This is a genomic window from Dinoroseobacter shibae DFL 12 = DSM 16493 (genome assembly GCF_000018145.1).
GTDB classification, from domain to species: domain Bacteria; phylum Pseudomonadota; class Alphaproteobacteria; order Rhodobacterales; family Rhodobacteraceae; genus Dinoroseobacter; species Dinoroseobacter shibae.
Genome location: NC_009959.1, coordinates 1 through 55012, shown reverse-complemented (window position 1 = coordinate 55012; position 55012 = coordinate 1). Strand labels below are relative to the sequence as shown.

The following is a 55012-nucleotide window of genomic DNA, read 5'->3' as shown; positions in this document are numbered from 1 at the left end:
CCTGCGCGCGCCATTCGAGGAAGCGTTCGAGCACCCGGGCGAAGGAATAGCCGCTGAGATCGGCGGATTTCTGGTCGTCCCAGTAATCCTCGACGATGCCGCGGTCGTCGTCGCAGGGCCAGATCAGGGCGATCACCAGCACCTCGCCGGGCTTGGCGGCATCGCAGTATTCCTGCAACTGCCGGGCGCGTTCCAGCACCACGTCCGGCAGGTTCGAGAACCCGTGCACGTAGAGCAGGATCTGCTGGTAATTGGAGGCTTTCACCCGTTCGAGGAAGGTGGCGCTGCCAAGTTCCGTATGGGCGTCGTCCCTGCCGCTTTCGCAGTAATACACCGAGTTGGAGGAGGCGTTGTTGCGCAGATCGAAGGTGAATCTGCGGCCGGCGCGGGTGCGGATGCTCTGTGTCGGGAAACGGTTGGTGATGAACAGCATGAAATCGTCTCTGCATAAGGGGTTGGGTACGGAATGCCCCCCCAGTATAGCAGAGATTTCGGGTCTTGCCTCAGGTGCTGTGTGCGGCCACGTGGTCGCGGATGAGCGCCTTGTAGAGCGCCTGTATCCGGGCGGTGACGGGCCGGGTGCCGTCGCCGATGGGCTTGCCATCGATGCTGGCCACCGGGGTCTGGGCGCCGAAGGTGCCGGTCAGGAACGCCTCGTCCGCGCCGATCGCCTCGTAGAGGGAATAGTTCTTCTCGCGCACGGGGATGCCATTTGCGCGGCACAGGTCGATGACCTTCTGCCGGGTCACGCCGTTCATGCAGTAGTCGCCGGTGGAGGTCCACACCTCGCCCTTGCGGACGATGAAGAAGTTGCAGGCATTGGTGGTGTTCACGAAGCCATGGGGGTCGAGCATCAGCGCCTCGTCCGCCCCGGCCTGCTCGGCCTGCAGGCAGGCGATGACGCAGTTCAGTTTGGAGTGGCTGTTATATTTGGCGTCCTGGCTCATGGGCAGGCCGCGGACCTGGGGGACGGTGGCCAGCCGGATGCCCTTGTCATGGAGCCGGTCCACGGGTTTGGAATGCTCCATCAGGATCACCAGGGTCGGGCCGGAGCGCGACAGGGCCGGGTGCTGGAACGGCCGGACCTTCACCCCGCGGGTGAGCATCAGGCGGCAGTGGACATCGGTGTGCATGTCGTTGGCGCGGCGGGTCGTCTCGAGCGCGTCGAACAGGGCGGCGCGGTCCATGCCGACATCGAGGCTGACGGCCTTGCAGGAGTTGTAGAAGCGGTCCATGTGGTCGTCGAGGAAGGCCCAGACCCCGTCATAGAGCCGCAATCCTTCCCACATCCCGTCGCCCAGCATGAAGCCGGAATCGTAGACCGAGACCATTGCCTCGCTCCGGTGCTTGAGCGCGCCGTTGATGTAGATCCGGATGTCGGCGTTGCGCGGGTCTTCGAGCGCGTCGTGGGTGGTGTGGGTGTCCATGGGGCGCCTCCGTGAAAATCCGGGGTGTCGTGCGGCTTTCCGGGGCGGGTGTCAACCGGCGCTAGAGGAACAGGGTGGCGGTGGTGGGCACGAGGGCGACGATCACGAGCACCAGCAGCATCACCGCGATAAAGGGCAGGGTGGCGGCGAATATACTCTCCACCGAGACATCGGGGTCGTTGAGCGTGTTGTGGACCGTGAAGACGGAGATGCCGAAGGGCGGCGTGAGCAGCCCGATCTCGACCGCCAGCACGGTGACGATGCCGAAATGCATCAGGTCGATGCCCATGCCTTGCGCGATGGGGGCGGCGATGGGGACCATGATCAGCAGGATCGAGGTGCTGTCGAGGATCATGCCCATTAGAAGGATGATCACCGCGTAGAAGAACAGAAAGCCCAGGGGGCCGAAGCCGCTGTCGGTGACGAGGCCGGTGATCGCGTTGGGCAGGCCCGCGATGGCGAGCATGCGGGAATAGAACGAGGCCGCGACCAGCAGAAGCAGGATCGAGACGGAGATCACGCCGGTCTGTTTCATCACCTGCCAGAGCTTGTGGCGGTCGAGGCTGCGGCGCGACAAGGCCACGATCAGGGCCCCGAATGCGCCGATGCCGCCGGCCTCGGTGGGGGTGAAAAACCCTGTGTAGAGACCGCCCAGCACCAGGATGACCAGCAGGACGATGGGCGTCAGCTTGGCGATCATCTCGCGCGCGGGCATGGGGGTCAGGTCGGTGTCGCGCTTGCGCGCCTTCACCGCATCGGGGTCGGCGAGCACGAAGCGGGGGAAGGCGAGGGTCAGCCCGATCAGCATCACCACGAAGCCGCCCGCGAGCATCAGGCCCGGCAGGATGCCCGCGAGGAACATCCCGCCGATGGAGACCTCGGCCAGGATGCCGTAGATGATCAGCAGGAGGCTGGGCGGGATCAGCATGCCAAGCACCGAGGACCCCGCGACCGTGCCCGCCGAGAAGGCCGGGCGGTAGCCGTGGCGGGTCATCTCCGGCACGGCGACGCGGGTGAAGACCGCGGCCGAGGCGATGGAGACCCCGGTGACGGCGGCGAAGATCGTGTTGGCCGCAACGGTGGCCACGCCAAGCCCGCAGATCATCCGGCGCAGCAGTTCCTCGGCGACCTGGAACGTGTCGCGGCCCACGTTGGAGACACTGACCAGCAGCCCCATCAGCACGAAAAGCGGGATGGTGGCAAAGAGGTAGTCGGCGATGCCGGAATAGGCGGTCAGCTCGAGCATGCGGAAGGCCAGGTCGATATTGTCCCGGATCAGCCAGATGCCGACGAAGGCGACGCCGAAGAGGGCGATGGCGATGTGCATGCCCATCAGCACGAGGCCGACCAGCACCCCGATCAGGACGAAACCGAACGCGAGGGTGGTCATGCGGGCGCTCCGATCCGGCGCAGCTCGACCGAGGCGCGGTAGAGGGCGGCGAGCACGGCGATGGTCGCGCCGCCGACGGTGATGGCGCGGAAGGGCCAGGTGACGATGGTCCAGACGCCCTGGACGCCGAAGAACTCAGCCGATTGCCAGCTGCTCAGAAGCTTGGGCCAGGAAGCCCAGAGCACGAGGGCGAAGACGATGGCCGCGGCGAGGCAAAACAGGCTCTCCATAAGGGCAACGGCGCGGGGCGAGAGGCGCTCGATCCGGCGGATCAGGAAGTCGGCGCGGGTCAGGCGGCATTGCAGGATGGCGGCGGGCACCTGCAGGAACACGATGGCGACCACGGTGCGGGCGGCGATCTCGGACACGCCGGTGATCGGCATGTTCAGGAAGTTGCGCCCGACCACATCGGCCACGATCAGCACCATCAGCGCCCCGATGGCCGCCGTGCCCACCGCCGACATGGCCGCCGCGACAGAGCCGAGCACCGCGCCATAGGGCGCGTCGGCGAAGGCGGGCACGAAGCCGGTCTCGCGCAGTTCGGGCGTGTCATCGGAGGGGGCAGGGGGAGGGGGCATGCAGGGCCGTCCTGTGGTCGCGAGAGGCCCCCGCCCGGGCTGGGCGGGGGCAGGTTTCGGGGTGGCTCAGAGGCCCGCGTCCCAATCGCGCGCGGGGGTGGCACCGCGCTCGCGCAGGGCGTCGAAATAGGCCTTCAGCACGGTCTTGCCCGCCTCGCCGGTCTGTTCCAGCCAGGGCTCGATGATGTTGGGCAGGCTCTCGACCCATTTCGCCTTTTCCTCGGCGGGCAGCTCGTGGATGGTCAGACCGGCGGCCTGCATCTCTTCCAGCGCGCGGGCGGCGAGGTCGGCCACGTAGTCGCCATGGGCGATGGAGGTGGCTTGCGCGGCCTCGCGCAGGGCGGTTTGCACCGGCTCCGGCAGGCCGTTGAAGAAGTCCTCGTTGGCCGCGATGCCCCCGAAATACATCGAGCCGATGCCGACGCGGGTCAGCTCGGGCGCGACCTCGTAGACCCGGGTGGGCAGGATGCCGGAGGCGAAGGACAGGGTGCCTTCGGTCACGCCGGTCTGGATGTTGGTGTAATAGGTGGTCAGCGCGCCATCGACCGGGGTCGCGCCGGTTTCGCGCAGCCAGTTGGCCGAGGTGCCCGGCGCGTTCAGCTTGCGGTTCTGCAGGTCTTCCATCGAGGTCACCGGGAAGGTGGCGTAGATGTCGTAGCTGTCGGTGATCAGGGACGACAGGTGGACCATGCCGTTCTCGGACCAGCTGTCGCGCAACTCGGGCAGGGACTGGGACAGGTCATCGAAGATCTCGATGAGCATCCGGTGATCCTCGGTCGCGAAGGGGGTGAAGTAGGTGACGTTCTGGAGCGGCATGTTCGCCCCTTCCCAGACCGTGCCGACCATGCCGATATCGACGATCCCGTCCATCACCGCCTCGCGGGTATCGGTGAACTTGTAGAGGGTTCCGGCGTAGTTCTCGGACCAGTTGACCTGGTAGTCGCCGCCTGCCTCGGACAGGATGCGGTTCACCTCGGGCTGGAAGGTGTTCTTCATGGCGTAGACCCAGATATTCGCCTCCGGGTGCGAGGAGCCGATATTGATCGTGATGGTCTGCTGCGCCATGGCCGCGCTGCCGAGCAGCAGGGCCGTGGTGGTGGTGATCGCTGTGAGTTTCATGGCTTTCCTCCCTAAAAAGCCGGTCCCCGGGCGGGGGACCGCGTTGATCAGCCTTCGATCTTGCCCATGGCGCGCAGGATGCGCTCGGGCGTGAAGGGCATTTCGGTGACCTGCGCCCCGAGCGGGCGCAGGGCGTCGTTGATGGCGTTCATGACGGCGGCGGGGGCCCCGGCGGTGCCGGCCTCGCCCGCGCCCTTGGCGCCAAGTTCGCTTTCGCCGGTGGGGGTTTCCACATGGGCGATCTGCATATCGGGCATCTCGGCGGCCATGGGGACGAGGTAGTCGGCCATGGACCCGTTCAGCAGCTGGCCGTCCGCGTCATAGTGGATTTCCTCGTAGAGCGCGCCGCCGAGGCCCTGGACGATGCCGCCGCGGATCTGTTCATCGACCAGTTGCGGGTTGATCACCCGGCCGCAATCCTCGACGCACCAGTGCTTGAGCAGGGTGACGACGCCGGTCTCCGGGTCGACCTCCAGATAGGAGGCCTGCACGCCGTTGGTGAAGGCGAAGGGATAGTCCATGGTGATGAAATGCCGGGTCTGCACCAGTTCGCGGGGCAGGTCCTTGGGTAGGGTATCGCCGCGGAAATAGACGATGCGGCCCAGTTCGGCGAGCGGCATCCGCTCGGCCCCGGTGGCGGCATCGACCACCTGCCCGTCGCGGATGTCGAGCGTGTCCGGCGCGGCCTGCAGCATGGCCGCGGCCACCTGGAGGATCGAGTCGCGGAGCGCCTTGGCCGCTTGCAGGGCCGCTTCGCCGCCGATGCCCGCGCCGCGCGAGGCCCATGTGCCGCCGCCATAGGGGGTGACCTGGGTGTCGCCGGTGATCACGCGGACCTGGGACGGGGGCACGCCCACGCCTTCGGCCACGACCTGGGACAGCATGGCTTCGGTGCCCTGGCCCTGTTCGGTCACGCCCGAGAGCGCGACGACGGAGCCGTCCGGGTCCATCCGCACGGTGCAGCCGTCCTGGGCCGAGATGCGCGCGCCGCCGATGCCGTACATGAAGGGCGAGGGGTTGGTGAGTTCGATGAAGCTGGCGATGCCGAGGCCGCGCAGCTTGCCGGCCTTGCGGGCTTCGGCCTGGTCGGCGCGCAGGGCGTCGTAGTCCATCATCGCCATCAGCTTGTCCATCGACGCGTGGTGCGACAGCCCCTCGAATTTCATCTTGGCGGGGGAGGTCACCGGGTAGGCGTCGTCGGCATACATGTTGCGGCGGCGGATCTCGACCGGGTCCATGCCCAGTTCGGCCGCGGCCATGTCCACCAGCCCCTCGGTGATCGCCACGGCGATCGGGTGGCCCACGGCGCGGTACTGGCAGGTGGGCGTCTTGTTCTGGAACACCACGGAGGTCCGGGCGCGGTAGTTGGCGAAATCATAAGGCCCGCCGCAGAGGTTCACGACCTGGTTGCCCTCGATGGCCGAGGTGCGGGGATAGACCGAGTAGGGGCCGATGCCGGTCCAGTCATTCACGTCGATGGCGAGGATTTTCCCATCCGCGTCCACGGCGATGCTGGCCTCGATCTCGTGGTCGCGGGCGTGGATGTCGGTGGTGAAGCTTTCGAGCCGGTCGGCGATGAACTTGACCGGGCGGCCCATGACCTTGGCGATGGCGGCGGTGGCGACCTCGTCGGGATAGACATGGACCTTGATGCCGTAGGAGCCGCCCACATCGCCGCAGATCACGCGGACGCGGCTTTCGGGGATGTCGAGATGCTTGGCCAGCACGCTCTGCATCATGTGGGGGGCCTGGGTCGCGTGATAGGCGGTCATCTGGCCCTCGGCGGGGTTCCAGTCGACGAGGATCGAGCGCGGCTCCAGCGTCACGCCGGTGTGGCGGGCGGTGCGGAAGCGGGCGGTGACGACCTTGTGCGCGGCAGCCTTGGCGGCGTCCACGTCGCCTTCTTCGTGCAGGCGGCGGAAGGCGAGGTTGTCGCCGAGATCGGGGTGGATCACCGGGGTGTCCGCGTCGAGCGCGGTCATCGTGTCGGTGACCGCGGGCAGGGGGTCGTAGTCGACCTCGACCAGGGCCGCGCCCTCCTCGGCGGCGGCGCGGGAGGTGGCGACGACGGCGGCGACAGGCTCCCCCACCCAGACGGCGCGGTCGATGGCGATGGGGTGTTCGGGGGGCGATTTCAGGCCCTTCAGATGGGCCAGGACCGCGACCCAGGGGGTGCAGACCTCGGCCAGGTCCGCGCCGGTGAAGACGCGCAGCACGCCCTTGGTGGCCAGTGCCTCGGCCGCGTCGATCCCGGTGATCTGCGCATGGGCGAAGGGGGAGCGGACGAAGGCCACATGGACCATGCGGGGCAGGGTGATGTCGTCGACATACTGCCCGCGGCCCTGGACCAGCTTGGCCGCGTTGGGGCGCGGCACGGTCTTGCCGATATAGGAGTTGGGGCGATCCGGATTGCCGAACTGGATGGTCATGCAGCCCCCTTTCCGGCGCGTGCCTTGGCGACGGTTTCGACCGCGTCCACGATGGCCTCGTAGCCCGTGCAGCGGCAGTAATTGCCCGACAGGTGTTCGCGGATCTCCGCGCGGGAGGGGGTGCCGCCGCGGCGCAGAAGCTCGTCGCAGGCCACCAGCATGCCCGGCGTGCAGAAGCCGCATTGCAGGGCGTTATGGGCGATGAAGGCCGCTTGCAGGTCGGCGATGCGGCCCCGTTCGGTCAGCCCCTCGACGGTCCAGACCTCGGCCCCGTCGGCCTGCGCCGCCAGCATCAGGCAGCCGCGCACGGACGCGCCGTCGACTTCGACCGTGCAGGCGCCGCAGACGCCGTGTTCGCAGGAGGCATGCGCGCCGGTCAGCCCAACGGTCTGGCGCAAGAAGTCGATCAGGTGCTGACCAGCGGGCACGCGGGCCTCCACCGGTTCGCCGTTCACGGTGATCTCGACATCGATCTTGTCGCGGAACATCTCGGTCATGCGGGCACTCCTGTCAGGCGGGCCATGGCGCGGCGCAGCAGCACGCCGGCGAGGTGGCGGCGGTAGGCGGCGCTGGCCTGGGTGTCGGAGGGGGGGTCGATCTCGCCCTGCAGGGCGGTGACGGCCCCGTCGAGATCGCCGGCGTCGAGCCGGGCCATGCAGGCGCGCGCGAGGATCGGTGTGGCGCCGACGGAGAAGAGCGCGACCCGGTGGCCCGCGTCCCGTTTCACCAGGCACAGACCCACGAGGGCGTAGTCGCCGGAGCGGCGCGCGACCTCTTCGATCAGCTGCGCCTCGCCCGGGCGCTGTTTCGGCACGGTGAGGGCGGTCAGGATCTCCCCCTCGGCCAGGGCGGTGGTGAAGACATCCTCGAAGAAGTCCTCGGCGGCAACGGTGCGGGAACCGTCGGGGCCCGCGATCTCCATGCTGGCGCCCAGGGCGAGGGCGCAGGCGGGAAACTCGGCCGCGGGGTCGGCGTGGGACAGGGCCCCGCCGATGGTGCCGCGGTTGCGGATGGCGGCGTGGGCGATGTGGCCCGTGGCCTCGGCCAGCAGCGGAACATGGGTCTTCACAAGGGGATCGGCCCCCACCGCCGCGTGACGGGTCAGCGCGCCGATGCGCAGGGTCTCGCCATCCTCGGCCACGCCCGCAAGCTCGGCAATCCGTGAGATATCCACCAGCATGTCGCCGGTGGACAACCGCATGTTCATCGCCGCGATCAGGCTCTGGCCCCCGGCCAGAACCCGGCCCTGCCCGTCGGCATTCGCCAACAGGTCCAGCGCCTCGCGCAGGTCGTTTGCCCGGGCGTATCCGCCCGCCGATGCCTTCATGGCGTCCTCCCTCTCGAAGTGATCCGGGGCGTTTTCCGCCGCTAAGTGATCACTTGCTCATCCCTGTTGATCATTTGCTCTATAAATCCGAGTCGGATCAAGCTAAAAATGCACAAGGCAGGGCGCGGCGGTGCAGGAGCAGGGCATGAACACGGAAGCGAAGGCAGGTCAGGCGGCGTTCGACAGTGCCGCGACCCGGCAGCGTTTGCCCCCGAAAGAGCGCCGGGAGCAGATCGTGGCGGAGGCGGTGCGGTTCTTTGCCGATGTCGGGCTGGACGGGAACACGCGGGATCTGGCCAAGCGGCTGGGCGTGACGCAATCCCTGCTGTTTCGGTATTTCAGCACCAAGGACGAGCTGCTGGAGGCGGTCTATGGCACGGTCTATCTCGACCGGTTGTCGCCGGACTGGCCCGAGCGGCTCTGCGACCGGGGGGTGCCGCTGCGGGCGCGGCTGATCGCGTTCTATTCGGAATACAGTGCGCTGATCTTCCAGCGGGAGTGGATGCGGATCTTCATGTTCTCGGGGCTGGCGGGCGCGGCGCTCAACCGGCGCTACCTGGAGCATCTGGGCGAGGTGATTCTCGGCCCGCTGCTGGAGGAGACCGCGCGGCTGACCCGGACCGCGCGGCGGCCGATCATGGAGGATGTCTGGGACCTGCACGGCGGGATCGTCTATATCGGGATCCGGCAGCATATCTATTCGATGCCCGCGCCGGACGATCCCGAAGAGGCGATTGCCCGGGCCATCGACAAATATCTCGCGGCCTTCGGGATCGGTCCGCAGGATTGATCCGCGCGGGGGCGGGGACCTGTCGCGAATGGGTTATAACAAGCATTATGTGAAGTATCGTGGGGCTAGGCCGCGCCGGGGCGTCCGGGGGTCGGGTCCAGCACGAGGCCGCGATGCAGGGCCACTTCGGACAGGATCTCGCGCAGTTCGGTCAGCACCCGGGAGCGGGAGGAGACCTGCCGTTGCACCAGGCCGACCCGCCGGGTGATCGCGCCGTCGCGGAACGGGCGGCAGTGGAGCGCGGGCCCGCCGTGCAGGGTGGCGATCCGGGGGACCACGGCGACGCCGAGCCCCGCCTGCACCAGCCCCACCACCGCGGGCATGGTATTGGCCACGGCCACCTCCCGCGGGACGATGGAGAGGCCCGAAAGCTCGGTCTCGATCTGTCGGGCGAGGGGCACGTCGGTCGCGTAGCGGATGAAGGGCAGATCGCGCAGGAGCGACACCTCGCTGCGCCAGGCCTCTTGCGGCGGGGCGATGATGACCAGGGGTTCGTTGAGAACCGGGCTCCAGGACAGGGTGGCGGGCACGCCCACATGCTCGGCCACCAGGGCGGCATCGAGGCGGCCCGCGGCCACGTCCGCCATCAGCCGTTCGGACATGCCCACCGTCATCTCGAAGCCGAGATCCGGGTAGCGGCCGCGCATGCCGCGCAGGGCCTCGGGCACGAGGCGCATGGAAACCGTGCGAATGGCCCCGAGTTTGAGCACCCCCGCCGTGCGCCCGCCCGCGATGGTCATGCGCGCCTCGGTCAGGGTCTGCACCACGCTGCGGGCGGCGCGGACCAGTTCCTCGCCCTGGGCGTTGAGCTGCCGGGGGCGTTTTTTCCGGTCGAAGAGCTGCGCGCCGATCTCGGCCTCAAGGGATTGAATTTGCTGGCTGATCGCGGAGGGCGTCAGGTTCACCACCCCGGCGGCGGCGGCGAAGCTGCCGGTATCGGCCACGGCGACGAGGGTTTGCAATTGGCGAAGATCCATAGCGCTTAGTGAAGCAATGCTTCATCAAAAAGCAATGAGAAAACGCTTTCTAAAGCGATGCTATCGCCATACCTGTGGAACGAGCCTGAACCGGGCCGCGGCCCATCCCTGTTTTCAAAGGAGAGACCCCATGAGCCTTGTCACACGCGCGCTGGCCGGTGCCGGACTTGTTCTTGCCAGTCTGGCCCTGCCCGCCTCTGCCCAGGACTACCCCACAAAGCCGGTGGAATTCATCGTGCCCTGGTCGCCCGGCGGCGGCAGCGACACCTTGATGCGGATCGTCGCCAATAACGTGACGCCGTTTCTCGGGGCCGAGATGCCGATCATCAACATGCCGGGCGTCGGCGGGACCGTTGGGCTGACCGAGGCGTCGCGCCGGGATGCGGATGGCTACACGATCAGCCAGGTCCACGAGGGGCTGTTGACCGCCACGGCGACTGGCCTGACCGAGCTGAAATGGAACGATTTCGATCCCATCGCCCTGCTGACCGCGTCGCCGCAATACCTGGTGGCGGCGGCGGATCAGCCGTTCGACACGATGGAGGGGCTGGTGGAGTATGCGCAGGCCAATCCGGGGACGCTGACCATCGGTGTGACCCTGGGCGGGGTGCCGCATCTGCACGCGGCGATGATCGCGGAGGCGTTCGATCTGGACTGGCGCTATGTGGGCTATGAGGGGACGGGCGAGCGGATCCGGGCCGTGGTCGGCGGGAACCTGGACCTGGCCATCGGGGATATTTCCTCGTCGCTGCAATTTGCCGAGAACGGGGACCTGGTGTTCCTGGCCACCGGATCGACCGAGCGGATGCCGCAGACCCCGGATGTGCCGACCTTCATGGAGTTGGGCAAGGATCTCGACCTGTCGGTGACGCGCGGGATCGTCATGCCCGCCGGCGCGCCGGAAGAGGCGCAGGCGACCCTTGAGAAGGCCCTGATGGAGCTGTCCCAGGATGCCGCCTTCGTGGAGCAGATCAACAATGCCGGTGCCGATGTGGCCTTTCGCGGGCGGGAGGATTACGCCGCGTACCTGACCACGCTGGGCGAGACGGTTGACCGTCTGTCGGAAGTCATCGCGCCCTGATGTCCGGGACGGATCGGCAGCCTACGGCGCAGTCGGGCGAGGTCGCCCGGCTGCTGTCCTACATCGCCCTGCTGGCGGTGTCGGTGGGGCTGTTCATCGAGGCGCGCGCGATCCCGACCTCGCGGTTCGAGGTGCTGGGTGCGGGGGCATTCCCGATGCTGGTCCATGGCTGTCTGAGCCTGCTGCTGATCGGGTCGATCGCAGGCTCGCTGCGCAAGCTGCCCGGGGACGCTTATGGGCGGTTCGTGTCCGATGTGCTGCTCTGGGTACGGACCCGGCGGCTGGTGATCGTGCTGTTCGTCTGCCTCGGGGTTTATGTATTGAGCATGCCGGTGCTGGGCTACCCGGTGGCGACCTTCTTCTTTCTTCTGGTGTTGCAGGTCACGCTGGCGCCGAAGACGCGGCTGGCCTTCGGCATCGCCCTGGCGCTCGCGCTGATCTTTTCCTTCGGGTTGAACTGGCTCTTTGCCGAGGTGTTTAACGTGTTTCTGCCGCGGGGGGGCTGAGCGATGGAGGCGTTCATGCTCGGCGCGGCGGAGGTTCTGTCGCTGACCACGCTGGCGATGATGCTGGCCGGTGCGATTGCGGGGATCATCGCCGCCGCGATCCCCGGCTTCACGGTCACCATGGCGATCGTGCTGACCCTGCCGTTGACCTTCACCATGGACCCGTTGCAGGGGATCTCGGTGATGTTGTCGGTCTATGTGGGCGGGTATACCGGCGGGCTGATCTCGGCGGCGCTGCTGGGCATTCCGGGCACGCCGTCCTCGGTCGCGACCACCTTCGACGCCTTTCCCATGGCTCGCGGCGGGGAGCCGGGGCGCGCCCTGTCCCTGGGCGTCTGGGCGTCGTTTTTCGGCACGGTGATCTCGACCGCGGTGCTGATCGTGGCGGCCCCGCCGCTGGCGGTGTTTGCCGTGCGGCTGGGCCCGTGGGAGTATTTCTCGCTCATCGTGTTTGCCCTGACCATCGTTGCGAGCCTCGTGGGAAATTCCCTGCAAAGGGGTCTGATCGCGGCGCTGATCGGGCTGGCGATCTCGACCATCGGGGCGGATCCGATCATGGGGCGGCCCCGGTTCGACATGGGGTGGGAGCTGCTGCGCGCGGGTCTGCCGTTCCTGGTGGTGCTGATCGGGATCTTCGCGATCTCGCAGCTTGCCTCGGAGGTGGAGGACGCCAAGGCGATCAAGCGCGGCGAGAAGCTGGTGGACGGGGATATCGACTTCAAGACCTGGAGCGTGATGCGCGAGGTGCTGTCGCGTCCGGTGAACCTGGTCCGGTCGTCCATGGTGGGCGTGGCCATCGGCGCGCTGCCGGGGGCGGGCGGGTCGATCGCGAACCTGGTGGCCTATGACCAGGCCAAGCGGGCCTCGAAGACGCCCGAGGCGTTCGGGACCGGCACGCCGGACGGGATCGTCGCCTCGGAATCCGGCAATTCGGCCACCGCGGGGGGCGGGTTGATCCCGCTGATCTCGCTCGGCATTCCCGGCTCGGCGGTCGATGCGATCCTGATGGCGTCGCTGATGGTGCACGGGATCTCGGTCGGCCCGCGCCTGATCATGGACAACGCCGATCTGGTCTACGGGATGTTCATCGCCATGGCGGTGTCCAGCCTGATGATGCTGGTGGTTTGCGTGGTCTCGATGCGCGCCTTCCTGCGGGTGGCGGAAGTGCCGAAATGGGTCGTTGTGCCCGTGGTGCTGGTGTGCTGCGTCGTGGGGTCCTTTGCGCTGAACAACCGGGTGACGGACCTCTACCTGCTCGCCGCGATCGGGCTGGTGGGCTATGCGCTCAAGGCGCTGGATTATCCGCTCGCCCCGCTGGTGCTGGGCGTGATCCTGGGGCCGATTGCCGAGACGAACCTGCGCCGCGCGCTGATGACCGATGCGGACTGGACGCTGTTCCTGACCCGGCCTGTCAGCCTGATCTTCCTCGTGGCGGCGGTCCTGTCCGTGGCCTGGGCGATCCGCGGCATCCTCAAGGCCAGAAACCAAGCAGATCCCGGGAAGGACCCCGCCTGATGTCATTGCGTCACGATGCCCTTTATGCCTCTCGCCGGTCGCCGGTGCTGGCCGATAACGTGGTTTCCACCTCGCACCCGCTGGCCGCGCAGGCGGGCCTGTCCATGCTGGCGCGGGGCGGCAATGCGGTGGATGCGGCCATTGCGGCGGCGGCGGTCCTGACGGTGGTGGAGCCGACGGGCAACGGGCTGGGATCGGACGCGTTCTGCATCTTGTGGGACGGGTCGGAACTGCATGGGCTGAATGCCTCGGGCGCGGCTCCGGCGGGCTGGACGCCGGAGCGGTTCGCCGGGCTGGATGCGATCCCCTTCCGCGGCTGGGAGAGCGTGACCGTGCCGGGGGCTGTCAGCGCCTGGGCGGAGTTGGCGGGCCGGTTCGGGACGCTGGACCTGCCGACCCTGTTGGCCCCGGCAATCGGTTATGCGGAGGACGGGTTCGTCGTCACCCCGGTCATTGGCGAGCTGTGGGCGCGGGGGGCGGAGATGCTGTCGGCGCAGCCGGGCTTTGCCGCGAATTTCATGCCCGGCGGGCGCGCGCCCCGGGCCGGGGAGCGGTATCGCAACCCCGACCATGCGCGCACCCTGCAGACGATTGCCGAGAGCGGGGGCCGTGCCTTCTACGAAGGGGTTTTGGCGGAGCGGATCGCCGCGTTTGCCGCCGAACACGGCGCGGCGCTGAGCGCGGCCGACCTGGCCGCCCATCGCCCGGAGTGGTGCGGCACGATCTCGGGCGGGTTCGACGCGCAGGAGCTGCACGAGATCCCGCCCAACGGCCAGGGGATCGCGGCGATCATGGCGCTGGGGATGCTGGAGCAGACCGGTATCCGCGATCTCGGCCCGGACGACCCGCGGGCCCTGCACCTGCAGATCGAGGCGATCAAGCTCGCCTTCGCGGATCTCTATCGCTACGTGGCCGACGGGCGTTGGATGGCGCAGGTGACCGCCGCGGACCTGATCGACCGGGGCTACCTGGCCGAGCGCGGGCGCCTAATCGACCCCGAAAGGGCGCAGGAGCACGGGCCGGGCGCGCCGAAACATGGCGGCACGGTGTATCTGAGCACGGCGGATGCTTCGGGGATGATGGTGTCCTTCATCCAGTCGAATTACTCCGGCTTCGGCTCCGGCGTGGTGGTTCCGGGCACGGGCATCAGCCTGCAGAACCGGGGTGCGGGCTTCAGCCTGGAGCCGGGGCATCCGAACGAGGTCGGGCCCGGAAAGCGGCCCTTTCACACGATTATTCCCGGCTTCCTGATGCAGGATGGTGCGCCGAGGATGAGCTTCGGTGTCATGGGCGGGCCGATGCAGGCCCAGGGCCATGTGCAGATGGTGCTGCGCACCCGGCTTTGGGGTCAGGACGTGCAGACGGCGGTGGATGCGCCGCGCTGGCGTTTCGTGGCGGGTGCGGAGGTGGCCTGCGAAGAGGCCCTGCCCGCCCCCACCCGCGCCCGGCTGACCGAGATGGGGCACCGGATTTCGGTGGAGCCGCCCGACAGCGCCTTCGGCTTCGGCGGGGCGCAGTTGATCGCACGGCTGGACGGCGGGGGCTATGCCGCGGGCTCGGACCCGCGCAAGGACGGGCAAGCGGTCGGGTTCTGAGCCGGTCGAAAGAGCCCGGGCTAGTTGCGCATCAGGTCAGGCAGCCAGGTCGCGAGGCCCGGCACCGCGATGGCGAAGAGCAAAAAGGCGACGATGCCGAGGAAGAAGGGCATGTTCGCCTTCATCACCCGGATCTGGTCTATATCCGCGATCTTCCCGGCGATGATCAGGGCGATGGCCAAGGGCGGTGTCACCTGCCCGATCACAACGGCGATCACCATCAGCACGCCGAAATGCACCAGGTCGACCTCGTAGAAGATCAGCGTCGGCAGGATGATCGGCATCAGCACCGGGATCAGCGGATCGAGGATCATCCCCGCCAGGATCGCCAGCGCCAGCAGCACCAGCAGCCGGAAATACATGCTGTCGATCACGGTGGCGAAGTCGATGAACTCCACCAGGAATTCCGGGACCCGGGCGTTGGTCAGGGCCGAGCCGAGGGCGAAGGACAGCCCGACGATGATCAGCAGCTCGCCGCTGAGCTGGACCGCGTTGGCCAGCACCCGGTAGAGCCCGCGGAAATCGAGCATCCGGTGGACGACCGTGGCCAGCACAAGGGCGTAGACCACGGCGAAGGCGCCGGCCTCGGACGGGGTGAAGATGCCGACCACGAGCCCGCCGACGATGATCAGGGGCATTCCGAAGGACAGGATCGCGCGGCGCCCGGTGCGGACCACTTCCGACAGGGAGAAGGCGGCATAGGCCTCCCACCGGTTGCGCTTGGCCAGCCAGGCCACGATCAGCATCAGCAGAAAGCCCAGCAAAAGACCCGGAATCAGGCCCGCGAGGAACAGCGCGCCCAGGGACACGCCGGTCATGGCCGAGTAGAGGATCATGGGCGAGCTGGGCGGGATCATCGGGCCGATCCCCGCCGAGGAGGCCGTCAGCGCCGCCGAGAAATCCGCCGGGTAGCCGTTCTTGCGCATCTCGGGGATCACGATGGACCCGGTGCCGGCGAGATCGGCGGTGGACGAGCCGATCATGCCGCCGAAGAACATGCTGGTGACCACGTTGACATGGGCCAGCCCGCCCCGGAGCGAGCCGACCAGCGCGCGGGCGAATTCAAACAGTCGCCCGGAGATCCCCCCGGCATTCATGATCCCGCCCGCCAGCACGAAAAGCGGCAGGGCGATCAGCACGAAGCGGCTGATCCCCGACATCATCGTCTGCGGCAGGGTCAGCATCCAGGCGCCGGACATGAAGTTGCTGAAGAACACGACCGACATGATCGCGACGATCATCGGGATGCGGAAGACCAGCAGGCCGCACAGAAGCACGATGGAAAGGCCGGCGCCGAGCAGGGGGGTCATGGGGTATGTCCGTTCCGGTTGGTCGTCCGGCCGAGGAAGGCGCTGACGAAGGCGGCGGCATACGCCATGGCCACGCCCGCGGCGCCGAACACCAGGGCGGAGGTGGAGACACCCGTGGGCAGCCCGACATAGAGGGTCTTGTCCCCGCCGAAGAGCCGGACGAAGTCGAAGGAGACATAGGCCATGACCGCCAGCACCAGGCAGTTGAAGGCCAGACCGGCGCGCGCCACGACGGGGCGCAGGCGGGCGGGCATCTTTTCATAGAAGAAGTCGATCCGGATCACCGTGCCGCGGCGCACCGACAGGAACACGCCCGACATGGCAAGCCAGGGGATCGTCATCTGCACCAGCTCCTCGGCCCAGGTGAAACTGAAATTCAGCAGGTAGCGCGCCGAGGCGTTGGCAAAGACGACGCCGACGATCAACACCAGCGCCAGCACGCCGATGGCTTCCACCACGCGGTTGATCGCGCGGTCGAGGCGGCCGAGGCCTGCGTCGGGATCGGCAAGCTCCATTCTGCGGGCGGACTGGTCGAGCCTGGCCGCGAGGGCCTCTGCATCCCGGTCGGTGTCTGGTTGCGTCATGGCGTGTCCTTTTGCCAAGGCGGATGCGTTTGAAGGCGGGGCGCGGTCGGGTTCGGGGGGCGCGGTGCGGCCCGCACCCCCCGGGGCGCGGCTTACTGGGACGCGGCTTCGACGAAGCGCGCGGTGAACGCCTCGCCCGCGGTCTTGCCGATCTCGGCGCCGATGGCCTTGGCCACGTCCCGGAAGCTGGCGGCGTCGATCTCGTTGAGTTCGACATCCGGGGACCGCTCGCGGATCACGGCCTCGAGCGAGGCGTCGTTCTCGGCCCCGTAGGCACGGCTCGAGTCCACGGCCACGCGTGCGGCGGCATGGACCGCGTCGCGTTGTTCGTCGGTCAGCCCCTCATAGGTGCGCAGGTTCATCACCAGGGTAATGGGCGTGTAGACGTGGCGCGACAGGGAGATGTATTTCTGGACCTCGTCCCAGGACCATTTCGCGATGTTGCCAAAGGGGTTTTCCTGCCCGTCGATCACGCCCTGCTGCAGGGCCAGGTAGACTTCCCCGATATTCATCTTGATCGGCGAGGCGCCCAGCATCTCGAAGGACATGATCCGCGTGCTGCTGCCGGGGGTGCGGAGTTTCAGCCCCTCCAGGTCCGCCGGGGTCACGACCGGGCGCACGTTGTTGGTGATGTGCCGGAAGCCGATCTCGCCGAAGCCCAGCACCTTCAGCCCCGCGTTTTCCTGGAACGACTGGTCCAGCTCGGCGCCGATCGGACCGTCGAGCACGGCGGCGACCTGGTCGCGGCTGTTAAACAGGAAGGGGATGTCGAAGACGGCGAATTTCGGGTCGAGCTGGACCGCGTCGGAGCCGATCGGGATCACGTCGAGCTGTCCCGTGCGCACCTGTTGCATGTGCACGATCTCGTCGCCCAGGGTGCCGCTGTCGAAATACTCGATGGCGACGGCATCGCCCATCTCGGCCTGCAGGGCGTCGCGGAACGCAGCGAGGATCTGCTGGGTCGAGGCGCCGGGCGTGCTTTCGACCGACATGCGCAGCTCCAGGGTGTCCTGCGCGCTCGCCGTGCCCGCAACGAGCAGTGCGGCCGTTGCAAGACCGAGCGCGGTTCTTCTTGTCAGATGTGTCATGTGTCGTCCTCCCAAAAGTGTGGTGTGTGAACCGGTGCCGGCCTTATGGGGCCGTGTCGCCGGTCCGGTGGTGGTGCCTCATGTCGACGGTGGTGGAATCGCGGCGAGAAAATAGGATTCGTTGCCGACCCCGGTCACGGTGCCGACCACGGTGCCCGCCGCGATATCCACGACCCAGACGAGACTGCTGCGCGCGCCTTCCTTCGCCCCGCCGATGACGCAGGCATAGGGGCCGCAGACGGCGATGCCGCGGGGCCGGGGCGTGGCGCCGCCGGGGGCCTCGGGATAGAGCCGGTGCAGCTCGCAAGCTTTGCCGGCGCAGGCGGCGGCGACATCGAGGATCGAGATCGCGTTGGTGCGGAAGCACGACACGACCAGCCGGCTGCCGTTCTGTGAGAACGCGACGCCGAAGGGGCGGCTGGGCATCTCGTCGGTGGTGCCGCCCACGGGGATGCGGGCAAGCTCGGCATCGGGGCGCCTGGCGGCGGCGCGACCCACATCGATGATCGAGACCGTGCCGCCCTCGGTCGGGCGCGACATGCTCTCGCGGGACGCGACCGCCACCAGCGCCCCATCGGGGCTGAGCGCCATGCCGAAGGGGCCGGTTTCGACGGCGACCCGGTTGATCTCGGCCTCCGCCGACCCGGCGAGGGCGGCCTTGAGGTCGAGGACGGAGACATCGCTGAACCCGCCATTGCCGACGAAGACGACGCCGCCCGCACGCGGCGAGATCACGATGCCGGTGGGGTTGGGGTAGTGGCCGAAGCTCTCATGGGGGCTGTCATGGGGGCTGGGGCTTCGCGCGGGATGGTCGGGGTTCAGGGCCAGTGGCACGCGGGCGGTGACCCGGCGGGTGGCCACGTCGATCACGGTGACTTCGTCACCGCCATCCTCGCTGCCCTCGGCCTCGCCGCAATTCACCAGAAGGGCGCGGCCATCGGGGGTGAGCGCGCAGCCCACGGGGCCGGTGCGGCCGGTGGAGACGAATTCGACCACCGCGCCGAGCGTGTCGTCATGGGCGGGATCGGTGGCCGCGGCGACATCGAGCACCGTGACCAGCCCCGGATGCCCATGCTGGTAGGCGGCGGCCCCTTCGGGCGTCGCATCGCCGGAGTGGCACACGACATAGGCGTGGCGCGCGGCGACATCCACGGCCACCGCCACGGGTTGGCCGCTGGCACGCGCATCGGGTACCCCGTCGCCATCGAGATCGAGGTCCGGCGTGGCGCGCGGGCGCGACAGGATGGCATTCGGGGTGCCGTCGTTTTCGGGCAGAAGCGCCTGTGCGATGTCGACGATCGCCACATTGTCATCCCATCGTCCGCTGACGATCAGGGTGCCCTTCGGGCCGATCATCGCGATGCCCTCGCATCGGCGGGGCGGCTCAGGGGGGCGGGGCGTTGCAGTCTCACGGGCGGTATCGTCCTTCGGGTGTCTTCGGGTGGCTTCAGGCCTGGGGCGCGGGTTGGCGGCAGGCGGCGCTGCGCGCCTGCCCCCGGGTTTCGGGATCGACGCGGTGTTACATCGCGCCGGTGCCGCAGCCCATTTCGGCGGCCCGGTCCACATAGGTGAAGTCGACGAAGCCGCTGGCATCGAGCTGGTCGTCCAGCTCCCCGCCCGCGTACATCAGGTCGGCCAGCGCCTGGTAGCCGGAGACATCCAGCAGTTCGCGCGGCGCGGTGGGGAACATGTTGATCTCCATCGCCACGTCGTAGAAGGCCGAGACCGCGTCCTCGTTGGCGCCGCGCACATTGTCCATGGCGTAGGCGACGAAGTCGTCCTTGTTGGAATTGATCCAGGCGTTCACTTCGAGGTTCGCGCAGGCGATGGCCGTCACCAGGTCCTCGTTGGCGGCCAGGTAGTCGCGCGGGGCGAAGACGGCGCGCGAGGACAGGCCCGGTACCAGGTCGGCCACGTAGCCCAGAAGCTGCGCATTCGCGCCCTGTTCCCGCAGGGCGAGCCAGTTGTCGATGAACACGACCGTCGCCTGCACCTGCCCGGCCATGATCGCGGCGGCCCGCTCGCTGGACCCGCCCACGGGGACGATGGCCACGTCGACCTCGGGCTCGAGCCCGGCCTGGGTCAGCATGTAGCGAAAGAGCATGCCGTTGAAGCCGCCGGGGCCGCTGGTGGCGATGGACTGGCCCCGCAGGTCTTCGAGGGAGTCGATGCCCGGGGTCGAGACCACGGCATAGTGCATGGTGGAGATCGGCGCCGCGAAGGCCACCACGTCGACGCCGCGCGACTGACCCGCGAGGATCTCGTCCGAGCTGCGCGAGGCGATGTCGATCCGGTCCGCGACAATGGCTTCGAGCCCCGAGATATTGGGCAGCTCCACCCGGGTGACATCGGCACCCCATTCGGTGAGCATCTCGATCATCCGCAGGGTGCCGAGGTTCAGGACCTGCGCCTGCGCGGTGCCGATGGTCACCTCGGTGCCGCTCAGGTCGAACTCCTTGGCGGTGGCGCTGCCGGCCAGCAGCGCGGCGAGGCCCGCGCCGGCCAGGAGCGATCCGGTCATCTTGCTAAGGGTCATCTTGGTCTCCTCCAGAAAAGTCAGCTGTTGCTTTGGATCCCGGTTCTTGGATGCGCCGCTGGCTGCCGGGGTGTTTTGGATGGTGCGGCTGGGTCTCAGGTCGGCCCTTTCCAGACCTGAAAGCGTTTTTCGAACGTGTCGAGCGCGGTCACGATGATCGTGCCGAGCACGGCGATGACGGCGACGGCGCAGAGCATCTTGGCCGGCAGAAGCTCGGTGCTGCCCTTGGTGATCACGCCGCCGAGGCCGACGATCTGCAAGAACATCTCGCCGATGATGACGCCCACGATGGCGCGTTCCGCCCCGATCCGCAGGCCCGAGACCACGAAGGGGATCGCGCCGGGGATCAGCACATGGCGGGCCATCTGGAGTCGGGAGGCCTGGAAGGAGTGCGCGACCTCGACCAGGTCGGGGCGCGCGTGGCGGACGCCCTGGGCGGTGTTCACGCTGATCGCGATCATCGACCAGAAGAACACCAGAAACAGCCGGGCCTCGAAACCAATTCCGAACCAAACCACGATCAATGGCACGACCACCACGCGCGGGGTCGAGAAGATCGCATAAAGATAGGGCTGCAGGATATCGCCGAACCGGGGCAAGGCACCCATGGCGATCCCGAAGGGAATGCCGACGATCACCGCGAGGAAATAGCCCAGGAACAGCGCCTGCACGGTGATCTTGGTCGCGTCCAGAAGCTCGCCGCTGCGCATCAGTTCACCGAACTGCCGGGCCACTTCGGAGGGCGGCGCGAAGAGCAGGGGATTGATGCTGCGGCCTACGAGCTCCCAGGCGCCGAAGACGACCACGAGGCTCAGGAGCGGCAGCAGAACGCTGGGGCGGGAGAGGGTTTTCATCATGATCTGCGCCCCCTCATGTCCAATGCAGCCGACGCTCGACCCAGCCGATGGCCGAGACCATGGCGATGCCCAGCAGCGACAGCGGCAGGATGGAGGCGAAGACGTAATCGGTCTGGAACATCGCGCCGTAGGATTTGATCAGCCCGCCGATCCCGCCGAGGCGCAGATAGGTTTCCGCCACGGCCATGCCGACCACGCCGCGCCCGGCCGCCAGTCGCAGACCGGCCAGCAGCACCGGCAAGGCGGCGCGGATGCGGACCTTGAACAGAAGGGCGATTTCCCCCTTCACGCCGAAGGACCGCGCCACGTCGATCAGGTCGCCCGGGGAATCCCGCAGCCCCGAGGCCACGCTGAACAGGATCGGCACCACCGCCGCCAGCACGACCACGATCACCCGGCCCGGAAAGCCGAAGCCGAACCAGACCAGGACCAGCGGCACCAGCGCGATGGTGGGCGTCACGAAGAGCGCGCTGAGATACGGGTTGAGCATCCAGTAGGCGGTCCTGGAGCGCGCGATGAGTGCGCCCAGAACGAAGCCGATCACCGTTGCCACGAAGAGCCCCACGATCAGCAGGAAGATGCTCTGGCTCAGGGCCACGATCAGCTCGCCGCTGAGGATCAGATCCCACAGGGCCGCCAGGATCGCGGTCACCGGCGGCAGGACGAGCGACCTGTCGATGATCTGCGCGGTGATCTCCCAGACGACCAGAAACACCGCCACGCCGATCAGTTGATCGCGCCGGACCTGCTTGCGGGTGCGGGCCTTCACGACATTTCCTCCGCGCGCTGCTCGACCAGGTCGTTGCGCAGCTCGTGCCAGAGATGGCCGCGCACCTTGATGAAACTCGCGTGCCCCCGCACGTCGTAGTCGAAGCGTGGGCGGGGCAGGTCGACATCGATGACCTCGCGCACCCGGCCCGGGCCGCGCGACATCAAGAGTACGCGGTCGGCCAGCAGCACCGCCTCGTCCAGGTCGTGGGTGATGAAGACGACCGTCTTCTGTTCCCGCTGGCAGATGCGCATCAGCTCTTCCTGCATCAGTTCGCGGGTCTGGGCGTCGATGGCGCCAAAGGGTTCATCCATCAGCAGAATATCCGCCCCGGTGGAGAGCGCGCGAGCGAGTCCCACCCGCTGCTGCATCCCGCCCGAGAGCTGGTGCGGATAGGCGTCGACGAACTTGCCCAGCCCCACCTGCTCGATATGTTTCATGGCGATCTCGCGCGCCTCGGCCGGGGCGAAGTTGCGCACCGTGAGCGGGAAGGTGACATTGTCGATCACCGTTTTCCACGGGAACAGGCCGAAGGTCTGGAACACCATGGCGCGGCTGATGTCCGGCTCATGGACCGGTTTGCCCTCGACCACCACATCCCCTTCGTCATGGGAGATGAGCGAGGCGATGATCTTCAAGAGGGTGGTCTTGCCGCAGCCCGACGGCCCGATGATGGTCAGGAACTCGCCCTGCCGAATGGTCAGGTCGATCCCGTCCAGCGCCAGCACTTTCTGGGCGTCGCGATCCTCCGACAGGGTGAAGGTCTTGCGGATCCCGCGCAACTCGATGGCGGGCACGTCCAGCAACGCGTCTTTCATATGTCCTCACTCCCTGTGTGGCCTGCGCTTCGGTGGCGCGGTGCCAATCTGTTTTCCGGCGCGGCCCTCGCGGTCCCCGCCAGGGCGTCAGATGCCCTCGAACAGGCGCGACGACACCGATTGCAGATGCGCGCGCATGGCCTGGAACGCGGCATCCGCGTCATGGGCGGCGAGGGCGGCGCAGATCGCGTCATGCTCGGCAAAGCTGGAATGGTCGCGCGGCGGCCGGGCATTGGACCGCGTGACCGCGCCCCAGGCCACCTCGCGCCGCACCCGGTTCAGGCTGTCGAACAGGGCCAGCAGCAGGGCGTTGTCGGCGGCTTCGGCCACGGCCCGGTGGAACTGGTCATCCTGGCGCTCGTATTCCGACCAGCTTGCCGCGGCGCGCGCCCGCTTGGCCGCCGCGTCGATCCTGGCCACCTGTTCGCGCGAGGCATAGACCGCCGCTTCCCGCGCGATGGCGGGCTCGACGCAGATCCGCGCGCGCATCATGCGGTAGGGGCTGAGCTGGTTGCCGATGCCGGCGAAGGCGTCCTCGGTCACGGCATCGGTCGCGCCGTAGGAGACGAAGGTGCCCTTGCCGACATGGCGCCAGATGACCCCGTCGCGTTCGAGGAAATCGAGCGCCCGGCGCAGGCCGGCGCGGGTGATGCCCATCATTTCGATCAGTTGGCGCTCGGGCGGGATCCTGTCGCCGGGCGCGTAGCCGCCCTCGGCGATGAGGGCCCGCAGGCGTTCCGCACATTCGTCGCGTTCCGGTTGGTCGGTGCGTGTCAGCAAGAAAACGTATCCCCCCAGTCGTCTTCTTGGAACAATCAATAACAGATTGATCGGGGAGAGTCACTATTTTTTAAATTGGTTGCAATTGATCTGAATTATGGCCTCCTGCCCTGCCCGGGACGAGCCGCGGGGCTCGCCGCGGCCGATCCGTCCCCGGGCGGAACCTTCGCCGGGCCGGGGCGTTGGACCGGGTGAAGGCATGCGCATCCGCCATGCCCGCAAAAGTGACCCTCAATCGAAGGAGACGCATCATGGACAGCGACCGCATCGAAGGCAAATGGACCGAACTGAAGGGCAAGCTGCGTGAGCAGTATGGCGATCTGACCGATGACGAGATCGAGGAAGCTCGCGGCAACCGCGAGCAGCTCGAAGGCAAGTTGCAGCAGAAATACGGCAAGACCAAGGACGAGGCCCGCAAGGAAGTGGACCGGATGCTCGACAGTATCTGACCTGCGCCCCGGCTCCTTGGCCGCCGCACCGGACAGGCCCGCCGCGGACCCCCGCGCGCGGGCCTTTTTGCGCGCCGGGGCGCGGGGGTTTCGGAACCATCCCCCGGCCCGCGCGTTGAGCGGGTAACGGAAACTTCAAGGAAGGGAGCAGACCATGTCCGACGTGACACATCATCATATCCCGCAACCCGGTGACGAGAAGGGCGCGGGCAATGGGCGCGACAGAACGGTGCAGGCCGTGCAGGAGGCCGCGGAAACCGCCCGTGACACCCTGCGCGAGACCGGCGAGAGCCTGTCGGCCGCGTCGCGCGATCTGGCCCAGGCCGGTGCGCAGCAGATCGAGACCGCCCATGACACCGGCACCAAGTTCGTGAAGGACAACCCGACCCTCGCCCTCGGGGCCGCTTTGGGTGTCGGTGTTCTTCTGGGGATGGCGCTGCGCACCCGCAGCTAGGCACGACACCTTTCGCGGCCGGGTTCCGCCCCGGTCGCCCGACCAACGCAACGCCGCGCTCGGAGCGCGGCGTTTTCATGTGCCGTTCCGAATTGCGGGTCGAAAACAGGCTCTATTCCGCGGCGTTCCGGCCCTTCATCACCTGCACCGGCAGGGCGTCGCCCTGCAAGGTCAGCGTGCGATAGGGGAAGGGGATCTCGATGCCCGCGGCATCCAGCGCGCCCTTGACCGCGGCCACGACCTGGTCCCGGCTGGCGCGGATATCCACCGGGGCGGAGCCGGTCCACCAGGTGATCTCGAAATCGATGGATGACGCGCCGAAGGCCATGGCAAAGACCTGGATGTCGCGCACATCGTTGCGCACCATGTCCACCTCGCGCACCGCGTCCTCGATCACCTTGCGGGCGGCATCGACGTCTTCGCCATAAGCGACGCCGCAGACGATCCGCGCCCGGCGAAACTCCTGATCCGTACGCACGGTCACCGGGTTGTGGAACAGCATGGCGTTCGGCACGACCACGAGCTGCCCGTCGGTCTGGCGGATATGGGTGTCGCGGATGGTGATCTGTTCCACCTGCCCTTCGGCGCCTTCGCAATCCACGTGATCCCCGATGGTGAAGGGCTCGCGCAGCAGGATGAGGATGCCGGCGAGGAAGTTCTCCAGCGTGTCCTTGAAGGCGAACCCGATCGCGACCGAGCCCAGGCCCAGCGTGGTGAGCGCGCGGCCCGGGGTGATCGACGGAAAGACGATGGTGAGCGCCAGCAACAGCCCGGCCAGCCACAGACCCGTATTGGCCAGCATCCCCAGCACGTCGCGCAGGTTGCGGCGCAGACCGGCCCGGCGGCCGAGGCTCTGGATCAGGCGCCGCACAGCCCAGACCACGAGGGCGGTGACAAGGATTACCGCCAGCGCGAGCGTGAGGCGCGGCAGGGCGGCGATCAGCCCCTCGGCCCAGCCCGAGAGCTGCGCCACCAGATGTGCGGTGATGTTCTGCGGAAAGATCTCTTCAACGGTGTCCATCCGCGCCCAACGCGCGAGCCGCCCAAGGGTTCCCGCGCCCCGGACCCGGGCCGGGAGGGGAACCAACAGGGCCCCGGGGCGTTACTCCGGCATCAACACATACGGGAGTTTTATGTTATGGAATATGGTATCATCGGCCTGATCGTCCTGATCGCGAACATCTATGCCCTGGTCAAAACCTGGACCAGCGCGGCATCGACCGGCGCGAAACTGCTCTGGACGCTTCTGATCCTCGTCCTGCCGGTCATCGGCTTCATCATCTGGTTTTTCGCAGGGCCCCGGGGGGCTGCGGGCCGCACGGCCTGACCCGTTCCCGAGACAAGGCTTTTTGCCTGCAAGTGACCCGCGCGGCGCCATTCCCGGCGCCGCGTTTTTTCATGTCGCGGCGGCGCGGCGCGCAGGCCCTCGGCCCGAATGGGGGGGAACGAAACCGGCTCTGCGGCGTTGCCTTGCCGAGATCATGCACGGGAGAGACCGATGACAGAGACGCAAACCTCCGCCCTGCGCCAGGAGCTGGACAGCGCCGCCGCAGATGCCACCGAAACCGCCCGCCGGGCCGCGCGCGACACGGGCGAGACCGTCAAGGACCGCGCCCGGTCCGAGGTTGAGACCGCCGCCGATGCCGCCAGTGCCGCCGGGGAGAGATTCGATCCCGACAGTCTGCAGGCGGAGGCGGCGCAGCAGATCGCGCGCGGCCTCGATCAGCTGGCGGTGCAGTTGCGCGACACCGACCTGAGCGGCGCGGCGCGCTCCGCCACCCGGTTCGCGCGGGAGAACCCGGCCGTCACCCTGGGCGGTGCGGCGCTGCTCGGCTTTGCGGTGGCGCGGTTCCTCAAGGCGTCCGCCGATCCCGAAACGGCGGCCGCGGACGCCCCGCGCGAGGCCGGTTCCGACCCCTGGACCGGGCATGTGACCGGCCCCGATGCCGAGACGCCCGCCTCGGACCCTTCCCGGGTCCACACCCGGGCCTATGGAGGCGCGCGCCATGGATAATCCCGACCGCCATGATCCCGCGCCACAGGATGCGCCTGCCCTTCTGTCGGAGTTGATGCAGCATCTCCGCGGCCTGGTGGAGGCCGAAATTGCCCTCGCCCGGGCCGAGATCCGCCGCAAGCTGTCCGATGCGGGGACCGGCGTGACTCTGGTGCTCTGCGCCATCCCCCTGGCCCTTGTCGGGCTCGGGCTGATACTGACGGCCCTCGTCGGGGCGCTTCTGGCACTCGGCTGGCCGCTTTGGCTGGCGGCGCTGGTGCCCGGGGCGGTGTGCCTGGTGCTCGCGGCCCTTCTCGCGCTGGTTGGGAAATCCCGCCTCTCGGTCGCGGCGCTCACACCGCAAAAGATCCTGAGCCATGTCCGCAAGGACCTCCAGATGTTGAAGGAGACGACCCATGCCTGACCGCACCGATGCCATCGAACGCGATATCCAGACCCACCGCGGCCTGCTGGCCGAGGCCGTGAGCCAACTGGCCGGAGCCCTGTCGCCCGAACGTGTTTCCGAGGCCGTGGGCCGTGACCTGCAGGCCCGGGGCGGCGTGGTGGCCGAGGCCGCCATGGAGCGCGCGAAGGCCAATCCGCTGGCGCTCCTGCTGGTGGGGGCGGGTGTGGCCGCGATGGTGGCCGGGCCCAGCAAGCCCGCCGCGCGCCCGGTCTATGATGACGGACGCCAGAGCCGCGCATCGGTGGCCGGGGCCCGCGATCCGTTGTCCGGCGAGTTCGACCGCCGGGTCGCCGCCGCGACCGAGGGTCGGCCCCGCCCGGATGCCTCGGCCCTGCGCAAGGCGCTGAATTCCGGTCTTGCCCACCTGCCGGAGCCTGCGCGCCGCCGGGTGGTCGAGGCCCGCAAGGCCGCCATCGCCGCCCAGGAGGAGGTGGAGCGCCGCGGCGCCGCCGCCGCCCGCGAAGCGCGTCGCCTGCACCGCCGCCAGCCCTGGTCCACCGCGGCGCTGGCCTTCGGGCTGGGGGCGCTGGCGGGCACGGCCCTGCCCCGGACCGAGATCGAGGACGATGCCATGGGCGCGCAGCGCGACGCCCTGCTGCAGGAGGCGGAGTTTGCCCTGCGCGACGAGCTGGCCCGGATGTCCGAGACCGGTCAGGCCGCACTCCATGAGGGGCTCGACGCGGTGACGGAGCGGATCTCGCGTCACTGACCGGCCCGACCGCCCGCGCCCCCCGGTGCGGGCGGTTTTGCGTCCGCGCGTCCCTGCGGCGCGCGCTTGCACACCCCCCAGCGGGCGCTAACTTCCCTGCATGATCGAAGACCAGACCAGGGAGAGACCACCCATGCCCGATGGCAGCACCCCCAACTCGCGCCGCAGCGTCGTCGTGTCGGAATTCACCAATTCCGTGCTCGACCCCGAGGCCCCCATGCTCGGCCCGATCGAGAATGGCGGCACGATCATCGCCAACACTGCGCCCGGCTGCTGGGGTCCGATGATCACCCCGCGCCTGCGCGGCGGGCACGAGGTCACCACACCGGTCCATGTCCAGGGCGCCGAGGTGGGCGACGGGGTCGCGATCCGCATCCGCGACATCACCGTCACCTCCCTCGCCACGGCGTCGGGCCATGACAGCTCGCCCGAGGGGTTCTGCCTGGGCGATCCTTACGTCGCCGCGCGCTGCCCGGTCTGCGACACGGTCTGGCCTGAAACCCATGTGGAGGGCATTGGCCAGGACGCGGTGAAATGCGACAGCTGCGGCAATGCGGTCACCCCGTTCGAGATCGTGCATGGCTACACCGTCACCTTCGACGAGACCCGCAGCGTGGGCCTGACCCTGCCGCAGGAGGCCGCGGAGACCCTGGCGCGGGACGCCGACCACTACGCCGCCCTGCCCGATGCGAGCCGCCAGCATTCGATCCTGACCTATGCGCCGTCGGACATGCCCGGCACGTTGGTGCGGATGCGGCCCTTCATGGGTCAACTCGGCACCTGTCCCTCCATGGCCATGCCCGACAGCCACAATGCCGGCGATTTCGGCGCCTTCCTGGTGGGCGCGCCCCATGACTATGCCATCACCGCCGAGCAGCTGGCCGAGCACAAGACCGACGGGCACATGGATATCGACGCCGTGCGCGCGGGTGCGATCATCGTCTGCCCGGTCAAGGTGCCGGGCGCCGGCGTCTATATGGGCGACATGCATGCGGGTCAGGGCGATGGCGAGATCGCCGGTCATACCATGGATGTGTCGGGCAGTGTGACCCTGCAGGTCGAGGTGGTGAAGAACTATCCCATCGACGGCCCCGTGCTGTTCCCGCTGGAAGAGGATCTGCCGCCGCTGGCCAGGCCCTTCACCGAGGCCGAGAAGGCCAAGGGGGACCGGTTGGCTGCGAAATGGGGGGTGAAAGAAATCGAGCCCCTCGCGCCGATTTCGGTCATCGGAACGGCGGCGAACCTGAACGATGCCATCGAAAACGGTCTCGCCCGGGCCGCGACCCTGCTGGACATGACCGTGGCCGAGGTGCGCAACCGCGCCACGATCAACGGCGCGATCGAGATCGGCCGCGCCCCCGGCGTGATCCAGGTGACCTTCCTCGCGCCCCTGTCGAAGCTCGATGCCGTGGGCCTGGGCGAATGCGCGCGGGAGCAATACGGGCTCTGACCGGGTGAAGATGGGGCCGGGGCGTTTGCGCGCCCGGCCCTGACTGCCCGTTGAGGCGGCTCTTTTACAGGGGTTTTCGCCCCGGTTCCTCTTACGCCTCGCGGATGATGCTGTCCTCGGGGACGCCGCGCGCGGTCAGCATCGCGACCACATCCTCCTCCATCGGGGGCGGGCCGCAGACATAGAAGCGTTGGTCCCAGTCGTCGATCTCGGCCTCCAGCATCTCGCCGGTGATTCGCCGGTAGGCGAACCCGGCCCCGTCTTCGGACACGGCATAGACGGTTTTCAGCCCCTTCAGACTGTCCCAGAGCGGGCGGAAAATAATGTCGCGCGGACCGCCATTGGCGAAGATCAGGGTGGCGCCGTCGAGTTGCCCGGCCCGGGCGCGGGCCTTGAGAATGCCCAGAAACGGCGTGATGCCCGCGCCGCCCGCGATGAACACCCCCGGCCCCTTGTCGGAAATGGCCCCCCAGGGGTCGCCGATCAGCGCCCCGTCGCCCGGTGTCGCGGACCACAGCGCGTCGGTGACGCCTTCGCGGTCGGCATAGGTCTTGATGGTGAAGCACAGCACATCGGCCTCGGGGTCGCCGGTGAAGGTGAAGGGCCGCGTCGCGTCGCGCCAGCCGTACCGGTCCAGTGCGAAATCCGTCGCCTGGCCCGGGGTGAACCCGTAGCCCTCGGGCCTGGTGAAGACGTAATGGCGCGTGTCCGGTGTCAGCTCCACGGTTTCCAGAAGCGTGATCTTGTGGGTCATGTCGGTCCTTTCCAATACTCTGCAAAGGAGAACGGCCCGCCGTCCCCGAAGTTCCGAAGATCGTCCAGGGCGCGCGGAACGAAGCCGCCCGTGCGCGCGTTGGTCCTGCGCCCCGGAGCGCGGGTCACCCCGACGCGCGCCCGGCCCAGCGGAGGACCGCCCGATGATCGACCTTCTCCTGAGCCAGCGCGCCGCGCGCGTGATGCTGGCGCTTCTGGCGGCGATCGCATTGGTTGCCGCCTTGCATCTGGCGCAACACATCCTGGCGCCCACGGTGTTCGCGCTGGTGCTGGGGATCGTGATCTCGCCCGTGGCCGACCGGCTGTACGGGCTCGGCGTGCCGCGGCTGGCGGTGGCGGTGCTGCTGCTGGTCGCGACGCTGGCGCTGATCGGGCTGGCGCTGTTGCTGGTGGAGCCGCTGTTTTCCCTGCTGATCGACGAGTTGCCCCGGATCAAGGTGGCGGTGGCGGGCTGGATCGAGACCGCCTCGGGCCTGTTGCGGGGGATCGAGACCATCAGCGCCGAGATCGAGAACAGCGTCGGGGCCCAAGCCGCGCAGCCGCAGACCGCCGTGCCCTCGGTGCGCGATGCGCTCTGGCTGGCGCCGGGGTTCGCGGCACAGGTGTTCATCTTCGTCGGGGTGCTGTTCTTCTTCGTGCTGACCCGGAGCGAGCTTTACGCCGGCACCGGCCCGATGGAGCAGCGGTTTCGCCGCGCGGATCGTGCGGTGGCCCGGTATTTCGCCGCCGTCACCCTGGTCAATATCGGGCTCGGCGTGGTCACGGCGATGGTGCTGACGGCGGCGGGGGTGAACTACGCCGTCCTGTGGGGGCTTGCGGCGGCCTTGTTGAATTTCATTCTCTATCTCGGGCCGATGATGATCATCGCCGGGCTGACCATCGCGGGGCTGGTGCAGTTTTCCGGGGCGCAGGCCTTCCTGCCACCTTTCCTGTTCCTGTTGCTGAACCTGACGGAGGCGAATTTCGTCACACCCCTGGTGGTGGGCAAACGGCTGGCGATGAACCCGCTTCTGATCTTCACGGCGATCGTTTTCGGGCTGTGGCTCTGGGGGCCGGTGGGGGCGATCGTGGCATTGCCGGTGCTGCTCTGGGCCGGGGTGGTGATGCGGCCGAGCCTGGCGATGCGCGGGCCAGGAGCGGCCCCTTACGTGCATGTGGGCTGAGAAAACAGGCTCTGCATATGGGGTTTCGCCAGCCCCGGGCGCGCGCGCCGGGGCTGGCCGGGGTCAGCTGCCCGGCGTGTCGCGCACGAAGGAATTGCCCCGTTGCGCCATCGCGGTGAAGGTCATGGCAGTGACTTTCCAGCCTGCTTCGCTGCGCTCGAACACATGGGTGTAGCTCCCCCAGACCTCCCACAGGGGATCGCCGCCATTTTCCGGCGCGGCGCCCCGGTCCATCCGGTTCCAGGCATAGCCATGGGACTGCATCACCGCGCGGTCGGCGCCGTCAAAACCGATCCGGTGATTGCCGCGCAGGTGGAAGGAGGTCTTCTCGTCGGTCAGGTTCCCGGCCCAGCCCGCGATGAGCGCATCGGCGGGGATCGTGGCCGGGTCGCCACCGATCAGCGAGGTGAAATCGACCATGATCTCATCGGCGAAGAAGCTGCGCGCGACCGGCCAGTCCTTGGCATCCACCGCGGCGTCGATGGCATCCGCGATGCGGATCATTTCGGCCCGGTCGACCAGGGTCTCGGCGGTGACGGGCGTGCCGCCGAGGCTGGCGCTGGCCGATACGGGCGCGGCGAGCGGCAGGGCGAGGGCGGCGGAAAGAAGAAGGGCTTTCATGGCATTTCCTTTCGGCTGAGGGGTGTGGCAGGATCGCGCACGACCGGGCCGAGCGCGCAAGGCAGGGCGATCAGATGTTGCCGTCGGGCGCGGCGGCGAAATGGGCGGCCACGGTGTCGGCGGCGTGGCGCACCGCCTCGGGGGTGTCGTAGAAGTCGAACTGGGTGACCCCGTCGAACATCCGCAGGGTGGCCTGCCCGGCATAGCCGTCGAGGAAGGCCCGCACCCCCTGGGGGATCGCGGCGGCCTCGGAATGGACGATCGCCAGGGGCTGGGTCAGCCGGGCGCCGTTATCGGCCGGATGGTAGGTCAGCCAGCCTTCCCAGCCCGCGTTGTTCCAGCGGTTGTCATAGGCGGGGATCGCGCCGCGATCCGGCTCGAAGTAATACCCGCCGATGGGCATCAGCACGCCTTCGGCGCCCTCGGGTCCGGCGGCGGGGATGATCTCGCCGCCCGCAGCCTCGGCCCGGCGGGAGACGGCGATCAGGCCCGCGACGCCCTCGGGGCCGCCATAGACCGCCTCGACGATCTCGGCGTTCTGCAGCCAGGGGGCGACGAGGCCCAGATGCTGCACCCGGTCATTGCCCGCCGCCGCATCGATCATGTACCCGGCGGAAGCGCAGATCGCCAAGCCGTTGATCCGGGTCGGGTCGATCTCGGGCAGGGTGGCGACGAAGTCGAACGCCGCGCGGATGTCGGCGGTCTTGGCCGCCGGGCTTTCGACGTAGCGCACGGCCCCGGGCAGGTCGCCGGACTTGCCCCAGCCGCGGAAGTCGAAGGTGACGGCGGCAAAGCCGCGCGCGACCATCTCGGCGGCATAGACGCTGGGCATCTGTTCCTCGACCGAGGTCCAGGCGCCGGTGACGACCACCACGGGCAGGGCGCGACCGTCATGGTCCTCGGGCAGATGGAGGGTGCCGGTGAGGGTCGCGCCCGCGTTCTCGAAGCTGATGGTGCGGGTCTCCGCCTGGGCCATCACGGCGGTGGAGGCCAGCAGGGCCGCGGCGGTGGTGAGGGCGAAGGTCTTCATGGTGTCTCTCCTGTGTGCGTCATGGGCGCCAGACCCGATGACAGGAGAGATACCGCGCCCCGTCGCCCCGGGATTGCACCGGGCTGCGCGGTTCTTGAACGAGGCTGCTTTTGCCCGCGCCGCGCGGGACCGGGCGCTCAGGCCGACAGGGCGGCGCGGTGCGCGCGGGGGGTTCGGCCCGTGACCTGCTTGAAGCTGCGCGAGAAATGCGCCTGGTCGGCAAAGCCGCAGGCCAGCGCGATATCGCCCAGGGGGCGCAGGGGATCGGCCATCATCTTCATCGCCTGCTCGATCCGGTAGGCCATGACATACTGCATGGGCGTGGTGCCCAGTGTTTCCTTGAAGACCCGGCTGAAATGGGAGGGCGACATGCCCGCCTCCCGCGACAGATGCTCGACCGTGATCGTGCGGTCGAGATGGGCGCGGATATGGGTGAGCACCCGGTTGTAATGCTGCGCCGTGAAGCGCGCCGAGAGGTCCGCATCCTCGACCCGGCGCTGCCCGTAGCGTTGCAGCAGCTTGACCAGCAGCACCCGGGAGAGTGCCTCGAACATCACGCCGGAGGTCAGGCTGTCATCCTCCAGCGCGTCGCGCAGCATGACCCCGGCGGCGCAGAGATCGGGGTCGGAGAAGAGCGGCAGGTCGCGGAATTGCTGCGGGTCGAGCAGCAGGCCGAGCTCGGACTGGGCGAAGCGGCCGACCATCTCGGGGTCGAGCGTCACCACGATCACGTCCGACGTCGCGAACCAGCGCCAGCCCGACCGCATCCCCGCCGGGGTGACCACGATCTCGTGCTTGTGGAAGGTGAAATCATGCAGCACCCCGTCGCGCCGGTTCTGCACCCGGTGCGGTGCATCCTGCAGGTTCAGAAGCACGTGGTGCTCGGCGAAGACATCTTCGGGCATCTCGTCCGGGGCGGCCTGGAAATAGCGCACGGACATCAGCGCCGCGGCGGAGATATGGGTCTGCGCCTCGCTGTTGAGCAAGGGCAGGGACGGATAGATGTCCTGGTATCGGCGCGGCATGAGACCCTCCTGTTGCCGACAGACATAGCTGCGCCCGGCGCGCCGGAAACCCGCGGGTCCGGCCCGCTACACCCCGCCGTCGCGCGCCCGGGTCCAGCGGTGGAGCCAGACCGGCGCGCCATTTACGCCCAAAGTCACGCGCAGGTCGGCGGCGCGGGCCTCCCCCGGGATCAGCAGGAAGGTCAGGCGGCTGCCGCGTCCCTCGGGCAGGGCAAAGAGGCTGACGCCGGTGATCGCAACCGCCTCCGGCCCCGTGATTTCGGGGGCAAGACCGGTGGCGTCGCCCGCGATGTCGATGACATAGCGCCGGGTGCCCGGGCGGTCGTGTTCGCGGCCACTGCGGCTTTGGGCGATGGCGTGGGGCAGGCCTGTGCCCGGGGCCGCGCGCGTCCAGGTCAGACTGTAGGCGAAGCGGTGCTCGCTGCCTGCGGTCAGGGGGGCCTCGGGGCGCCAGAAGGCCACGATATTGTCCATGAACTCGTCGCTCGTGGGGATCTCCACCAGCATGACCGCGCCGCGGCCCCAGTCGCCTGACGGGCGCACCACCGCCGCGGGGCGGTCGTGGTACCGCGCCTCGGTATCCTCGAAATCGGTGAACCGCCGCCGGCTCTGGAACAGGCCGAAGCTGACCGGCCCGTCATCGAGAAAGGCGGAGGTTTCCAGACGGGCGGGGTTGGCGATGGGACGCCAGAGCGTCTCGCCCGCGCCGTTCTCGATGCGCAGCACGTCGCTGTCATGGACGCGGGGACGGAAATCGTCGCTGACTGCGGCGCGCAGCGGGCCCTTGAGATACATCGAGGTCAGCGGGGCGATGCCGATATCGGCGATCTCGCGGCGCGGCAGCAGGGTCACGGCCACGTCGCAAACCGTGTCTTCACCGGGGCGCAGGACCATGTCGAGATGCCCGGCCAGCGACGGGCTGTCGATCACCGCCTCCAGCCGAACGGTGCCGTCCCTGGCCGGGTGCAGACGCAGATGGGTGAAGCGGGGGAATTCCTCCGGCCCTGCCCCGCCGGTGCCGAGGGCGACCGCGCGGGCCGAGAGGCCGTAGACCATCGCCTGCCCGATGGCGCGGAAATAGCTGGCCCCCTGAACCACCAGCACCTCGTCCAGCACGTCCGGGGTGTTCAGCGGGTGGCGCAGGCGCAGGCCCGAGAACCCCGCGCCGGGGGCGGTGGCGGGGATGGTGTCGAAATACCGGGGCGCGAAGTCGAACAGGTCAGGGGTGAGTGTGACCTCTTGCGGCCCGTCGCCCCGGTCAAGGTCGATTCGCACCGGGTCGGGGAAAAACAGTCCCGGCGGCAGCAAATCGACCGCGAAATCCGGGCCATGGGGCAGCAGGGCGGCCCGGCCCGGGATCGGGCGGATGCCGCGATAGGCGTCATAGCTCAGCCCCGCGAAGGGCGGGGGCAGCGGCGCGGTATCGCGCGCGAAGGGCTGGGCGGCCAAAGCGCGGGCCGCGTCCAGCAGCGTGGGCACGGATTGCGCCGGGGCCAGCCGCGGCAGGGTCGCGAGGCAGGTGGCCCCGGCCAGAAACGTCCGCCTTCGCATCACGCCGCCCGGTCGAGGACCGGCACGATCAGCGGCGCGCAGCAGAGCGGCAGCGCCACGGGGGCGAGCCACAGGGCCGCGCTGCCGGAGGTGGCCACGGCGAGGGTCACGAGGGCCGCGCCCGCCACCGCCTCCACCGTGCCGCACGGCAGGGTGGGCCCGGCCCGGCGCGCGGTCTTCCAGCCGCAATCGCGGCCCAGGCAGACCGCCAGGACAGCCCCCGCCTGGCGCAGCATCACCAGCGGCGCGATCAGGGTGGAGGTCGCAAGCTCGCCCACCCAGGCCCGCAGGATCACCGCCCGGCGCGCCCAGCTGCGACTGCGGCAGAGGCCTTCGACCAGCGCGCAGAGCTTGGGGATCAGCAGCACCAGCGCCGCGACCAGCAGGGGCAGCGCCCCGGCCACGGGCACCAGCCCCAGGGCGATCAGCGCGATCAGGACCAGCCAGACCGGGGCCACGAGGTAGCTCAGGACCCCCATGAGCAGGTGCAGGCGGCTGACCGGGTCCAGCCCGGGCGCAGCCAGCAGGCGCAGGTGTTGCAGGTTGCCCTGGCACCAGCGGCGGTCGCGCGCGTGGAAGGCGGCCAGGGTCTGGGGCGCGTCCTCGGCGCTGCCGGTCATGTCCGGGTCCAGCGCCACGGCCCAGCCCGCGCGGCGGATCCAGGCGGCTTCGATGAAATCATGGCTCAGCAGCGCGCCGCCGAAGGGCGCGCGCCCGGGCAGGACCGGCAGGGCGGCGGCGCTGCGGAAGGCCGCGACGCGCATGATCGCGTTATGGCCCCAGTAATTGCCGCTGTCGCCGGTCCAGGCGGCGAACCCGCGCCCGAAGCCCCGGGACAGAAGGCGCACGCCCGTCCGCTGGTGGCGGCCGAACCGGGTGCGGCCCGGCACCAGTGCGAGGCCTGCCTGCAAAAGGCCCAGAGCGGGGGTCCGGTCCATCCGGTGGATCATGCGGCGGATGCGGTCGGGGCTCATCCGGCTGTCGGCGTCGAGCACCATCATATGCTCGAACCGGTCCCCATGAACCGCCAGCCAGTCGGCGATATTGCCCGGTTTACGCCCGGTATTCTCGGCCCTCCTGCGGTAGGTGACGGTCCCCGCTTCGATCAGCGGGGCGAAGGCGGCCTCCTCCGCGGCGATTGCGGCGGCGCCGGAGGTGTCCGACAGCACGAAGATATGTGCGCCTGCGTCCAGCCCCACCCGGTCGAGGCCCGCGCGCAGGGCGACGAGATGGGCGGCCAGCGGCGCGGGGTCTTCCTTGCACAGGGTCACCAGGAGGGCGGTGCGGCTGGCCGGGCGCCAGCCCGCGGGCACGGGCGGTTCCGGGTCCGGGCGCAGGGCAAGCCCCAGAAGGGCTGTCGCCGCCCCGCCCGCGATCCAGACCGCGCCGAGCATCACCAACGGCAGCGCCAGCAGCGCCCCGGGGGTCCAGTCGGTGACACTGGTGGCAAAGCCCGCCACGATGGCCAGCGTCAGACCCAGGGCCAGCCCAAGGCCAGCGGCGCGCGGGCCGGGCCAGCCGGCATCGACACGCCATGCACGGGAAATCGGTTCGACCAGCGACATGGGTTTGCGGAGCTTTCTGTTCGACGGCGTCACTGCCGTGGATGCACAGCAGCTAAGGCGCGCTTTGGCGGGAACAAGTGGTCCTAGTCAACCGTCCCGCCAAAGGGCGGCCACATGCGCGAAAAGATGCCGTCGCGCTTGGCAATGCCGTGATATGCGGCGGCGCAGACATGCAGGGCGATCAGGGCGGCGATGGCGTAGCTGCCGAGGTAGTGCACGGTCTTGGCCAGTTCGGCCAGCGCGTCGGAGCGCGGCACCAGCGACGGCACGCCGAGCGCATCGAGGGTCTCGATCGGGAAGCCCCCTGCCTTGACCCGGACATAACCCGCTACGGGCATCACGATCAGAAGTGTATAGAGCGCGAGGTGGGACAGGTGCGCGGCGGTCCGCTGCATCCCCGTCACCGAAGGCGGCAGCGGCGCAGGCGGCCGCCACAGGCGATAGGCCAGCCGCGCCAGCACCAGAAGCAGCAGCAGAACGCCCACATTCTTGTGAAAGATGAACAGGCTGTTCTGGAGCGGCCGCGGCAACCCCTCCTGGACCATGACGACGCCCACGGGGATCGTGGCGAGGATCAGAACCGCCATGCCCCAGTGAAACAGCCGGGCCGGGGCGCGATAACGGGTTTCGGCTTGTGACATGACGCCCCTTTCGCTCTACCATGAGCTAGCCTTCGCGCAAATCACTTCAAGCGCGGGGACGCCTGCTTGACTGCGCTCTGCGCGGGTCAATATCTGAGGGATGGGCCTCGCTGATCTTCCTCTTCGCCGACGTTTGCCCCGAGTGCCGGTCCCCGGTACGGGGGGGCCGGAGGATGCCTTTGCGCTGGCGGCCCTGTTGCTGGCGGCCCTGACCGGCCTGGGCGCGGCGCTGTTACCCGGGGCCGGGCCGCTGAGCGTGGGGCTGGCGCTGGCCGCGTTCGGGACCGGGGCGGTGATCGCCGGGCGCGACTTGCGGCGGGCCTATCCGCATGGGCGGCTGGGGCTATGCAACCTGGTGACGCTGGGGCGTCTGGCGCTGACCTCGGCCCTGCTGGTCCCGCTCGTGGCGGGGATCGGCGCGGCCTGGCCGATCTTTGCCGTGGCGGGCGTGGCGCTGGCGCTTGACGGGGTGGATGGCTGGCTCGCCCGGAAACAGGGCCTCGCCTCGGCCTTCGGCGCGCGGTTCGATGTGGAGGTCGACGCGGCCCTCGCCCTGATCCTCGCGGTGAACGCGGCCACCGGGCCCGCGGGGCTCGCGGCGGCGCTGCTGGGCCTGCCGCGCTACCTCTTCGTGCTGGCGGCGCGGGGCCTGCCCTGGATGCGTCGCGACCTGCCGGAGCGGTTCAGCCGCAAGACGGTCTGCGTGCTGCAGATGGGCGTTCTGATCGCGCTGCAGGCGCCGGTCCTGCCCGCGGCCCTGGCCCTGCCCCTGGTGGGCCTCGCCCTCGCCGCCCTGGCCTGGTCCTTTGCGGTCGATCTGCGCTGGCTCTGGCGGAAGCGGGCGGCATGATCCCAAGCCCCCTGCGCCTCGGTCTCGGCGCGCTCGTGCTGCATCTGGTGCTGGTGCAACCGAACCATCCGGCGGCCCTGACCTGGGGGGCGCTGGCGATGTTTCCCCTGGAATTGCCGGTGATCCTCCTGGTGCTCGCCGCCCTGCCCCCCGGGCGGGTCACCGCGTGGCTGCGCGCCGGGCTGACGGCGCTGCTGGTGCTGATCGCGGTGCTGAAGACGGCGGATTTCGCGATGTTCTCGGCCCTGGGGCGGGGGTTCAACCCGATCTCGGACATGGCTTTGGTGGAGGCCGGTTTGCGGCTCTCCACCGGGGCGATCGGCCCGGTTCTGACCGGGCTGGCGGTGGTCGCGGCACTGCTGGCGGTGGCGGGCGTGGCCTTGGCGATCTGGTGGGCGACCGGGGTCTGGGCCGGGCTGCGCCTGCCGCGGCGCGCGGGGCTCGGCCTAGGCGTGGCGGCGGGGCTTGCCGCCGGGGTCGCCGGGGCGGAGATCGGGCAGGCCATGGGCCGCTGGTCCCTGCCGGTCACGCCCCCGGGGGCGGCGTTTACCGCCCGCGTCGGGGTCGAGCGGATGGGCATGGCCCGCGCCACCCTCGCCGACTTGCGCGCCTTCGAGATCGCGGCGGCCACGGACCCGCTGGCCGGGCGCGCGGACCTGCTGGGCGCCATCGACCGGGACGTTCTGGTCGTCTTTGTCGAAAGCTACGGGCGCGCCAGCCTCGACACCCCGCTTTATGCCGAGACCCATCGCGCGACCCTGGCGGCGGCCGAGGCGCGGCTCGGGGCGCTGGGGCTGTCCATGCGATCGGGCCTGCTGACCGCGCCCACGCGGGGCGGGCAGAGCTGGCTGAGCCACGCGACCTTTGCCAACGGGCTGTGGGTGGACAACCAGACGAGCTATGGCGCGGCGCTGGCCAGCGGGCGGCGGACGCTGTTTCACCTCGCCGCCGAGGCCGGGTTTCACACCGCCGCGGTGATGCCGCAGATCACCCTGGACTGGCCCGAGGCCGACCTGATGGGGTTCGAGACCGTGCTGGCGGCGGCGGATCTCGGCTATGCCGGGCAGCCCTTCAACTGGGTGACGATGCCGGACCAGTTCACCTTCGCCGCGATGGACCGCCTGCTGCGCGACCGGGCGGAGACGCGGCCCTATTTCGTGCAGATGGCGCTGGGGTCGTCCCATGCGCCCTGGGTGCCGGTGCCCGAGCTGGTGCCGTGGGAGGCAATCGGCGATGGCACGATCTTCGATCCCATGGCGGCGGCGGGCGATCCGCCGGACGTGGTCTGGCGCGACCGCGACCGGGTGCGGGAGCAGTACCGCCTCGCCCTCGACTACGCCCTGCGGGTGGTGTTCGACTACGCCGCGCGGCACGCGGGCGACCCGCCGCTGATCCTGGTGCTGGGCGATCACCAGGCGGCCGGATTCGTGGCGCTGGACGAGCGGGCCGAGGTGCCGGTGCACCTGATCGGACCGGCGGATCTGGTCGAGGTCGCCGCCGGTTGGGGCTGGTCCCCGGGGCTGATCCCGGGGCCGGAGGCCGCGCCCCTGCGGATGGACGAAATGCGCGACCTGATCCTGCAATCCTTCGCCAGCCAGGCGCCCCCGGAGGGCGAGAGTTGAGCCGCCCCCTGCCCCGCCGGGTCTTGCCGGTCCTGCAGGCAGCGCTGGCGGTCGGGCTGCTGGCGCTGCTCTGGCGGGCGGCGGACGGGCCCGCGGCGCTGGCCAGCCTGAAGGCCGCCGATTGGCGCTGGCTGGCGCTGGGGCTCGCGGCGCTGAGCCTGCAGACGGTGCTCTCGGCCCTGCGCTGGCAGCTGACGGCGCGGCAGTTCGGCATCGCCCTGGGCACCGGGCACGCGATCCGGGAATACTACCTCGCGCAAGTGGTCAACCAGTCCCTGCCCGGCGGCATGATCGGCGATGCAGGCCGCGCGGTGCGGGCGCGGGCGCAGGCGGGCCTGCTGGCCTCGGGGCAGGCGGTGGTGTTCGAGCGGCTGGCGGGCCAGATCGCGATGTTCCTGACGCTGGCGGTGGGGTTTGGGGTGACCTGGGCGCTGCCCGGCGGGCTCGACTGGCCCGCATGGCTGGCCGGGCCGCTGGCCCTGGCGCTGGCCCTGGGCCTCGCCCTGCCCCTGCTGATCCGGGGGGCTGCGCGTCTGCCGGGGGCCACGGGGCGCGCGGCGGCGGGCCTGCGGGCGACGGTCCGCAGGGCGCTGATGTCCGGCGCGGCCCTGCCCGGGCAGATCTGGCTCAGCCTCGGGACGACCCTGTGCAACCTCGCGGCCTTTGCCGTCTGCGCCCGCGCCGTGGGCGTCGATCTCGGCCCCGGGGCGGTCGCGGCCCTGGTGCCGCTGATCCTCGTGACCATGCTCATCCCGCTCAGCATCTCGGGCTGGGGCCTGCGCGAGGGCGCGGCGGCGGCCCTGCTGCCGCTCGCGGGCGCCACGGCCAGCGGCGGGCTGGCGGCGAGCGTGGCCTTCGGGCTGACCTTCGCAGTCGCCAGCTTGCCCGGCATCGCCCTGATCTGGGCCGCGCCGCGCCCGCCCGTGCCTCGATCCGGGCAGCCCTGAGCCAGAACCCACCCATGGACGATAGGACGCGGCGCTTTCCCTTGCCTCCACCGACGGCCCCCCTAGCCTGATAGACAGACGCGAAAGGACATCATCATGCCAAAGACCCTCACACGACGGACCGTCCTCGGCAGCGCCGCCGCCGCCGCGGGCGCGACCGCCCTGGGCGCCTTGCCCCACCGCGCCCGGGCCCAATCGGCGGTGAGCCTGCAACTGAGCTGGCTGCATTCGTCGCAATTCGCGGGCAGCTACATCGCGCTCGACCGCGGCTGGTGGGCCGAGGCCGGGCTGGAGGTCTCGCTGCTGCCGGGCGGGCCGAACGCGCCGGTGGAGCCGCCAGTGGTCGCGGGCACGGCACTGGTGGGCATCTCGGCGGCCGATTACACCGCTGCGGCCGTGGAACAGGGCGCGCCCTTCAAGATCCTCGGCGTGGCGATGCAGAAGAACCCCTTTGTCGTCGCCTCCCTGCCCGCCAACCCGGTGAACGAGCCTGCCGACCTGGTGGGCAAGCGGATCGGCATGGCGCTGGCCAACACGCCCGTGTTGCAGGCGCTCTGCACCCTGAACGGGGTGGACATGGGCGGCATCGACATCGTGCCGACCCAGTACTCCGCCCAGCCCCTGCTGGCGGGCGAGGTGGACTGCCTGCTCTGCTGGGAGACCGATCTGCCCGTCGCCATGGCGATGCAGGGGGTCGAGAGCCTGACCATGCTGATGGCCGATCACGGCTATGCGGTGCATTCCCAGACCTATATCGCCACCGAGGACAGCCTTGCCAATCGCCGGGCGGACCTGGTCGCCCTGATGTCCGGGGAGGCGCGCGGCTGGGACGCCTACCGCGCCGATACCGATGCGGCGGCCGAGCTGACCCTGTCGATGTACCCCGATGCAGGCCTCGACCTGGAGACCCAGAAGCTGCAGGCGGCGCGGCAGGTGCCGCTGATGTTCTCGGAGCTGACCGACGCCAACGGCTTCGGCTGGTGGACCGACGAGACGGTGGCCGCCAATATCGAAACCCTCGCCCTGCTGGGCCGGACGGTGACGCCGGACCTGTGGGACCGCTCGATCCTCGAAGAGGTCCATGGCGCCTGACCACGCCCCCACACCGCCGCCGGAGGTCGCCTGCATCGCGCTCGCCAAGACCTTTCCCGGCGGGACGGAGGCGGTGCGCCCGCTCGACCTGAGCTTTGCGGCGGGGCAGACCACGGCGCTGGTCGGCCCGTCGGGCTGCGGCAAGTCGACGGTGCTGCGCCTGGTGGCGGGGCTGGAAAGCCCCAGCGCGGGCCGGATCGAGATCGCGGGCGCCCCCCCGGCGGAGACCCTGCGCCGCGCGGGCCTGTCGGTGGCGTTCCAGGACCCTTCGCTGCTGCCCTGGCGCAGCGTGCGCGGCAATATCGAGCTGGCCCTGGGTCTGGCGCGGCGGCCCGTGGAGGCGGGCGAGGTCGACCAGCTGATCCGGCTGGTGGGGCTCGACGGCTTCGCCGAGACCCGGCCCGCGGAGCTGTCGGGCGGCATGCGGCAGCGCGCGGCGATTGCCCGGGCGCTGGCCACGCGGCCGGGGCTGCTGCTGCTCGACGAGCCGTTCGGGGCGGTGGATGAGCTGACCCGCCGCCAACTGGCCCAGGACCTGCCCCGGATCTGGGAGGCGCGGGGCACCACGACCCTGCTGGTGACCCATTCCGTGACCGAGGCCGTGGCCCTGTCGGACCGGGTGATCGTGCTCTCGCCCCGCCCGGCGGAGGTCGTGGCCGACATCGCCATCGACCTGCCCCGCCCGCGCCCCGAGGGCGTGGCGCAGACCGACGCGGCCATGGCCCTGATCGAGCAGGTCTTCGCCGCCCTGTCGGAGGGCATGGCCCGGCGGCAAAGACCGCTCGCCGCCCAATGAGTGCGGTGGCAACGGCCCCCCGGGCGCGGGCCGGGCGGGGGCAAAACCGGGGGACGTGGATCGGGCTGATCCTCATCCTCGCGCTCTGGGAGCTGTCCGGGCGGCTTCTGGTCGATTCCTTCGTGCTCGCCAGCCCGAGCGAGACCCTGCGCTACCTGGTCGAGGACTGGCGGCTGATGTCCCGCGCGCTCGGTGTGACCCTGTCGAACGCGGCGGCGGGCTTCGTGATCGGCAACCTGGCGGCGGTGCTGCTGGCCGGTATCGCGATCCTCTGGCCGCGCAGCGAACGGGTGGTGACGGGTCTGGCCCTGCTGGTCTTCTGCCTGCCGCTGGTGGCGACGGGGCCGATCCTGCGGGTGTTCTTCGGCCCCGGCTCCGGTCCGCAGATCGTTCTGGCGGCTCTTGCGGTCTATTACACCACGCTGATCCCCCTGCTGGTGGGGCTGCGCGCCGCACCCGACAGCTGGTTCGACCTGGTGCGCAGTTACGGGCGCGGGCGGATGGCCGCCCTGGTGCATGTGCGGCTGATGGCGGCCCTGCCCTACCTTTTTGCCGGGTTGCAGATCGCCGCCCCCGCCGCGTTCCTCGGCGCCATGGTCGGCGAGTTCACCGGAGCCGAGCGCGGCATGGGCGTGCTGACCGTGCGCGCGATCCGGGCGCTGGATGTGGAGATGACCTGGGGGCTGGCCACGGTGGCCACGGCGGTGGCGATCCTCGCCTATCTCGCGATCGGGGCCGTGGCACGCCGGGTGTTGCTGGAGGCGCCGCCGGTGATCCTCGCCGCCCCCGCCGCAAGCGGGCGCAGCCGCCCGGCGCTGGATGCCGGGCTGGTCGTCGCGCTCGCCCTGGCGGGCTGGGCCGGGGCGATCTGGCTCTTCGGGCTGAACCCGTTTTTCGCCAAGGGGCCGCTGGACGTGGCCGAGGCCCTGATATGGGCCGCCGACGCGCCGCAGACGCGCGCCACCATCGGCGCCGCCCTGGCCGAGACGGCGGTCTTCCTGCTGCCCGGCTACCTCGCCGGGCTGGCCGCGGGGGCGGGGCTTGCCATCCTGCTGGTGCTGGTCCCCGCGATCGCGGGGACCGCGATGCCCCTGGCCATTGCCCTGCGCTCGGTCCCGATCGTGACCACCGCGCCGCTCATCGTGCTGCTCCTGGGGCGCGGGGCAGTGGGGACCATCACGCTGGTGGCGGTCATGGTATTCTTTCCCAGCTTCGTCGCCTGCCTGCACGGGTTGCGGCAAGCCCCGGGCCAGGTGATGGACGTGTTCGACAGCTATGCCGCCGGGCCGGTCGCGCGGCTGATGCGGGTGCGCATCCCGGCGATGCTGCCAGCGTTCTTCGCCGCGGCGCGCATGGCGGTGCCGGCCTCGGTCCTCGCCGTGACGGTGGTGGAATGGCTGGCCACCGGCGCGGGCATCGGCAGCCTCATGGCGCTGTCGGCCTCCCTGTCGGATTACGACATGCTGTGGTCCTCGGTCGTGCTGGTCTCGGCCCTCTCGGCGCTCGGCTACGCCGCCGTGGGCGTGGTGGAGCGGCGCGTCCTCGCCACCTACGCGCCGGAGCAGCTGGCATGAGCCTGCGCCGGGCCGCTTTCGCCATTCCCGGCGATCTGAGCACGCCGACGGGCGGCTATATCTACGAGCGTCGCCTGCTCGAAGGGCTGTGGGCGCAGGGGCGGGATGTCACCCATATCCGGCTCGGCACCTCCTTCCCCGACCCGACCGACGCCGACATGGCCGACGCCATCGCTCAGCTTGCGGCGCTGGAGCCGGACCGGGCGGTGATCCTCGACGGGTTCATCTCGGCCACGCTCGACACAAGGGCACTGGCCGCGCTGCCCCTGCCCACGGTGGCGGTGGTGCATCACCCGCTGGCACTGGAGAGCGGGCTGGATGCCGAACGGCGCGACCGGCTCTACCGGGTCGAGCGGGACAACCTTGTGCATATCGACCATGTCGTGGTGCCCAGCCCCAACACCGCGCGCACCCTGACCGCCTCCTACGGTGTCGCGGCGGACCGGATCACCATCGCCCGCCCGGGCACCGACCGCCCCACCCGGCCCCGCGCGCCCGCGACCCCGCCGCTGATCCTGTCCGTGGGGATCCAGCACCCGCGCAAGGGCCACGATACCCTGCTGCGCGCGCTGGCGCGGCTGACCCACCTGGACTGGACCGCCGTGATCGCCGGGAAGGCCTATGACCCGGCCCATGCCGCCCTGCTCGACCGGCTGCTGGACGAGACGGGCCTGCGCGACCGGGTGCGGATCGCGGGCTACGTGGCGGACGCGGCGCTGGCCGAGCTCTACGCCACGGCGACGGTCTTCGCCCTCGCAACCCGTTACGAAGGCTATGGTCTCGTCTTCGACGAGGCCCTGGCCCATGGCCTGCCCATCGTCAGCTGCGCGACGGGGGCCGTGCCCGAAACCGTGCCTGCCGAGGCCGGGCAACTGGTGCCGCCGGACGATGCGGCGGCCTTTGCCACGGCGCTCGCCGCGCTGCTGACCGACGACGCCCTGCGCGCGCGAACCGCCGCCGCCGCCGCCCGCGCGGGCACCCGCCTGCCCGGCTGGGACGACACCGCCGCGACGGTGGGCGCGGTGCTCGAAACCCTGTAGCCCAGCCGCCCTACCAGATCCGCGCGATCCCGACCCCGGCGTAAAGCTGCCCGCGGCTGTCCACCACCGGGCTGGCGGCCGCATCGTCCAGCAGCCAGCCATAGATAAGCCCCCCGCCGATGGCCCAGCTGCGACTGACGGGCTGGACGTAGATGGCGAAAACCCGCGCGTCGCGCGCGCCGCCCCCGGCCGAGAACACCTCCAGCCCGCTGGCCGCCGCCCCTTGGGCATCCACCGAGAAATAGCTGTCCATGTAATCGCCCGAGCCATAGCTGACCGCGGCCCCCATCCCGAGCGCACCGAACGCGCCCAGGGGCGTCCAGGCCCTTGCATAGGCCGAAGCGACGAAGCCGCCATGGGCGCCGGTGACATCCTGGACCACGCTCAGCCCGACGGCCCGACGCTGGCGGATATCCGCGCCCACCACCTCGTAGGCGACGAACCCCCCCAGATCGAGGGACATGTCGATATCCGGCAGGGCCGCGACTTCGTCATCCTTGACGTCGCCCCGCCCGAAGCGCAGCACCCCGGCGGGCCCGGCGCTCCAGTTCGGATGATCCAGCAGGTCGATATTGAGGTAATTGCCCGTCACCGTGACGCGCCTTGTCTCGCCCAGGGCGAAGGTGCCCGCGGGCACCGGCAGCCAGACCGACTCGTCCGCGCCGATATATTGCGGCCCCGCCCCGAAGGCGAGCAGCCCGACCCCCCGGACCCCGGGTAGCTCGATCGGGGTCTCGGCCATGGCCGTCCCGGCGGCACCCACCAGGGCAAGCGCCGCCAGAGCCCCCTGGATCAGGGCGCCGGGCCTTGGAAATCTACGCATCTGCCTGTCCTCGTTGCTCGGGCGAAACCATGCAAGCCCAGACGAAGAGACACAAGAGCCCCCGCGCCGCCGGACAAAACTGTCAACTTCAGTTTACATTTTTGTTGAAATCCGAATTGTACATGTTAATTTGAGTGTCGCCTCCCTCGTGCACCAGACCGCGCTTGGGGGGCGTTTCTCACCTGCCTTGGGAGGCCGCGACATGACCCTTGACCCCATGCCCCGTGCCATCGTCACCGGCGCCTCCTCCGGGGTGGGCCTGCACGCGACGAAATCCCTGATCGACCGGGGCTGGCATGTGACCATGGCCTGCCGGGACCTGGCCAAGGCCGAGGCGGCGGCGCGGTCGCTCGATCTGGACCCGGGCCGCTACGCGCTGGCCCATCTGGACCTCGGATCGCTGGCCAGCGTGCGCGCCTTCCACGCCAACATCGCCCGCGACCATGACAGCCTCGATGCGCTGGTGTGCAACGCCGCGGTCTATAAGCCCCGGCTGACCCAGCCCGGCCGCTCCCCCGACGGGTTCGAGATCAGCGTCGCGACCAACTATTTCGGGCATTTCCTGCTCGCCAACCTGATGCTGCCGCTGCTGGAGGGCGCCCCGTCCCCGCGGCTGATCACCCTGGGCACCGTGACCGCCAATTCCGAGGAATTCGGCGGCAAGGTCCCGATCCCCGCCCCGGCGGACCTGGGCGATTTTGCCGGGCTGAAGGCCGGCTTCCGCGCCCCGGTGGCGATGATCGACGGCAAGCCGTTCAAGGCGGGCAAGGCCTACAAGGACAGCAAGCTCTGCACCATGATGATGAGCCGGGAGCTGCACACCCGCCACCACGCGCGGACCGGGATCGTCTTCGCCACGCTCTATCCCGGCTGCGTCGCGGACACGCCGCTGTTCCGCGACACGCCCAAGGCGTTCCAGACGATCTTCCCCTGGTTCCAGAAAAACGTCACCAAGGGCTATGTCAGCCAGGCCCTGTCCGGCGAACGGGTCGCCATGGTCGTGGCCGACCCGGAGTTCGCGCAGTCCGGCGTGCATTGGAGCTGGGGCAACCGCCAGCGCGAAGGCCGCAGCGCCTTTGCCCAGGGCCTGTCCACCAAGGCCACGGATGCCGCCCGCTCCGCAGAGCTGTGGGAGCTGACCGCAGCCCTCACCGGGCTGACCACCCCCGCCGAGCCGGTCGCCGCCTGACCGGGCCCCTGCCCCGCCTGAGCGCGGGCGGGACACGGGCGGTCGGTCCCGGGCTCAGGGCGCTTCGACCAGGATCTTGATCTGGGATTTCTCGGCCACCAGCGCCTCGAACCCGTCGCGCACGATATCGTCCAGCCCGATCCGGCGCGTCACCAGCCGTTCGGCCTGGAAATAGCCTTGCTGCATCAGGTCCATCACCGCCGGATAGACGTTGCGATAGGCAATCGTCCCCTTGATGTTCCGCTCCTTCAGAACCACGGTGTTGGGCTGGAAACTGGCCTCGGTTTCCCAGATCGACACCACCAGCGTCTCGCCCTCGTAGCGGGTCGCGTCGATGGCTTGCGCCAGCACCGCGGGCACGCCGGTCACCTCGAAGGCAACCTCGACGCCCCCCGGGCATGCGGCTTGGACGGCGGCGACGGCATCCTCCGCCCCGGGATCGACCGCCGTGGTCGCGCCCAACTCCATGGCCTTGGCGCGGCGGGTCTCGGACGGCTCGACCACCACGATCTTGGAGGCCCCCGCGATCCGGAGCGATTCGACCACCAGCAGCCCGATGGGACCGGCCCCGAACACCGCCGCCCTGTCCCCGGCCTTGAACGCGCTGACCCGTACCGCGTGCAGGGCGACCGCCGCCGGCTCGACCAGCGCGCCCTGTTCCATCGACAGGCCCTCGGGCATCCTGTGCAACATGCGCGCGGGCACCACCGAATAGGCCGCAAACCCGCCATGGCCACCGGACAGGCCGACGAAGCCCAGCTTTTCGCACAGGTTGTACCGCCCGTCGCGACAGGCCGCGCAGGTGCCGCAGGCGAAGATCGGCTCGATCGCCACCCGGTCCCCGACCGACAGGTCCGTGACCCCGTCGCCCAGCTCGGTGATCTCGCCGCAATACTCGTGTCCCATGGTGATCGGGGCCTTGTCGTGGCTGAGGGGGTGATCCTCCCCCACCGGCACGAAGATCGGCCCAGCGAGAAATTCATGCAGGTCGCTGCCGCAAATCCCGGTCCAGGCGACCTTGATCTTGACCTCCCCCGCGCCGGGGGTCGGTTCGTCCACATCCTCGACGCGAATGTCCTTCGCGCCATGCCAACGTGCCGCTTTCATCGTCTCGCTCCTCTTGCAGGTGATCGGAAGGGCCGCGCCAGCCCTTCGGGACAAGGCGCGTGCCCGGCTCCGGGACGTCTGGATCGGGCGGCCGAAGCCCCCGGCGCCGCGTCCCCCGGCGCTAGCGGTAGACCATGCCGCCGTCGATGATGACGCATTGTCCGGTCATGTAGGCGCTGTCCGGTCCGGCCAGGAAAGACACCAGCCCCGCCACATCCTCAGGCGTTTCCGACCGCCCCAGCGCGATGGACTTGACGAAGGCGTCATAGGTCGCGCCCTTGGCCGCCCCGGTCAGCTCGGCAAACCGGGCGTCGATCTCGGTCCACATGTCGGTGCCGACGATGCCCGGGCAATAGGCGTTCACGGTGATCCCGTCCGCCGCGAATTCCTTTGCGGCGACCTGGGTCAGTGCCCGAACCGCGAACTTGCTGGCGCAATAGGCGCCCAGCATCGCGTAGCCGTCATGGGCGGCGATAGAGGCGGCCGAGATGATCGACCCGCCATGGCCGCGCGCCTTGAACTTGGCCGCCGCCGCCTGGATCCCCCAGACCACGCCCTTGACGTTCACCTCGTGGACCTGGTCCAGCTCGGCCTCGGTGATCTCGGCGATCGGCTGCACCTGGGCGATGCCCGCATTGTTGATCATCACGTCGAAACCGCCCAGCTCCGCCTCCGCCCGGTCCACCGCGGCGAAGACCGCGTCGCGCTGCGTCACATCGGCGGTGATGGCGATCACCGGCCCGTCCCTCAGGCCCGCCGCCGCCGCCTCGAGCTGTGCGCCGTTCATGTCCACGAGCGCCAGCGCGAATCCGTCCCGCTGCAGCCGCTCCGCGATCCCCAGACCGATGCCCTTGGCCCCGCCCGTCACAAGCGCAACCTTCTTCTGCGTCGCCATTGCTCTTCTCCTTGCCATATCGAAAGAGCCCGGTGAGCGTCGACCGCTCACCGGTAAAGCCATGCCGCCCGTCCCGGATCAGGACAGGTGATGCACCTCCTGCAGCCCGTAGACGGGGGTCGGGATGCCCTCCATCCGGGCCTTGATCTGCAGGGACAGGAATTGCGAGTAATGCCGCGACTGGTGCAGGTTGCCGCCATGCATCCACAGGTTCGGCACCTGGGTCGGCTTCCACATGTTGCGCTGCTCGCCCTCCCAGGGGCCCGGGTCCTTGGTGGTGTCCGACCCAAGGCCCCAGACCTTGCCGAGCTGGTCGGCCTTGTCCTGCCCCATCAGGTCCGCGACCCAGCCGTTCATCGAGTTGTAGCCGGTGGCATAGACGATCAGATCCGCCTCCAGCTTGGTCCCGTCGTCGAGGATCACGCCATCCTCGACCACTTCCGTGACCTGCCCGCGCTTGAGCTTGATCTCGCCGTCGATGATCAGCTGGCTCGCCCCGATGTCGATGTAATAGCCCGACCCACGGCGCAGGTACTTCATGAAAAGCCCCGAGCCGTCATCGCCCCAGTCAAGCCAGAAGCCTGCCTTCTCAAGACCTTCGTAGAACTCCGCATCCCGGCGCTTCATCTCCTCATAGGCGGGGATCTGGAACTCGTGCAGGATCGCGTAGGGCAGCGAGGCGAAGATCAGATCCGCCTTCTCGGTGGTCACACCGTTGGCGACCGCCTCTTCGGAATAGAGCGCGCCGAGGCCCACATCCATCAGCGTGTCCGACCGCACGATATGGGTCGAGGACCGCTGCACCATGGTCACGTCCACATCGCCTTCCCAGAGGGCCGCGCAGATGTCGTGGGCGGAGTTGTTGGACCCGATCACAACCGCCTTTTTGCCTTTATAAGGGTCTGGTCCGGGGTGTTTCGAGGAATGGTGCTGGTCGCCCTTGAAGGTGTCCATACCCGGGAAATCGGGCATCCGCGCCTTCCCGGACATGCCCGTGGCCATCACCAGTTGGGTGGGGCGCAGAACGACCTCTTCACCGTCGCGATCCACCACCACGGTCCAGGTGCCGCTGGCCTCGTCGAACTCGGCAGATTTCGCCGTGGTCCGGGTCCAGTAGTTCAGCTCCATGACCTTGGTGTACATCTCCAGCCAGTCGCCGATCTTGTCCTTGGGGCTGAAAACGGGCCAGTTTTCCGGGAACTTGATGTAGGGCAGATGGTCGTACCAGACCGGATCATGCAGGCAGAGGGACTTGTAGCGGTTGCGCCAGCTGTCGCCGGGGCGCTCGTTCTTCTCCACGATGATCGTCGGCACGCCCAGCTGCCGCAGCCGCGCGCCGAGCGCGATGCCCCCCTGCCCGCCGCCGATGATCAGGCAATAGGGCTGGGTGGTATAGCCCAGCTCGGCCTCCTCGCGCGCGCGCTCCTCGGCCCAGGTCGTGCGATGCTTGCCGGCCCCGTGCTTGGCCCCCAGCGGCCGGTCGAAGCCCTTGGGCTCCTCATGGCCCTTCAGCTCCACCATGGTGGTCAGCAGGGTCCAGATCTTGCCTTCCTTGAGCCGGATCAACCCGTATCCGCGGGCCACATCGGTCTCAAAGGTGATCCAGGCGGTGGTCACGCCGTCCTCTTCGGTCGGCATCTCCCCCTCGGCCAGGGCCCAGCCGCGCGGCTTGGTGGTGCCGAGCTGGTGACGCAGCATGTCGGCCACCTGGTCCTTGCCTTCGACGGTCTTGATGTTCCAGGTGAAACTGACGAGATCGCGCCAATAGCAATCGTCCAGGAACATCTCCGTCGCCGCGGCGATGTCCCCATCTTCGAGCGCCTTGCCGAACGCCTCCAGGAACGCTTCGGTCTGGTCCGATACGGTCGAGTCGAGCATGTATTCCTCCCAAAATCATGTCTGTGCCTGAACGATGCCTGACGCAGGGTCACCGCGCCAGCCTTTCACGACGCGCCGGGGCCGAAATCGCAGGCCCGACGCCCGCGCCGTTGCGCGCGCAACAGAGCCGCAACAGCCCGCATGCCGCTCAGGACGGCGGGGTCAGCCCGGCCTTGCGCACCCGCCGCAACACGGTGGACCGGTTCACTCCCAGCCGCCTTGCGGCCTGGCTCATGTTCCAGCCGCAGGCATCGAGCAGGCTCTGCAAATCGGCCTCGGGCGGGGCGGCGGCGGCCTCCGGCAGGCTGGGGCCGGGCAGGTCCGGCAGGTCGATCACCCGACCCTCCGCAAGGGCCGCGGCCACGTCGAGCGTGGATTGCAGCTCGCGGATATTGCCCGGCCAGTTGCGCGCCGACAGCTCGGCCCGCGCCGCGGGCGACAGGCTGAGATCCCGCGCCACATGGCGCCGCATCAACCGCGTCAGCAGCCACTCCAGATCGTGCCGCAGCCGCAGGGGCGGCAGATGCGCCACATGCCCCGCCAGGCGGAAGAACAGGTCCGACCGGAACGCCCCGGCCTTCACCGCCGCCGAGATGTCCGTGCGCGCCGAGGCGATCGCGCGCAGGTCGGGGCGCGCCTCCAGCAGGGCCAGAACCGCCCCCTGCCCCGCGGTGTCCAGATCCTCGACCCCGCGCAGAAACAGGGTCCCCGCCGGGGGCTCGGGCAGCGGATCGCGCCCCAGACCGGCGCAGCGCAGCACCGTGAAACCCCGCCCCGCGGGCCCGCTCAGATGCACGGCGCGGGCCAGCCGCTCCTTCCCGGTGCCGGTCTCGCCCAGCAGCAGCAGCGGCACCTCGGTGCCCGCCAATTGCCCCAACCGCCGCAGCAGCGGGGTCAGCACCGGATCCGGCCCGGCGAACCCCGCCAGCGGCGCGGGCATCTCGGGCACCGCCGCCGGGCGGGGGGTCCGGGGGGCTTGCGGGGCGATGGCATGGCCGAACACCCCGCGCCCGTCACGCAGGCGCAGCACCCGCTCCTCCGTGGGCCGCCCGCGCATCAGGTCCGGAAGATCGTCGATCGACATCTCCATCAGCGCGTCGATCCGCGTGCCCAGCAGTGCGCCCGGATCCGTCGCCCCGAGTGCTGCCTGCGCGGCATGGGTCAGCCCGGTGATCCGCCCCGCGCCATCGAGGCTCACCGCCGCCTCCGGATCGACCTCCAGGAATTCCGGCGAGGTCGAGAATCGCAGCACCCAGTCCTGCCGCGCCGTGGCCATCAGGTTGGCCATCTCCACCCGCCGGGCCGAGGCCTTGACCAGGCTCATGGCCAGGTTCTGGCTCGATTTCGGGGTGGGCGAACGCAGCAGCGAGATGTCGAGAACCGCCGACAGCTGCCCCAGCGAGTCGTAGATGGGTGCTGCGGTACAGCTCAGCGGGGTGTGGGCGAGGCCGAAATGGTCGTCCTGGTGGATCGTCACCGCCTCCCCGGTGACAATGCACGACCCGACGCCGCAGGTGCCCGCCAGCTCCTCCTGCCAGTTCGACCCGAGATAGAGACCGGCGCTCCGCAGCTCGTCCTCGAAACGCGGATCGCCGAAGAAATCGACGCACACCCCCTGCGCATCGGCCAGAAGCAGCACGTAGTTATGCCCCGCCACCTGCTTGAACAGCCCCTGAAGCCCGGACCGGGCCACGGCGATCAGCCGCTCGGCCTGCTCGCGATGGGCACGCAACTCCGCGTCGGTGACGATATGGGGGGCGTCGGTGGCGGTCGGGTTCAACCCGTAGGACTCGACGCAGCGCCGCCAGCTTTCGGTGACCACCGCATCGCGCAGCGACCCCTGCGCGCGGCCGCTGACAACCCGGTCGATCTCCGTCACATGGGCAAGGTCCCCCATGGTGTCCTCCCGCACCAACCTGTCCCGACCGTAAGAGCCGGACCGATTCCCCGCAAGCGCCCGGGGCTCCGGCGGTCTCCGACCTTCGGCTCGTAGCGAGGCGGGGGAATTTTTGCTACGGTCGTGCGCAATACCGGGGGCCCGCCCCCGCACGACACGACCCGGGAGGAAAGACCATGACCCGCACCGCCCTTGTGGCCCTGACCGTTTCGGGGCTGGCCGCCCCCGCGGCGCTGGCCGATGTGCAGACGCCGCTGCAGGACCCGATGAACTCGGGCATGTGGGAATATCACCAGCAGAACCTGCTGGGCGACCCGGCGGATATCCGCTTCGACGACCGGGTGATCGTGCGCGGCCCGGGTGAGGCCGAGGATACCGTCAACGTGCCCCTGCTGGTGGATGCCAGCGCGCTGGACAACGTGGACAAGATCGTGATTTCCGCCGATTATGGCCCGATCCCCCATATCATGACCTACTATCCCGGCCAGGCGGAGGCGAAGATCGCCCTGCGGTTCAAGATCGACCAGGGCACCGCGATCCGCGCCTCCGTGCGCACCCATGACGGGGCCTGGCATATCGGCTCGACCTATATCGACGCGGCGGGCGGGGGCTGTTCGGCCCCGGCGGCGGCCTATGCCAACGCGGACTGGTACGACCGCCTCGGCGAAATCCATGGCCAGGTCTGGCCCGCCTCCGGCCGCGCCCGGATGGTGGTCGATCACCCGATGGACACCGGGCTCGCGGGCGACATCCCCGTCTTCATCATCGAGGATCTCTATCTCCGCGACGACGCCGGGACAGAGCTGGCCCGGCTGGAGCTGTTCGAGCCGGTCAACGAGGACCCCGCCTTCACCGTCTATTTCGACCCCGAAATCATGCCCGCAAGCCTCCATGTGGACGGGCGCGACAATAACGGGAACGAAATCGAAGGCCTGCTGCAAGCCGCCGATACCCACTGATGGCCGACCTGCGTTTCTCGCGACGCGCGAGCCTGGGCCTGCTGGCCTCGGCCGCGCTGATCCGCCCCGCCCGCGCCGCCGCCCGGCTGAGCTATGACCTGCGCCCCCAGGCGGTCGCCAAGGGCGTCTGGATGATCGAAGGCAGCACCGAGTATTTCACCATGGAAAACGGCGGCGCGATCGTGAATTGCGCGCTCTTGCAAGGCGATACCGGGCTGATCGTGGTCGATACCGGATCGAGCTTGCGCTACGGCGAGGCGTTGAAATCCGTGGCCGACGGGCTGGACCTGCGCGGCGTCTCGACGGTGATCAACACCCACCACCACCCGGACCATTTCTTCGGCAACCAGGTCTTCGCCGACCGCCCGATCCTTGCGCTTGGCGAGACCATCCTTCAGGCGGACGCCCAGGCCGACGCCTTGGCCGACAACATGTACCGCATCCTCGGCGACTGGATGCGCGGCACCGACCCGGTGATCCCGCGCAACGTGATCTCCGGCGGCGACGTGGTGATCGACGGGCGCGCCTTCCTCGCCCTGCCGCTGTCGGGCCATACCGAAGGGGACCTGGCCCTTCTGGACCGCGAGAGCGGCATCCTCATCGCCGGGGATCTGGTGTTCTACGACCGCGCCGCGACCACGCCCTCGGCGGACCTGCCGGTCTGGCACGCGGCCCTCGACACGCTCGAAGGCACCGGCGCCGCCGCCGTGCTGCCCGGGCACGGGCCCATCGATCGCAGCGGCGCGGCGATCCCGCAAACCCGCGCCTATCTGCGCTGGCTGGAGGATACCCTGCGCACCGCCGCCGGACAGGGCCTCGACATGATCGAAGTGATGGACCTGCCCCTGCCCCCGGAATTCGCGGGCCTCGGCGCGGAGCCGGAGGAATTCCACCGCTCCATCGCCCATCTCTACCCGAGCATAGAACGCGAGGTCATGCCCCGCGCCAACTGAGGCACCCGGGGGCGCCGGGGGGG

The 55012-nt window shown here is 69.3% G+C and carries 54 protein-coding genes (1 of these 54 cut by a window edge); 23 read left to right on the top strand and 31 right to left on the bottom strand.

All coding sequences use genetic code 11. The features are described from left to right. From DSHI_RS21110 to DSHI_RS21075, 8 genes are all read right to left on the bottom strand, one after another. On the bottom strand, positions 1-433 hold the 5' portion of the coding sequence (locus DSHI_RS21110) for an alpha/beta hydrolase (protein WP_012187484.1). 539 nt of this gene lie to the left of the window's left edge; 433 of the gene's 972 nt are visible here — the first part of the coding sequence; the start codon lies at positions 431-433; its stop codon lies off the left edge, out of view. Positions 434-503: 70 nt separating this feature from the next. Then, the gene (locus DSHI_RS21105) at positions 504-1427 is read right to left on the bottom strand and encodes an aminotransferase class IV (protein WP_012187483.1); all 924 of its coding nucleotides are present in this window, start codon (positions 1425-1427) and stop codon (positions 504-506) included. Between the two features lie 61 nt (positions 1428-1488). Then, positions 1489-2817, bottom strand: a complete 1329-nt coding sequence (locus DSHI_RS21100) for a TRAP transporter large permease (RefSeq protein WP_012187482.1) — start codon at positions 2815-2817, stop codon at positions 1489-1491. Beyond that, positions 2814-3395, bottom strand: coding sequence for a TRAP transporter small permease subunit (locus tag DSHI_RS21095; RefSeq protein WP_012187481.1), 582 nt, complete (start codon positions 3393-3395; stop codon positions 2814-2816). Before DSHI_RS21095 ends, DSHI_RS21100 begins: the two co-directional genes overlap by 4 nt. Before the next feature lie 66 nt (positions 3396-3461). Further along, positions 3462-4514 carry a C4-dicarboxylate TRAP transporter substrate-binding protein gene (locus DSHI_RS21090; RefSeq protein WP_012187480.1) on the bottom strand — a complete coding sequence of 351 codons (1053 nt, stop codon included), beginning with the start codon at positions 4512-4514 and terminating at the stop codon, positions 3462-3464. A 47-nt stretch (positions 4515-4561) separates the two neighbouring features. Then, positions 4562-6943 (bottom strand): xanthine dehydrogenase family protein molybdopterin-binding subunit, encoded by a 2382-nt coding sequence (locus DSHI_RS21085; RefSeq protein ID WP_012187479.1) that lies wholly within the window; start codon positions 6941-6943, stop codon positions 4562-4564. Further along, positions 6940-7440, bottom strand: a complete 501-nt coding sequence (locus DSHI_RS21080; RefSeq protein ID WP_012187478.1) for a (2Fe-2S)-binding protein — start codon at positions 7438-7440, stop codon at positions 6940-6942. Before DSHI_RS21080 ends, DSHI_RS21085 begins: the two co-directional genes overlap by 4 nt. Beyond that, on the bottom strand, positions 7437-8270 hold the full coding sequence (locus DSHI_RS21075) for an FAD binding domain-containing protein (RefSeq protein ID WP_012187477.1): 834 nt from the start codon (positions 8268-8270) through the stop codon (positions 7437-7439). Before DSHI_RS21075 ends, DSHI_RS21080 begins: the two co-directional genes overlap by 4 nt. A gap of 145 nt (positions 8271-8415) precedes the next feature. Here DSHI_RS21075 and DSHI_RS21070 point away from each other — a divergent pair, with 145 nt between their 5' ends. Next, entirely contained in the window at positions 8416-9060 is a 645-nt protein-coding gene (locus DSHI_RS21070; protein ID WP_012187476.1) for a TetR/AcrR family transcriptional regulator, read from the top strand. Between the two features lie 65 nt (positions 9061-9125). Here the strand turns inward: DSHI_RS21070 and DSHI_RS21065 are convergent, their stop codons facing one another. After that, positions 9126-10022, bottom strand: coding sequence for a LysR family transcriptional regulator (locus DSHI_RS21065; protein WP_245533104.1), 897 nt, complete (start codon positions 10020-10022; stop codon positions 9126-9128). Positions 10023-10167: 145 nt separating this feature from the next. Here DSHI_RS21065 and DSHI_RS21060 point away from each other — a divergent pair, with 145 nt between their 5' ends. Genes DSHI_RS21060 through DSHI_RS21045 form a run of 4 tightly spaced genes read left to right on the top strand, consistent with a single transcriptional unit; the run spans position 10168 to position 14734 of the window. Next, on the top strand, positions 10168-11118 hold the full coding sequence (locus DSHI_RS21060) for a Bug family tripartite tricarboxylate transporter substrate binding protein (protein ID WP_012187474.1): 951 nt from the start codon (positions 10168-10170) through the stop codon (positions 11116-11118). Then, positions 11118-11624 (top strand): tripartite tricarboxylate transporter TctB family protein, encoded by a 507-nt coding sequence (locus DSHI_RS21055; RefSeq protein ID WP_012187473.1) that lies wholly within the window; start codon positions 11118-11120, stop codon positions 11622-11624. Before DSHI_RS21060 ends, DSHI_RS21055 begins: the two co-directional genes overlap by 1 nt. A gap of 3 nt (positions 11625-11627) precedes the next feature. After that, on the top strand, positions 11628-13139 hold the full coding sequence (locus DSHI_RS21050) for a tripartite tricarboxylate transporter permease (protein ID WP_012187472.1): 1512 nt from the start codon (positions 11628-11630) through the stop codon (positions 13137-13139). Then, positions 13139-14734: a gamma-glutamyltransferase family protein gene (locus DSHI_RS21045; RefSeq protein WP_012187471.1), complete on the top strand. Its 1596-nt coding sequence runs from the start codon at positions 13139-13141 to the stop codon at positions 14732-14734. The genes DSHI_RS21050 and DSHI_RS21045 overlap by 1 nt, the downstream gene beginning before the upstream one ends. A gap of 20 nt (positions 14735-14754) precedes the next feature. Here the strand turns inward: DSHI_RS21045 and DSHI_RS21040 are convergent, their stop codons facing one another. From DSHI_RS21040 to DSHI_RS21000, 9 genes are all read right to left on the bottom strand, one after another. After that, positions 14755-16044, bottom strand: a complete 1290-nt coding sequence (locus DSHI_RS21040; protein ID WP_012187470.1) for a TRAP transporter large permease — start codon at positions 16042-16044, stop codon at positions 14755-14757. Continuing rightward, positions 16041-16628 (bottom strand): TRAP transporter small permease, encoded by a 588-nt coding sequence (locus DSHI_RS21035; RefSeq protein WP_012187469.1) that lies wholly within the window; start codon positions 16626-16628, stop codon positions 16041-16043. Before DSHI_RS21035 ends, DSHI_RS21040 begins: the two co-directional genes overlap by 4 nt. A gap of 92 nt (positions 16629-16720) precedes the next feature. Then, positions 16721-17716 carry a TRAP transporter substrate-binding protein gene (locus DSHI_RS21030; protein WP_012187468.1) on the bottom strand — a complete coding sequence of 332 codons (996 nt, stop codon included), beginning with the start codon at positions 17714-17716 and terminating at the stop codon, positions 16721-16723. 78 nt (positions 17717-17794) lie between these two features. Beyond that, positions 17795-19072, bottom strand: coding sequence for a YncE family protein (locus DSHI_RS21025; protein WP_012187467.1), 1278 nt, complete (start codon positions 19070-19072; stop codon positions 17795-17797). 163 nt (positions 19073-19235) lie between these two features. Further along, positions 19236-20252: an ABC transporter substrate-binding protein gene (locus DSHI_RS21020; protein WP_012187466.1), complete on the bottom strand. Its 1017-nt coding sequence runs from the start codon at positions 20250-20252 to the stop codon at positions 19236-19238. A gap of 95 nt (positions 20253-20347) precedes the next feature. Further along, positions 20348-21109, bottom strand: a complete 762-nt coding sequence (locus tag DSHI_RS21575; RefSeq protein ID WP_012187465.1) for an ABC transporter permease — start codon at positions 21107-21109, stop codon at positions 20348-20350. A 13-nt stretch (positions 21110-21122) separates the two neighbouring features. Further along, positions 21123-21878, bottom strand: a complete 756-nt coding sequence (locus DSHI_RS21010) for an ABC transporter permease (RefSeq protein ID WP_012187464.1) — start codon at positions 21876-21878, stop codon at positions 21123-21125. Beyond that, on the bottom strand, positions 21875-22696 hold the full coding sequence (locus DSHI_RS21005; RefSeq protein ID WP_012187463.1) for an ABC transporter ATP-binding protein: 822 nt from the start codon (positions 22694-22696) through the stop codon (positions 21875-21877). Before DSHI_RS21005 ends, DSHI_RS21010 begins: the two co-directional genes overlap by 4 nt. 87 nt (positions 22697-22783) lie before the next feature. After that, a complete protein-coding gene (locus DSHI_RS21000; protein WP_012187462.1) occupies positions 22784-23476 on the bottom strand; it encodes a FadR/GntR family transcriptional regulator in 693 nt (230 codons plus the stop codon). Positions 23477-23727: 251 nt separating this feature from the next. On the opposite strand from DSHI_RS21000, the gene DSHI_RS20995 reads away from it, so the two are divergent. Together DSHI_RS20995 and DSHI_RS20990 are read left to right on the top strand one after the other, a co-directional pair. After that, positions 23728-23925, top strand: coding sequence for a CsbD family protein (locus DSHI_RS20995; RefSeq protein WP_012187461.1), 198 nt, complete (start codon positions 23728-23730; stop codon positions 23923-23925). A 154-nt stretch (positions 23926-24079) separates the two neighbouring features. Then, positions 24080-24379 (top strand): DUF883 family protein, encoded by a 300-nt coding sequence (locus DSHI_RS20990; protein ID WP_012187460.1) that lies wholly within the window; start codon positions 24080-24082, stop codon positions 24377-24379. A 112-nt stretch (positions 24380-24491) separates the two neighbouring features. Here DSHI_RS20990 and DSHI_RS20985 read toward each other — a convergent pair whose 3' ends face one another. Beyond that, a complete protein-coding gene (locus DSHI_RS20985) occupies positions 24492-25400 on the bottom strand; it encodes a mechanosensitive ion channel family protein (protein WP_050757934.1) in 909 nt (302 codons plus the stop codon). Between the two features lie 117 nt (positions 25401-25517). Here DSHI_RS20985 and DSHI_RS20980 point away from each other — a divergent pair, with 117 nt between their 5' ends. The 5 genes from DSHI_RS20980 (at position 25518) to DSHI_RS20960 (ending at position 28997) form a co-directional block, all read left to right on the top strand. Continuing rightward, positions 25518-25706, top strand: coding sequence for a PLDc N-terminal domain-containing protein (locus tag DSHI_RS20980; protein WP_012187458.1), 189 nt, complete (start codon positions 25518-25520; stop codon positions 25704-25706). Between the two features lie 171 nt (positions 25707-25877). Then, on the top strand, positions 25878-26393 hold the full coding sequence (locus tag DSHI_RS21570; protein WP_012187457.1) for a hypothetical protein: 516 nt from the start codon (positions 25878-25880) through the stop codon (positions 26391-26393). After that, positions 26386-26796, top strand: a complete 411-nt coding sequence (locus DSHI_RS20970) for a phage holin family protein (RefSeq protein WP_012187456.1) — start codon at positions 26386-26388, stop codon at positions 26794-26796. Before DSHI_RS21570 ends, DSHI_RS20970 begins: the two co-directional genes overlap by 8 nt. After that, the gene (locus DSHI_RS20965) at positions 26789-27547 is read left to right on the top strand and encodes a DUF3618 domain-containing protein (RefSeq protein ID WP_012187455.1); all 759 of its coding nucleotides are present in this window, start codon (positions 26789-26791) and stop codon (positions 27545-27547) included. The genes DSHI_RS20970 and DSHI_RS20965 overlap by 8 nt, the downstream gene beginning before the upstream one ends. Positions 27548-27680: 133 nt before the next feature. Beyond that, on the top strand, positions 27681-28997 hold the full coding sequence (locus tag DSHI_RS20960) for an acetamidase/formamidase family protein (RefSeq protein ID WP_012187454.1): 1317 nt from the start codon (positions 27681-27683) through the stop codon (positions 28995-28997). Between the two features lie 91 nt (positions 28998-29088). Here the strand turns inward: DSHI_RS20960 and DSHI_RS20955 are convergent, their stop codons facing one another. Further along, positions 29089-29751, bottom strand: coding sequence for a ferredoxin reductase domain-containing protein (locus DSHI_RS20955; protein WP_012187453.1), 663 nt, complete (start codon positions 29749-29751; stop codon positions 29089-29091). 163 nt (positions 29752-29914) lie between these two features. Here DSHI_RS20955 and DSHI_RS20950 point away from each other — a divergent pair, with 163 nt between their 5' ends. Next, positions 29915-30934 carry an AI-2E family transporter gene (locus DSHI_RS20950; RefSeq protein WP_012187452.1) on the top strand — a complete coding sequence of 340 codons (1020 nt, stop codon included), beginning with the start codon at positions 29915-29917 and terminating at the stop codon, positions 30932-30934. 63 nt (positions 30935-30997) lie between these two features. Here the strand turns inward: DSHI_RS20950 and DSHI_RS20945 are convergent, their stop codons facing one another. From DSHI_RS20945 to DSHI_RS20920, 6 genes are all read right to left on the bottom strand, one after another. After that, complete coding sequence (locus tag DSHI_RS20945; RefSeq protein ID WP_012187451.1) at positions 30998-31555, bottom strand: nuclear transport factor 2 family protein; 558 nt, start codon at positions 31553-31555, stop codon at positions 30998-31000. 70 nt (positions 31556-31625) lie between these two features. After that, on the bottom strand, positions 31626-32585 hold the full coding sequence (locus tag DSHI_RS20940; protein WP_012187450.1) for an alpha/beta hydrolase: 960 nt from the start codon (positions 32583-32585) through the stop codon (positions 31626-31628). A gap of 137 nt (positions 32586-32722) precedes the next feature. Next, entirely contained in the window at positions 32723-33610 is an 888-nt protein-coding gene (locus DSHI_RS20935; RefSeq protein ID WP_012187449.1) for a helix-turn-helix transcriptional regulator, read from the bottom strand. 66 nt (positions 33611-33676) lie between these two features. After that, positions 33677-35161, bottom strand: coding sequence for an OpgD/OpgG family glucan biosynthesis protein (locus DSHI_RS20930; protein ID WP_012187448.1), 1485 nt, complete (start codon positions 35159-35161; stop codon positions 33677-33679). Then, the gene (mdoH, locus tag DSHI_RS20925; RefSeq protein WP_012187447.1) at positions 35161-36726 is read right to left on the bottom strand and encodes a glucans biosynthesis glucosyltransferase MdoH; all 1566 of its coding nucleotides are present in this window, start codon (positions 36724-36726) and stop codon (positions 35161-35163) included. The genes DSHI_RS20930 and mdoH overlap by 1 nt, the downstream gene beginning before the upstream one ends. Positions 36727-36809: 83 nt before the next feature. Beyond that, on the bottom strand, positions 36810-37367 hold the full coding sequence (locus DSHI_RS20920) for a cytochrome b (protein ID WP_012187446.1): 558 nt from the start codon (positions 37365-37367) through the stop codon (positions 36810-36812). Between the two features lie 142 nt (positions 37368-37509). On the opposite strand from DSHI_RS20920, the gene DSHI_RS20915 reads away from it, so the two are divergent. The 7 genes from DSHI_RS20915 to DSHI_RS20885 all read left to right on the top strand — a co-directional run bounded on the left by DSHI_RS20915 (position 37510) and on the right by DSHI_RS20885 (position 45288). Beyond that, complete coding sequence (locus DSHI_RS20915) at positions 37510-38217, top strand: CDP-alcohol phosphatidyltransferase family protein (RefSeq protein ID WP_245533105.1); 708 nt, start codon at positions 37510-37512, stop codon at positions 38215-38217. After that, on the top strand, positions 38214-39839 hold the full coding sequence (locus DSHI_RS20910; protein ID WP_012187444.1) for an alkaline phosphatase family protein: 1626 nt from the start codon (positions 38214-38216) through the stop codon (positions 39837-39839). Before DSHI_RS20915 ends, DSHI_RS20910 begins: the two co-directional genes overlap by 4 nt. Beyond that, positions 39836-40786, top strand: a complete 951-nt coding sequence (locus DSHI_RS20905) for a lysylphosphatidylglycerol synthase transmembrane domain-containing protein (RefSeq protein ID WP_012187443.1) — start codon at positions 39836-39838, stop codon at positions 40784-40786. The genes DSHI_RS20910 and DSHI_RS20905 overlap by 4 nt, the downstream gene beginning before the upstream one ends. A gap of 96 nt (positions 40787-40882) precedes the next feature. After that, the gene (locus DSHI_RS20900; RefSeq protein ID WP_012187442.1) at positions 40883-41878 is read left to right on the top strand and encodes an ABC transporter substrate-binding protein; all 996 of its coding nucleotides are present in this window, start codon (positions 40883-40885) and stop codon (positions 41876-41878) included. Beyond that, entirely contained in the window at positions 41868-42674 is an 807-nt protein-coding gene (locus DSHI_RS20895) for an ABC transporter ATP-binding protein (protein WP_012187441.1), read from the top strand. The genes DSHI_RS20900 and DSHI_RS20895 overlap by 11 nt, the downstream gene beginning before the upstream one ends. Next, on the top strand, positions 42671-44248 hold the full coding sequence (locus DSHI_RS20890) for an ABC transporter permease (protein WP_012187440.1): 1578 nt from the start codon (positions 42671-42673) through the stop codon (positions 44246-44248). The genes DSHI_RS20895 and DSHI_RS20890 overlap by 4 nt, the downstream gene beginning before the upstream one ends. After that, positions 44245-45288: a glycosyltransferase family 4 protein gene (locus DSHI_RS20885; protein ID WP_012187439.1), complete on the top strand. Its 1044-nt coding sequence runs from the start codon at positions 44245-44247 to the stop codon at positions 45286-45288. The genes DSHI_RS20890 and DSHI_RS20885 overlap by 4 nt, the downstream gene beginning before the upstream one ends. A gap of 10 nt (positions 45289-45298) precedes the next feature. On the opposite strand, the gene DSHI_RS20880 is transcribed toward DSHI_RS20885, so the two are convergent. Next, positions 45299-46111, bottom strand: coding sequence for a MipA/OmpV family protein (locus tag DSHI_RS20880; RefSeq protein WP_012187438.1), 813 nt, complete (start codon positions 46109-46111; stop codon positions 45299-45301). A 202-nt stretch (positions 46112-46313) separates the two neighbouring features. Between DSHI_RS20880 and DSHI_RS20875 the strand changes: the two genes are divergently transcribed. Then, complete coding sequence (locus tag DSHI_RS20875; protein WP_012187437.1) at positions 46314-47300, top strand: protochlorophyllide reductase; 987 nt, start codon at positions 46314-46316, stop codon at positions 47298-47300. A 54-nt stretch (positions 47301-47354) separates the two neighbouring features. Here the strand turns inward: DSHI_RS20875 and DSHI_RS20870 are convergent, their stop codons facing one another. The 4 genes from DSHI_RS20870 to DSHI_RS20855 form a co-directional block, all read right to left on the bottom strand. Continuing rightward, positions 47355-48407: a 2,3-butanediol dehydrogenase gene (locus DSHI_RS20870; protein ID WP_012187436.1), complete on the bottom strand. Its 1053-nt coding sequence runs from the start codon at positions 48405-48407 to the stop codon at positions 47355-47357. A 121-nt stretch (positions 48408-48528) separates the two neighbouring features. After that, positions 48529-49302 (bottom strand): acetoin reductase, encoded by a 774-nt coding sequence (locus tag DSHI_RS20865; RefSeq protein WP_012187435.1) that lies wholly within the window; start codon positions 49300-49302, stop codon positions 48529-48531. Positions 49303-49380: 78 nt separating this feature from the next. Continuing rightward, on the bottom strand, positions 49381-51180 hold the full coding sequence (locus DSHI_RS20860; RefSeq protein WP_012187434.1) for an NAD(P)/FAD-dependent oxidoreductase: 1800 nt from the start codon (positions 51178-51180) through the stop codon (positions 49381-49383). A 148-nt stretch (positions 51181-51328) separates the two neighbouring features. Further along, positions 51329-53077 carry a sigma-54-dependent Fis family transcriptional regulator gene (locus tag DSHI_RS20855; RefSeq protein WP_012187433.1) on the bottom strand — a complete coding sequence of 583 codons (1749 nt, stop codon included), beginning with the start codon at positions 53075-53077 and terminating at the stop codon, positions 51329-51331. Positions 53078-53253: 176 nt separating this feature from the next. On the opposite strand from DSHI_RS20855, the gene DSHI_RS20850 reads away from it, so the two are divergent. Continuing rightward, complete coding sequence (locus tag DSHI_RS20850) at positions 53254-54036, top strand: quinoprotein dehydrogenase-associated SoxYZ-like carrier (protein ID WP_012187432.1); 783 nt, start codon at positions 53254-53256, stop codon at positions 54034-54036. After that, the gene (locus DSHI_RS20845; RefSeq protein ID WP_012187431.1) at positions 54036-54989 is read left to right on the top strand and encodes a quinoprotein relay system zinc metallohydrolase 1; all 954 of its coding nucleotides are present in this window, start codon (positions 54036-54038) and stop codon (positions 54987-54989) included. The genes DSHI_RS20850 and DSHI_RS20845 overlap by 1 nt, the downstream gene beginning before the upstream one ends. The last annotated feature ends 23 nt before the right edge of the window (positions 54990-55012 follow it).

What these genes read in the sequence shown, in the direction of transcription:
- DSHI_RS21105 (WP_012187483.1), bottom strand. Translation starts at nt 1,427, where the DNA reads ATGGACACCCACACCACCCACGACGCGCTCGAAGACCCGCGCAACGCC.
- DSHI_RS21100 (WP_012187482.1), bottom strand. Translation starts at nt 2,817, where the DNA reads ATGACCACCCTCGCGTTCGGTTTCGTCCTGATCGGGGTGCTGGTCGGC.
- DSHI_RS21095 (WP_012187481.1), bottom strand. Translation starts at nt 3,395, where the DNA reads ATGCCCCCTCCCCCTGCCCCCTCCGATGACACGCCCGAACTGCGCGAG.
- DSHI_RS21090 (WP_012187480.1), bottom strand. Translation starts at nt 4,514, where the DNA reads ATGAAACTCACAGCGATCACCACCACCACGGCCCTGCTGCTCGGCAGC.
- DSHI_RS21085 (WP_012187479.1), bottom strand. Translation starts at nt 6,943, where the DNA reads ATGACCATCCAGTTCGGCAATCCGGATCGCCCCAACTCCTATATCGGC.
- DSHI_RS21080 (WP_012187478.1), bottom strand. Translation starts at nt 7,440, where the DNA reads ATGACCGAGATGTTCCGCGACAAGATCGATGTCGAGATCACCGTGAAC.
- DSHI_RS21075 (WP_012187477.1), bottom strand. Translation starts at nt 8,270, where the DNA reads ATGAAGGCATCGGCGGGCGGATACGCCCGGGCAAACGACCTGCGCGAG.
- DSHI_RS21070 (WP_012187476.1), top strand. Translation starts at nt 8,416, where the DNA reads ATGAACACGGAAGCGAAGGCAGGTCAGGCGGCGTTCGACAGTGCCGCG.
- DSHI_RS21060 (WP_012187474.1), top strand. Translation starts at nt 10,168, where the DNA reads ATGAGCCTTGTCACACGCGCGCTGGCCGGTGCCGGACTTGTTCTTGCC.
- DSHI_RS21055 (WP_012187473.1), top strand. Translation starts at nt 11,118, where the DNA reads ATGTCCGGGACGGATCGGCAGCCTACGGCGCAGTCGGGCGAGGTCGCC.
- DSHI_RS21050 (WP_012187472.1), top strand. Translation starts at nt 11,628, where the DNA reads ATGGAGGCGTTCATGCTCGGCGCGGCGGAGGTTCTGTCGCTGACCACG.
- DSHI_RS21045 (WP_012187471.1), top strand. Translation starts at nt 13,139, where the DNA reads ATGTCATTGCGTCACGATGCCCTTTATGCCTCTCGCCGGTCGCCGGTG.
- DSHI_RS21040 (WP_012187470.1), bottom strand. Translation starts at nt 16,044, where the DNA reads ATGACCCCCCTGCTCGGCGCCGGCCTTTCCATCGTGCTTCTGTGCGGC.
- DSHI_RS21035 (WP_012187469.1), bottom strand. Translation starts at nt 16,628, where the DNA reads ATGACGCAACCAGACACCGACCGGGATGCAGAGGCCCTCGCGGCCAGG.
- DSHI_RS21030 (WP_012187468.1), bottom strand. Translation starts at nt 17,716, where the DNA reads ATGACACATCTGACAAGAAGAACCGCGCTCGGTCTTGCAACGGCCGCA.
- DSHI_RS21025 (WP_012187467.1), bottom strand. Translation starts at nt 19,072, where the DNA reads ATGATCGGCCCGAAGGGCACCCTGATCGTCAGCGGACGATGGGATGAC.
- DSHI_RS21020 (WP_012187466.1), bottom strand. Translation starts at nt 20,252, where the DNA reads ATGACCCTTAGCAAGATGACCGGATCGCTCCTGGCCGGCGCGGGCCTC.
- DSHI_RS21575 (WP_012187465.1), bottom strand. Translation starts at nt 21,109, where the DNA reads ATGATGAAAACCCTCTCCCGCCCCAGCGTTCTGCTGCCGCTCCTGAGC.
- DSHI_RS21005 (WP_012187463.1), bottom strand. Translation starts at nt 22,696, where the DNA reads ATGAAAGACGCGTTGCTGGACGTGCCCGCCATCGAGTTGCGCGGGATC.
- DSHI_RS20995 (WP_012187461.1), top strand. Translation starts at nt 23,728, where the DNA reads ATGGACAGCGACCGCATCGAAGGCAAATGGACCGAACTGAAGGGCAAG.
- DSHI_RS20990 (WP_012187460.1), top strand. Translation starts at nt 24,080, where the DNA reads ATGTCCGACGTGACACATCATCATATCCCGCAACCCGGTGACGAGAAG.
- DSHI_RS20985 (WP_050757934.1), bottom strand. Translation starts at nt 25,400, where the DNA reads ATGGACACCGTTGAAGAGATCTTTCCGCAGAACATCACCGCACATCTG.
- DSHI_RS20980 (WP_012187458.1), top strand. Translation starts at nt 25,518, where the DNA reads ATGGAATATGGTATCATCGGCCTGATCGTCCTGATCGCGAACATCTAT.
- DSHI_RS21570 (WP_012187457.1), top strand. Translation starts at nt 25,878, where the DNA reads ATGACAGAGACGCAAACCTCCGCCCTGCGCCAGGAGCTGGACAGCGCC.
- DSHI_RS20970 (WP_012187456.1), top strand. Translation starts at nt 26,386, where the DNA reads ATGGATAATCCCGACCGCCATGATCCCGCGCCACAGGATGCGCCTGCC.
- DSHI_RS20965 (WP_012187455.1), top strand. Translation starts at nt 26,789, where the DNA reads ATGCCTGACCGCACCGATGCCATCGAACGCGATATCCAGACCCACCGC.
- DSHI_RS20960 (WP_012187454.1), top strand. Translation starts at nt 27,681, where the DNA reads ATGCCCGATGGCAGCACCCCCAACTCGCGCCGCAGCGTCGTCGTGTCG.
- DSHI_RS20955 (WP_012187453.1), bottom strand. Translation starts at nt 29,751, where the DNA reads ATGACCCACAAGATCACGCTTCTGGAAACCGTGGAGCTGACACCGGAC.
- DSHI_RS20950 (WP_012187452.1), top strand. Translation starts at nt 29,915, where the DNA reads ATGATCGACCTTCTCCTGAGCCAGCGCGCCGCGCGCGTGATGCTGGCG.
- DSHI_RS20945 (WP_012187451.1), bottom strand. Translation starts at nt 31,555, where the DNA reads ATGAAAGCCCTTCTTCTTTCCGCCGCCCTCGCCCTGCCGCTCGCCGCG.
- DSHI_RS20940 (WP_012187450.1), bottom strand. Translation starts at nt 32,585, where the DNA reads ATGAAGACCTTCGCCCTCACCACCGCCGCGGCCCTGCTGGCCTCCACC.
- DSHI_RS20935 (WP_012187449.1), bottom strand. Translation starts at nt 33,610, where the DNA reads ATGCCGCGCCGATACCAGGACATCTATCCGTCCCTGCCCTTGCTCAAC.
- DSHI_RS20930 (WP_012187448.1), bottom strand. Translation starts at nt 35,161, where the DNA reads ATGCGAAGGCGGACGTTTCTGGCCGGGGCCACCTGCCTCGCGACCCTG.
- mdoH (WP_012187447.1), bottom strand. Translation starts at nt 36,726, where the DNA reads ATGTCGCTGGTCGAACCGATTTCCCGTGCATGGCGTGTCGATGCCGGC.
- DSHI_RS20920 (WP_012187446.1), bottom strand. Translation starts at nt 37,367, where the DNA reads ATGTCACAAGCCGAAACCCGTTATCGCGCCCCGGCCCGGCTGTTTCAC.
- DSHI_RS20910 (WP_012187444.1), top strand. Translation starts at nt 38,214, where the DNA reads ATGATCCCAAGCCCCCTGCGCCTCGGTCTCGGCGCGCTCGTGCTGCAT.
- DSHI_RS20900 (WP_012187442.1), top strand. Translation starts at nt 40,883, where the DNA reads ATGCCAAAGACCCTCACACGACGGACCGTCCTCGGCAGCGCCGCCGCC.
- DSHI_RS20895 (WP_012187441.1), top strand. Translation starts at nt 41,868, where the DNA reads ATGGCGCCTGACCACGCCCCCACACCGCCGCCGGAGGTCGCCTGCATC.
- DSHI_RS20890 (WP_012187440.1), top strand. Translation starts at nt 42,671, where the DNA reads ATGAGTGCGGTGGCAACGGCCCCCCGGGCGCGGGCCGGGCGGGGGCAA.
- DSHI_RS20885 (WP_012187439.1), top strand. Translation starts at nt 44,245, where the DNA reads ATGAGCCTGCGCCGGGCCGCTTTCGCCATTCCCGGCGATCTGAGCACG.
- DSHI_RS20880 (WP_012187438.1), bottom strand. Translation starts at nt 46,111, where the DNA reads ATGCGTAGATTTCCAAGGCCCGGCGCCCTGATCCAGGGGGCTCTGGCG.
- DSHI_RS20875 (WP_012187437.1), top strand. Translation starts at nt 46,314, where the DNA reads ATGACCCTTGACCCCATGCCCCGTGCCATCGTCACCGGCGCCTCCTCC.
- DSHI_RS20870 (WP_012187436.1), bottom strand. Translation starts at nt 48,407, where the DNA reads ATGAAAGCGGCACGTTGGCATGGCGCGAAGGACATTCGCGTCGAGGAT.
- DSHI_RS20865 (WP_012187435.1), bottom strand. Translation starts at nt 49,302, where the DNA reads ATGGCGACGCAGAAGAAGGTTGCGCTTGTGACGGGCGGGGCCAAGGGC.
- DSHI_RS20860 (WP_012187434.1), bottom strand. Translation starts at nt 51,180, where the DNA reads ATGCTCGACTCGACCGTATCGGACCAGACCGAAGCGTTCCTGGAGGCG.
- DSHI_RS20855 (WP_012187433.1), bottom strand. Translation starts at nt 53,077, where the DNA reads ATGGGGGACCTTGCCCATGTGACGGAGATCGACCGGGTTGTCAGCGGC.
- DSHI_RS20850 (WP_012187432.1), top strand. Translation starts at nt 53,254, where the DNA reads ATGACCCGCACCGCCCTTGTGGCCCTGACCGTTTCGGGGCTGGCCGCC.
- DSHI_RS20845 (WP_012187431.1), top strand. Translation starts at nt 54,036, where the DNA reads ATGGCCGACCTGCGTTTCTCGCGACGCGCGAGCCTGGGCCTGCTGGCC.